Source organism: Streptomyces sp. SX-6 (genome assembly GCF_059089585.1).
On record NZ_JBTHHU010000007.1, the window covers coordinates 112844 to 170514 of the forward strand.

The window sequence follows — 57671 nt, forward strand, 5'->3', positions numbered from 1 at the left end:
CAGGTCGACGCCCGGCCGGGTTCCGCCGCCGGTTCCCAGGGCCGTCCGTCGCACCGGCTCTCCGTCGCGCCGGACGGCCCCGTCGTCCTCGCCGCGCAGATTCACGTGGACGGGTTCCGCGCCGCCCTCGTGGGGCTCGGCGGGCGGATGATCGCCACCGCGCCGGGCTGCATGACGGTACCCGCCGATCCCTCGCACATCATCGACGCCGTCGTCGAGGCCGGTGCGGGCCTGCTGCGGGAGACCGGGCGCCGCTGCCTGGGCGCCGGGCTCGCCGTCCCCTCGGCCGTCGCCGAACCGGACGGCACGGCACTCAACCCGCTCCACCTCTCCTGGCCCGTCGGCGCCCCCGTCCGCGAGCTCTTCACCGAGGCCCTGGCCAAGGCCGGTGTCGTGGGCCCCGGCAACGTCGCCCTCGCCGGATGCGTGGGCAACGACGTCAACCTCGCCGCCCTGGCCGAGCACCGGCACGGTGCCGGGCGCGGCGCGCGGCACCTGCTGTGCGTGGCCACCGGCCACCGGGGGGTCGGCGGTGCGCTCGTCCTCGACGGCCGCCTGCACACCGGCAGTTCGGGGCTGGCCCTGGAGGTCGGCCACCTCACGGTCAACCCCGCGGGCCTGCCCTGCCACTGCGGCAGCCGCGGCTGCCTCGACGTCGAGACCGACCCGCTGGCCTTCCTCACCGCCGCGGGCCGGGAGCCGGGGCCCGCCGTCTCGCTGCTCCAGCAGGCCCGCGACCTGCTGCGCACGGAGCACGCGGACCCCGCCGTCCGGGCCGCCGTCGAACTGGTCGTCGATCGGCTCGGGTTGGGCCTCGCGGGCCTTGTCAACATCCTCAACCCCGACCGCGTCGTGCTCGGCGGGCTCCACCGTGAGCTGCTCGCGGCGGATCCCGAGCGGCTGCGGGCCGTCGTCGCCGACCGCAGCCTGTGGGGCCGCAGCGGCAGTGTGCCGATCCTGCCCAGCACGCTCGACCACAACAGCCTCGTCGGCGCGGCCGAGGCGGCATGGCAGCCGGTCCTCGACGACCCGCTGACGGTGCTCGGCTGACACGTCCGGGTGAATCCCGTCCGTCGTGTCACCCCGGCACGGCGGACAGGGCTGCTTTTCCCGGTTTCCCCAGTTCCCCTGGTTTCCCCAGTTCCCCCGTTTTCCCCGGCCCGGCCAGGGGCACGGCGGGAAGCTCGCGGGCGGGCACGGTGAGCGCGAACCAGACGACCTTGCCGCCGTCGTGATGCTCCCGCACACCCCAGCCCGCACTGACCGCCGCGATCAGGGCGAGGCCGCGCCCGTGGGTGCCCGTCCCGTCCGGCACACCGAGGCAGGGAGGGCGGGGGTCGTGATCCCTTACGGAGACCGTGAGCTGGCCTCGTACGAGGGCGATCTCCACCGTGCAGCGCTTGTCCGGGCCCGCGTGCTGGTGCACGTTGGTCAGCAACTCGGTGACGCCGAGCGCGGCGGGGTCGATGAGGGGATCGAGATGCCAGTAGCGCAGCTGCGCAGATACGATTCTGCGCACCTGGCCGACCCGTTGGGGGAGGGCCTGGAGCTCAACGGTGCAGTGCTTGTTCGCTCGACTGATCACGGCTGCGGCTCCCTGAAGCAGTAGGGCTGGCCTTGATGCGGGTACGCGCTGCGGGGCGCGTCTCGTCGTCTCCCTCGTCACTCGTGTGCCCTCAGGTCCCGGTGTTGTCGCGTGCGGAACGCACGGCCTCCAGGAAGCGGTTGACCGCGTCGGAGTCGGTGTCCTCGCCTGCGGGATCGTGCGGGCCCAGGGTGAGCAGGTAGCGGGTGCCGTTCACGGTCGCCCGGGCCCGGGCGCCGGCGGCGAACCACGGTTTGCGCGCGTGCACCGAGTCCACCGGCGCGCTGTCGATCTCCCGGCCGTAACTGGTCAGCAGTTCCAGCCGGCCGTCGTGGATCTTCACCTGGCCGGCCCGGGTGAGGGAGCGGAGGAAGCGTTCGATCCGTACCCCTGTCGCGGAGAACTCCGGTTCCGCCACGGCGCACCGCCTCTCGGCCGAATGGTCTGTCCCGTGCGCAGTGTGCCCGTGGGGAGGCCCATGCACCAGGGGATATTTAGGATCATTCGGTCCAAATGTTCGGGATGTTTGTCGTGGGCCCGGCCGGACCTCGCAAGGAGCGGCGTGAACGAGACAGAGCACTCCACCCCCACCGTCGACGTGGACCGCAGTGACCCCGCCTACCGGAGCTGGCTCAAGGAGGCCGTCCGCAAGGTGCAGGCCGACGCCAACCGGTCCGCGGACACCCATCTCCTGCGCTTTCCGCTGCCGGAGGAATGGGGCGTCGACCTTTACCTGAAAGACGAGTCCACCCATCCGACCGGGAGCCTCAAGCACCGCCTCGCCCGGTCGCTGTTCCTCTACGGGCTGTGCAATGGCTGGATCCGTCCCGAGACCCCCGTCGTCGAGGCGTCCAGCGGTTCCACCGCCGTCTCCGAGGCCTACTTCGCCAACCTGATCGGCGTGCCGTTCGTCGCCGTCATGCCGCGCACCACGAGCCCGGAGAAATGCCGGCTCATCGAATTCCACGGCGCCCGGTGTCACTTCGTGGACGACCCCCGCGGGATGTACGAGGAAGCGGCCGCCCTGGCCGAGCGGACCGGCGGCCACTACATGGACCAGTTCACCTACGCCGAGCGGGCCACCGACTGGCGCGGCAACAACAACATCGCCGAGTCCGTCTACAGCCAACTCCGCCTGGAACGCCACCCGGAGCCCGCCTGGATCGTCGCCACCGCGGGCACCGGCGGCACCTCGGCCACCATCGCCCGCTACGTGCGGTACATGCAGTACGACACCCGCATCTGCGTCGCCGACCCCGAGAACTCCTGCTTCTTCGCCGGCTGGCGGGACCACGACCCGCACGCGAGCAGCGACCGTGGCTCACGCATCGAGGGCATCGGCCGGCCGCGCATGGAACCGAGCTTCCTGCCGGGCGCGGTCGACCGCATGATGAAGGTCCCGGACGCGGCGAGCGTCGCGGCCGTACGGGCCCTGGAACAGGTCATCGGCCGCAGGGCGGGCGGCTCCACCGGCACCGGGCTGTGGAGCGCACTCAAGATCGTCGCGGAGATGGCCGCCGAGGGGCGGACGGGCAGCGTCGTCACCCTCATCTGCGATCCGGGCGAGCGCTACCTCGACAAGTACTACTCCGACGCCTGGCTCGCGGAACAGGGCCTGCGCATCGGGCCGTACGCCGACACCATCACGGACTTCCTGGCGACCGGCCGCTGGCCGGAGTGACACCCCCTAAGCAACCCGCGCCCCGTCCGCCGGAGTCCGGGCCAGGAGCCGGTCGAGGACGCGCACCGCATCGCGGAACGCGCGCCCGATAGCGGGCCGGGCGAGCCGCATCACCCACAGCACCGGCGGCGGGGCGTCCACCGCGATCGTCCACCGGACCACCGTGCCGGTGCCGGCGGGAGACAGCCGCCAGTCCTCCAGCATCGCCCGGACGCCGGGCGCGTTGGTCTCGTCGATCCGGTACGCGTAACGCCGCGGGGACTCCGCCGCCATGATCGTCTCGAGGAAGCGGACGCCGCCGGCCAGGCCGACCACCCGGCCGCTGCGCCCGGCGGTCTCCGCCGGGCGGGCCAGGGTCACCGCACGGAACCAGCGCGGCAACCCCGTCACCTCCTCCGCCAGGGCGTGGTAGACCTGCCCGGGCGCGGCATTCGTACGGGCCGCGAAGGACAGCCGCAGCCGGGCGGTCTCGATGAAGTCGACGCCCACAGGGCGGAGTTTGCGCGCCATCGGAAAACCCCCAGGAGTCGGTCGACCGGGCGCCGACACCTTAGCCCGTGCGCTGCCGGATGTCTTCAGCGTCCCGTGCCGTGCCCGGAACCGTCCGCCACCACCAGCCTCGGCAGCCGCTCGGCGATCTCCTCGCGCGCCGCCGCGGGCAGTCCCGCGTCCGTCACCAGGGTGTCCACCTCGTCGAGGGACGCGAACGAACTCAGGCCCACCGTGCCCCACTTGGTGTGGTCGGCCAGCACCACCACGCGCCGGGCCGCCCGCACGAAATGCCGGTTGGTCTCCGCCTCCGCGAGGTTGGGGGTCGACAGACCGGCCTCCACCGATATGCCGTGCACCCCGATGAACAGCACGTCGAAGTGCAGCGAGCGGACGGCCGCGTCCGCGACCGGGCCGACCAGCGTGTCCGACGGAGTACGGACCCCGCCCGTCAGCACCACCGTCGCCGCACCCGGCCGGGCCGGGTGTCCGGAGGCCGCCGCCGACCGCTGGGCACTGTGGAACACCTCGGCGACCCGCACCGAGTTGGTCACCACCGTCAGATCCGGGACGTCCACCAGCCGCTTGGCCAGGGCGAACGCTGTCGTCCCGCCCGCGAGGGCGATCGCGCTGCCCGGCGGCGCCATGCCCGCCGCGGCCCGGGCCATGTCCTCCTTGGCGCCGGGCTCCAGGACCGACTTCGCCTCGAAACCGGGCTCGTGCGCCATGGCCTCCGCCACCGGCACCGCCCCGCCGTGCACCTTCTCCACCGCACCCAGACGCGCCAGCGCGTCCAGATCACGGCGCACCGTCATGTCCGACACCCTGAGCCGGCGCGTCAGTTCATTGACCCGCACCCCGCCGCGCCGCCTGACCTCGTCGAGAATCAGAGCGCGCCGCTGTTCCGCCAGGAGATTCTGGTTGTCGCTCACCCGGGCCCGTTCCCTTCCCCTCGGCCGCTGCGGCTCATCCTCGCACGTGCCTGTGACAGTGCCCGCCCGCACGAGCGGACGGGGCCCCGTTGCGGGCCTATTCCGGACGCGGCAGGTCGTCCGCGTACAGCAGCGTCAGGTCGTCGGTCGTCGGGTGGGACAGCTGCGCCACCCGGCCCGCATGCCGCTCGACCATCGCCTCGAACGTCTGCCGGGCGGTACGGCCGTTGCCGAACGCCGGACCCCTGGGGATGTCCCCGAAGTACGCGAGCAGCGCCTCCGGCGCACCGGGCCCTATGCGGTACTCGTGCTCCTCCGCCTGCTGCTCCACGATCCGCAGGAGCTCCTCCGGCGCGTAGTCGCCGAAGGTGATCGTGCGCGAAAAGCGGGACGCCACACCGGGGTTGACGGTCAGGAAGCGCTCCATCTCGGCGGTGTACCCGGCGACGATCACCACGACGGCGTCCCGGTGATCCTCCATCAGCTTCACCAGGGTGTCGATGGCCTCGCGCCCGAAGTCCCGCCCGGAGTCCTCGGGGGCCAGGGCGTATGCCTCGTCGATGAAGAGCACCCCGCCGCGCGCCCGGTCGAACGCCTCCTGGGTGCGCAGGGCGGTGGAGCCGATGTGCTCGCCCACCAGGTCCACCCGGGACACCTCCACCAAGTGGCCGCGCTCCAGCACCCCGAGGGACGCGAGGATCTCGCCGTAGAGCCGGGCCACGGTGGTCTTGCCGGTGCCGGGGGAGCCGGTGAACACCAGATGGCGGCGTACGGAGGCGGCCTTGAGCCCGGCCTCCTGGCGCCGGCGCCCCACCTCGATCATGTCGGTGAGGGCACGCACTTCGCGCTTGACGCTCTCCAGCCCCACCAGCGTGTCGAGTTCACCGAGCACGGACGTCGCGGAGCGCGCCGTCCCCTCGGGCACGGAACCGGCGGGCACGGGGCCGGCGGGCGCCGGACGCTGCTCCGGTACGGACGGCGCCGCCGGTGCGAGGCGGGCCGTCTCCACCGCGGTCGCCCCGCGACCGGACCCCGGCACGGACACCGTGCCCTCGTCGCTCGTGCAGTCCTCGACGTGGGCGCCCCCGTCCGCGAACTCGTAACCCCCGCGCGAACAGCGCTCCGTACGGCACCCGGTCAGGGTGGCGCGGCACCCGTCGATGACGTGGAAGCCGTAGCCGCCGCTGCCGGTCACCCGGCAACCCCGGAACGTGCCGCGGCCCTCCGCCGACACATAGAAACCCGCTTCCAGCGGCGAACTCACCACGCAGCGCTCGAAGACGGGATCCGCGCCCTTGGTGACGATCACCCCCGTGGCCGTCGCGTCGACGGCACAGCCCACCAGGGTGCCGCCGCTGCCGTGGTCACGGAACCACGCCCCCGTCGTCGCCTCCCGGATCCGGCAGTCGTCGAGGCGGGCGGTGGCACCGCCGCTCACGGACACGGCCGTACCGCGCACCCGCGACAGGTCGCTGTCGGCGACGTCCACGGACGAGCCGCGGTCCAGGACGAACAGCGCGTCCGGCACGTCGTGCACCCGGCAGGACGTGAACGCCGCGGTCGCACCGTCGCTCACCCACACCGCCGGGTAGTCGCCCGTGCTGTCGTGGATCTCGCTCTGGACGGCCTCCGCCCGGGTGCCCGGATCCCACACCGACAGGCCGTTGCGCCCGAAACGGTGCACGGTCGAGCGCGTCATCGTCAGCACGGAGCGCGCCCTCAAGTCCACGCCGTTCTCCGGCACATCGTGGATGTCGCAGTCCGCGAGCGCGAGCACGGCCTCGTTGTCCAGGGTCACCCCGTCCGAGGCCACCCGGTGCACGCGGCAGTCGGTGAGCCGTCCGGCGGCGCGTGACGCCACCTGCACACCGGCCCCCTTGATCTCGTACACCTCGCAGCCGACCGCCTCCAGCGTGCTGCCCTCGCCCGTCACCGACAGCCCGGCCCCGCGGGTGTGATGCACCCGGCAGCGCTCCAGACGCGGCTGGGCTCCGCCGTGCACCGAGACACCGGACTGGCCCGCGGCGACCACCTCGCAGTCCTCGAACACACCGCCCGCACCGTCCAGCACGCTGATGCCCACGCCCGCCAGGTTGTCGACGGTGCAGTGACGCACCGTCGGGCGCGCGGCACCGCGCACCTCGATGCCCGCCGCCGACCGTGTCACGACCCGCAGACCCGCCAGCTCCGGCGAACCGTCCTCGACCAGCACCGCGGGCGCGGCCGTGTCATGGCCCTCGACGTGCAGGTCCAGCAGCGCGGCCGACGCCCGCACGGTCACCGCGACACCCTCGGTCGGCGCGATCCGCACCGAACCGCGCGAACCGTCGGCGCCCCGCAGCGTGACGGCACGGGACAGGACCAGGTTCTCCCGGTAGGTCCCCGGGGCCACGGACAGCACGTCCCCGTCGGCGGCGGCCTCCAGAGCCGCCGTGAGGGAGTCGTACTCTCCCGTGCGCCGCCGCCACCGCGACGTGCCGGTGTGCGTCACCTGGACCGAGCCCTGTGCCATGGTGTTGCTGCGCCCCCACCTCGTGCATGCGTCCGGCCGGACCCGGAAACCTCCGGGAACCGGCTCCCGGCCGCACCACCGTAGCGTGCGCGGGGCAGGGGAGTTGACCGAGTCAGCTCCCTGTATCCGCCCGGCCCCACGTGTGCCCGGCGCGCTCCCACGCGCGCTCCCACTGCGCGTACCTGCGGCGCGTGAGGCGCCAGACGACGAGCAGCCGCGCCGCCTCCACGGCACCCGCCGTCGCCCCGGCCGCACCGGCGCCCGCCAGCACCGCGTGCACGGAGGCCGCGGCGCCGTCCAGCGGACGGCCCGTCACCCGGCCCCGGTCGTCGGTCCACAGCGGGAACCGCCGGCCCGGGCCCGCCGCGCTGTGCACCGGCACGAGGCCGGTACGCTCCGCGCCGTCCGGACCCCGCCAGCGGGCGATCACCCGCTGGTAGCCGTCGCGCCCGGCAGTGGTCTCGTGGTCCGTCTCCGCCGCCCGCCCCGGCAGCAGCCGCACCGTGGTGGCGCTCACCAGGTGCCGGTGCAGGTGCTGTTCACGGACCGCATGACACAGCGCGGTGTGCGCGCGAGAGCCCGCCGCCCAGCCGACCGCGGGCCCGGCCAGCAGCATCAGCACCACCGCGGTCAACCCCACCCACGCTTCGAAGACATCGCTCCGGCGCCGCAGCGGATTGCGCCGCCAGCGCCAGCCGGAACGCCGTACGAAAGGAGTCGCGCGCACGGTGCTCACCCCCTACGGGTCCGTCAATACCTCAAGGAGGGGCACCGCATGCCGGGCACCACGGCGGAGAGAGTGAAATCACTCCTCGTGGCTGCCCGTCGAGGCGGTGCGTTGACGCGAGCCGGACCGGTCCGGTCGGTCCGACCGGACCGGTCAGCCCGGTCAGTCCAGGATCTCGAAGGGATCGCCGACCCTCAGCACTCCGGTGTGCTCGGGTATGAGGTTCTGGCCGAAGACGACCCCCGTCTCCTGGCGGCGGTGCCGGGCGAGCGTACGCAGCGGCTCCTTGCCCCGCGCGGCCGTGTGCTGGTCGGTGGTGGTGACGACGCAGCGGCCACAGGGCTTGACGACGCGGAAGGTCACCTCGCCGATGCGCACCCGGCGCCAGTCGTCCTCGGCCCAGGCGGCCGTGCCGCCCACCACGGCATTGGGCCGGAAACGGTTCATCGGCAGGGGGCCCTCGGCGGCGTGATCGCCCTCTGCTATCAGCGAGTTGAGCGCGTCGAGCGAAGCGAGTGTCGTGAGCAGCAGGGGATAACCGTCCGCGAAACTCACGGTCTCGCCCGGGCGCGAGTACTGCGGATCGACCGGACGCCGGAACCCCGGCTCGTCCAGGTGCACCAGATGGGCCTCGGTGCCCAGGAACGCGCTCGCCCAGGCATCGGCCGCGGCGCCCGCGGGCACCGCCTCGACCTTGTCCCGGAACAACTCCACGACGACCGTGCCGCCCTGCTGCCCCGCGACGGGCACCGGCACCTCCAGAGGCCCGGCCCCCGGCCCGGCCAGCACGATCCCCCCATCCCCCGACGGGCGTGCCGAGGCCAGCGCGAGCCGCGGCAACTGCCGCTGGGTGAGGGCCCGGCCGTCCGGACCGACGAGCATCCACCTCCGGTCCCCGGCGAGCCCCCACGGCTCGACCGCCGCCTCGCCGGGGGCACACCCCGCCATCGCCTTGACCGGATAGAAGTGGAGCGCCTTCAGCACAGGGTGATCGGACATGGACTCATCTTGCCAGCAGGGTCCGACAGTTGACGATCCTCGCCAGGTCACCCGTGCGACAGCGCGACAGCGGGTCAGTAACCGCCCTGCTGGGGGTGCTGACGGCCGTACGGATCCTCGTACGGACCGGGCGCCGGACGCGGCGCGACAGGGCGCATCGCGTCGTACCCCGAGGGGGCCGCGGCGGCCGGACGCGGCTGGTACTGCTGCGGGCCCGGATAACCGCGCGGTGCCGCGGCCTGCTGCGGGATGTACGGAGCGGGCGCCTGCTGCAGCCCGCCGGGCTGCGCCGCGGCACCCGGGTGCCCGTACTGCTGGGCCTGCGGGGCGTAACCCGCGGGGGCCTGCGGGGCCTGGTAGCCGCCCGGGGCGGACGGTGCCGAGGGGCCCGAGGGCAGGGCGGGCAGCGCCGGCAGCGGACTGCCGAGGTCATAGGGGGCCGATACCCGGATGGGGGCGATCTGCGGAGTGCCCCGCTCGGCGACGAGGCTGTCGTAAATAGGGGTGTCCGGAAACGACGACGCGGTGTAGTAACCGCTGCCGTAGGGGCGGGGGGAGGTCATAGCCCATAAGGTAAGCCCCCGGTGTGCCGGTTGGGGAGTCAGGTACAGGGGTTCATCCGGGCATCTTGACGGCCTGAGATGAAAAATCCGGGCGAACACGGAGAATTCAGCGACCCCCGTGCGTTGAGAGGGCGTAAGGACAGGCTCTACAGGGGTGGAACATGGCGATGCTCAAGGGCACCAACGTACGGATTCCGGCGCAGTCGGTCCGGGTCGAACTGGGCTGGCGCGGCGGGTCCGGGGTCCCGGACGTCGACGCCTCGGCCCTGCTGCTGACCGGTGGCAGAGTGCGTTCCGACGCGGACTTCGTCTTCTACAACCAGGCGATACACGCCTCCGGTGCGGTGCGCCACGAGGGCAAGTCCCCGGCGGGCGAGGCCATGACGGACGTTCTCGCCGTGGATCTGGCCGCCGTCGAGCCGGAGACCGAGACGGTGGTGCTCGCCGCCTCCGCCGACGGCGGCAGTTTCGGCCAGGTGCCCGGCCTGTACGTCCTCGTCCGCGACGCCGCGAGCGGCGCGGAACTGGCGCGGTTCGACAGCCAGGACGCGACCGTGGAGACCGCGTTCGTGCTCGGTGAGCTCTACCGGCGCCAGGGGGAGTGGAAGTTCCGCGCCGTCGGCCAGGGGTACGACCGGGGGCTGGCGGGGCTGGCGACCGACTTCGGCATCACGGTGGAGGATGCGCAGACGCCCGCGGTCCCGCCGGTACCGCCCGCCCCGCCCGTACTGCCCGTCCCGCCCACGGCACCCACCCCGCCCCCCGTCCCGGCTGCCGCCCCCGCCGCCCCGGAGCCCGTGCGCCTGACCAAGGTCACGCTCACCAAGCAGTCCCCGACCGTCTCCCTCACCAAGCAGGGCGGCACCTCCGGGGCGCTGCGGGTCAACCTCAACTGGCAGGTGCGGCAGGAGGAGAAGGGCGGCTGGGCCCGGCGGCTCGGCAAGGCGATGGCGGTCCAGCCTCAGCTGGACCTCGACCTCGGGGCGCTCTACGAGCTCAGCGACGGCACCAAGGGCGTGGTGCAGGCGCTCGGCAACGCCTTCGGCGCGCTCCACCACCCGCCGTACATCCAGCTCGACGGCGACGACCGCACCGGCGCGGTGGCCGCCGGCGAGAACCTGACCGTCAACCTCGACCGTATCGGGGCGTTCCGGCGCATCCTCGTCTTCGTCACCATCTACGAGGGCGCCGCCAGCTTCGCGGGGCTCCACGCCACCGTCACGCTCCAGCCGCAGCACGGTGCGCCCGTCGACTTCGCGCTGGACGAATGCACCGTGCCGTCCAACGTCTGTGCGCTCGCCCTCATCACGAACAACGGCGGCGATCTCGTCGTCCAGCGCGAGGCCCGTTACCTGGTGCCGGAGCGCGGGGTGAGCCCGCAGCGCACGCTCGACCGCGAGTACGGCTGGGGCATGAACTGGACGCCCGGCCGCAAGTGAGCGCCGCTCAGGGCGCGGCCTCGGGGCGGGCGTAGGTCCGTCCCTTCCAGGCCGCGCCCCGGCCCCGGCGGTGCTGGACCGCCGAGTCCACCGTCATCAGCAGATACAGCGCGGCCGTGAAGGGCAGCAACGGCGCGAGCCACGGCGACCGGCGGTAGTAGCGGAGCATCGGCAGATACGTCCCGGCCATCACCGCCCACGCGGCGCCGCCCGCGGCCATGACGGCCGGCGCACCGGCGAGCGCTCCCGTCACCAGCGCGACCGGCGGCACCAGATACACCACCGCCAGCCCCGCCACCGTGCCGGCCAGCAGCAACGGGCTGTACCGCAGCTGTGCGTAGGCGCTGCGGGAGACCATCCGCCACAGCTCGCCGAGGCCCGGGTACGGCCGCACACTGTCCACCTGCTCCGCGAGCCCCAGCCAGATCCTGCCGCCCGTGCGCTTCACCGCACGTGCGAGCGCCACGTCGTCGATCACCGCGTGCCGGATGCTGTCCGGGAGCCCGGCCCGTTCCGCCGCCTCCCGGCGCAGCAGCATGCACCCGCCCGCGGCGGCGGCCGTGCGCGCGGCAGGCCGGTTGACCCAGCGGAAGGGATACAGCTGGGCGAAGAAGTAGACGAACGCCGGGACGATCAGCTTCTCCCAGCGGGTCGCCACCCTCAGGCGCGCCATCTGGGACACCAGGTCCAGCTCGCCCGAGCGGGCGGCCGACACCGACTCCCGCAGGCTGCCGGGCCCGTGCGCGATGTCGGCGTCCGTCAGCAGCAGGTACGTGGCGTCGGTACGGGTGCGCGCGAGCGCCATGCCGTGCCGTACCGCCCAGAGCTTGCCCGTCCAGCCGGGGGCGGGCTCGCCCGGCGAGTCCACGGTCAGCGGCAGACCGCCGTGCCGGGCCGCCAGCTCGCGGGCCAGCGCACCCGTGCCGTCGGTGCTGCCGTCGTCGACGAGGAAGATCTCGGCCCTGCCCGGATAGTCCTGGGCGAGCAGCGACGGCAGGCTCCGCGGCAGCACCGCGGCCTCGTCCCGGGCCGGTACCACGATCGCCACCGGGGGCCAGGCACCGGGCGGGGTGCGTTCGGGCGGCCTGGTGTCCGTCAGCCCGATGTCCGTCAGCCCGATGTCCGTCAGCCCGATGTCCGTACGCCTGATGCCCGTCAGCCTGATGTCCGTACGCCTGATGCCCGTCAGCCTGATGTCCGTGCGCCAGAAGAAGCCCTGGCCCAGCAGCAGCCACAGCCATACGGCCAGGGAACCGACGGAGATCCACGTCATCACGTCCACCCGCCGCAGTCTGCCGCAGGGACGGCGGCCACGGGCCCTGTCCGGGCCATCGATTAAAGTAACGGGGTGAAGATCGCGCTCATGGACTCCGGCAATGGCCTTCTGGCGGCGGCTGCCGCCGTGCACCGCTTGCGACCCGACGCCGATCTGGTGCTCTCCTCCGCCCCCGACACGATGCCGTGGGGTCCGCACGCTCCCGCGGAGATCATTGAGCGCGCGCTGACCGTCGCCCGCGCCGCCGCGGCGTACCGTCCCGACGCGCTGATCGTTGCCTGCAACACGGCCTCCGTCCATGCCCTCGCCGCGATACGCGCCGAGCTGGAGCCCGCGCTGCCGGTCGTCGGCACCGTGCCCGCGATCAAGCCCGCGGCCGCCGCCGGCGGTCCCGTCGCCATCTGGGCCACCCCGGCCACCACCGGCAGCCCCTACCAGCGCGGCCTGATCCGCGACTTCGCCTCCGGCGTCGAGGTCACCGAGGTGGCCTGTCCCGGGCTCGCCGACGCGGTGGAGCACGCCGACGAGCAGGCCGTCGAGGCCGCGATCGCGGACGCCGCCGCCCGCACGCCGCGTGATGTAAGGGCCGTCGTCCTGGGCTGCACCCATTACGAGCTGGTCGCCGAGCAGATCCGCGCCGCCGTCCAGGACCCCTCGGCCCCGCCCATCGCGCTGTACGGCTCCGCCGAGGCCGTCGCCGCGCAGGCCCTGCGCCGCATCGGTGCCCCGCCCGCCCCCGACGCGGCAGCCGGTCCTGCGACGGGTGGCCTCACCGTGCTGTTCAGCGGCCGGGAGGCCGGGCTGGGCCCGTCCTCGCTGAGCTACCCCGAGGGCCGTTCGCTCCTCCCCGTCGGCGCCGGGCACGTCTGACCGACCCGTCCGTACACCCCTGCCCCGGGCGCCGAAGGTGAGTACGCTGCCCGTATGAGGGACCACCCCGAGGCCCCGCAGGGGCCGCCCGACGCGACCGGCGAGCCCGAGGTCTGGATGGGCCGCGCCACCAACCGCGTGCAGTGGCTGCTGGCCGCCGTGGGTGCCGCCTGCATGGCACTCGGCATCGAGCTGGCCGTCGACAGCGCATGGACCTCCGGCCTCGCCCCCCTGGCGATGTCGGTCGTCGGCTGCATCGCGGCCGGCCTGCTCATGCTCTTCGGCACCCTCGCCTTCGTCCATGTGGCCGTACGGGTCGACAAGGACACCCTCGAGATCCGCTGCGGCCACATCGGCCTGCCGCGCACCCGCATCCCGCTCTCCCACGTGGTGGGCGCCGACTTCGCCCCGCGCGTCACCCCCCGCCAGTGGGGCGGCTGGGGCTACCGCTGGCGCCCCGAGAAGGGCACGGCCGTGATCGTGCGGCGCGGCGAGGGATTCGTCGTACGACTCGGCGACGGCCGCTCGTACACGGTCACCGTCGACGACGCCGAGGCCGCCGTCCGCGTGATCCGCGACCACCTCCGCCTCCTCGGCACCCGCCCGGCCTCCGCCTGAACGCCGCGCAGGGGGCACACGGGATTCCCGTGTGCCCCCTGCGCCGTGCCCGGCCGGTGGAGCACCGCCAAAGACCAGTTCCCAGGACGCGGGTTCCAGCGCTCGAAGAAAAAAGCGGAACAAATTCGGCGGGATGCGTGTGTCGTCACTTGAACCGGTCGGGCATCCGCTCTATCCGGAATCAGGTTGCTTTGCTAAAGTGTCTGCTGCGTATTCTTCCGAGCGCAGTCGGGAGTCGTTGAGGATGCACCGCAAAAGCATATGATCGCCCGCTCACTCAAGTCGGTGAGTGCGGCTGTTCCCCTACCGGGAAGAGTGATCCGACGAGCCGGACGCCGGCCCTTACCCGCTCCGTGATCAGGTCCTGAGCGGGAAGAAGTACGAGGTCAGCACGGCTGACGTCCCCATCGCTTTGCGCACTGTCAAACCCGCTGGGTGTCTTGCACCCACTCGACTCAGGGCGTTCTCCGCGCCCGTTCGGGATGAATGCAGGGATGCGCATGAAAGCTTCTCGGGTGACCCGCGAGTTTCCGCTGGCATTGCGACTGCTATTGGTCAATCAGTTTGGGATCGACATCGGGTTCTACATCCTGGTGCCATTTCTCGCGGCATATCTTGAGCAGGAACTCGGAATGTCCGAGGCGGTCGTCGGTCTCGTGCTCGGCGTACGGAACCTCAGTCAGCAGGGGCTGTTCCTCCTCGGCGGTTCCGCCTCCGACCGGCTCGGCCCCCGTACGGTGATCATCGCCGGGTGCGCGCTGCGCACCCTGGGCTTCGCCCTTTTCGCCTTCGGCAACACGCTGCCGGTCGTGCTCGGGGCGTCCGTGCTCAACGGGCTCGCCGCGGGGCTGTTCTATCCGTCGGCCCGGGCCTATGTCGCCCTGGAGGCGGGGAGCCGCAAGGCCGAGGCGTTCGCACTGCTCAATGTCTACGCGACGATCGGCTCGCTGATCGGGCTGGTGCTGGGAAGCGTCCTGTTCATGACGGACTTCCGGGTCTGCGCCGTCGCGGCGGCCGGGGTCTTCGGGCTGCTGACGGTGGGGCAGGCGCTGGCGCTTCCCGACCGTCCGGCCGTCGTGCAGGCGCGGGGCAGTGTCCTGGGGGACTGGCTCGAGGTATTCGGCAACCGCAGGTTCCTGCTGTTCTCCTTCGCCACGACCGGCATGTTCACGGTGGAGAACCAGCTGTGCCTGCTGCTCCCCGACGGCGCCCAGCAGGCGACCGGCTGGGACGGGGCGGCGGGAGTGCTGCTGGGCACCGGGGCGGTGGCCAACCTGTTCCAACTGCCCATCACCCGGGCGCTGGAGCGGCACGGCGGCGGCGCCCGCTGGGTGGGCGCGGGGCTCGTCGTCATGGGGTTCAGCTTCCTTCCGCCGCTGCTGATCTGCGACGGGGCGCCGCCGAGGGGCATGGGCGAGATCGTGCCCCGGATGATCGTCATGATCCTCGGCTCGCTGCTGCTCTACTTCGGGACGATGGTCGCCCACCCGGCGGTGCTGGAGATGATCCCCAGGTTCGGGCGCGATGCGCTGGCGGGCACCTACTTCGGGCTGTTCTACGTGTTCGCCGGGCTGACGGCGGCGGGCGGCAACGCGGTCGTCGGCTGGTCGATGGACATGGGGAAGCAGGCCGGCCTGTCCTGGCTGCCCTGGGTGTGCTGCGTCGGCTTCGGCCTGTCCTCCGCGATGGCCGTGACGGTGATGTACCGCACCAGGGCTTTGCCGGGTCGTCCGGACGTGCCTGTGGTCGAGGGCACGGTGATCTCGCCGGGCGTGCCGGCGACGTCCGCCGAGGCCTCGGGGTCGATGCCGCCGGGGTCCGACACCCTCGGGGCCTGGGACGCGGCCCGCCTGCCCGGCCCGGCCCGGGCGGGCGACGACGCGGACCGGCCGCCCCGCTGACCTGACGTACGCCCGTGCTGACCTGACGTACGCCCGTCTTGCGCGGCCGGGCGGGCCGCCGCAAGGTCGAGGTACGAGCCCGAGGGAGGATGTCCATGCCCATCGCCACGGTGAACCCCGCGACCGGCGAGACCCTCAGGACCTTCGACGCACTGGGCCCCGAGGACATCGAGCGACGCCTGGCCGCCGCCGAGGCCGCCTTCCGGCACCACCGGACCACGTCCTTCGCGGAACGGGCCCAACTGCTGAACCGCGCCGCGGATCTCCTGGACCAGGACCGCGACGACATCGCCCGGACCGTGACCACCGAGATGGGCAAGCCGCTCGCCGCCGCCAGGGCCGAGGCGGCCAAGTGCGCCAAGGCGATGCGCTGGTACGCCGGGAACGCCGCGGACCTGCTGGCGGACGAGCACCCGCCCGCCGCGGAGACCGAGGACTCCGGGGCCTCGTCCGCCCTCGTCCACTACCGGCCGCTGGGCGTCGTCCTCGCCGTCATGCCGTGGAACTTCCCGCTCTGGCAGGTCGTCCGGTTCGCCGCCCCCGCCCTCATGGCGGGCAACACGGGGCTGCTCAAGCACGCCTCCAACGTCCCGCAGACCGCGCTCTATCTGGAGGACCTCTTCCGCCGGGCCGGCTACCCCGAGGGCTGTTTCCAGACACTGCTCATCGGATCCGGCGCGGTGGAGTCCGTCCTGCGCGATCCCAGGGTGGCCGCCGCCACGCTCACCGGCAGCGAACCGGCCGGGCGGTCCGTCGCCGCCATCGCGGGCGACGAGGTCAAGAAGACGGTCCTCGAACTCGGCGGCAGCGACCCCTTCGTGGTGATGCCGTCGGCCGACGTCGACCGCGCGGTGCGGACCGCCGTCACGGCGCGGATCCAGAACAACGGGCAGTCCTGCATCGCCGCCAAGCGGTTCATCGTGCACACCGACGTCCACGACGTGTTCACCGAGCGCTTCACCGCCCTCATGGCCAACCTGACCGTCGGCGACCCGATGGCCGACACCACCGACGTCGGCCCGCTCGCCACCGAACAGGGCCGCGCCGACCTGGAGGCACTCGTGGACGACGCCGTGCGCCGCGGCGCGAAGGCCCTCTGCGGCGGCCGGCGGCCCGAAGTGCCGGGCAGGGGCTGGTTCTACGAGCCCACCGTGCTCGTGGACATCACCCCCGCCATGCACATCCACCACGAGGAGGCGTTCGGCCCCGTGGCCACGGTCTACCGGGCCCGCGACCTCGACGACGCGCTGGCGATCGCCAACGACTCGCCTTTCGGCCTGAGTTCCAGCGTATGGACACGGGACGAGGACGAACAGCGGCGCTTCGTACGGGACATGGAGGCCGGCGGCGTCTTCTTCAACGGCATGACGGCCTCGCACCCCGCCTTCCCCTTCGGCGGTGTCAAGCGCTCCGGGTACGGGCGCGAGCTGTCGGGCCACGGCATCCGCGAGTTCTGCAACATCACGACGGTCTGGCACGGAGCCGAACCCGGCCGCGCGTAAGGCCCGCATAAGACGCGCGGTCAGCAGCCCCAGCGCAGTCCCGGCGTACGCACCGGCGCGTCCCACAGCCGCAGCAGCTCGTCGTCGATCTGGCACAGCGTGACCGAGGCGCCCGCCATGTCGAGGGACGTGATGTAGTCGCCGACGAGCGTCCTGGCGACCGCCACCCCGCGCTCGCGCAGCACGCGGTGCACCTCGGCGGTGAAGCCGTACAGCTCGAGCAGCGGCGTGGCGCCCGCGCCGTTGACGAGGACCAGCACCGGACCCGTCGGCCGCAGGTCCTCGAGCACGGCGTCCACCGCGAAGTCCGCGATCTCCCCGGACGTCATCATCGCGCGGCGCTCGCGGCCGGGCTCACCGTGGATGCCGACCCCCAATTCCAGCTCACCGGGCGGCAGATCGAAGGTCGGCCCGCCCTTGGCCGGCGTCGTACAGGCCGACAGCGCGACCCCGAAGCTGCGCGAGGCCTCGTTCACCCGCCGGGCGACCGCCTCCACGCGCTCCAGCGGGGCGCGCTCCTCCGCCGCCGCGCCCGCCATCTTCTGCACGAGGAGCGTGGCACCGGTGCCGCGCCGCCCGGCCGTGTAGAGGCTGTCGGTCACGGCGACGTCGTCGTTGACGAGCACGCTCGCAATCTGGATGCCCTCGTCCTCGGCGAGCTCCGCCGCCATGTTGAAGTTGAGCACGTCGCCCGTGTAGTTCTTCACGACGAACAGCACCCCCTGCCCGCTGTCCACCGCCGCCGCTGCCCGCACCATCTGGTCGGGCACCGGCGAGGTGAACACCTCCCCGGGGCAGGCCGCATCGAGCATCCCCGGCCCCACGAACCCCCCGTGCAACGGCTCGTGCCCGGACCCGCCGCCCGAGACGAGCGCCACCTTGCCCGCGACGGGAGCGTCCCGGCGGGTGATGACGCGCCCCTCCACGTCGACCACGAGCTCGGGGTGGGCGGCGGCCATTCCGCGCAGCGCGTCCGGGACGACCGTTTCTGGCACGTTGATCAGCATTTTCACGAGGGCTCCTCGAGGTACCGCGTTGCCGGGCCAGGGAACAGTACCGAGACCGGAGGGGAATGCGGGAGCGTCAGGTGCCCGCCAGCAGTTCCGCCGCCGCGCGGCCCGACACCCATGTCGCCCCGTGGGTGACGAGATAGGCGCCGGCGTCGGGGCGGGGGCCGCCCGGTACGCCCATCTCGACGACGACGGCGTCCGGGCGCTGCCGCAGGAGCCGGTCCAGGGCGTCGGAGATCCAGGCGTGCCGGGCGGCATCGCGGACCACCACGACCAGGGGCCGTCCGGCGGCCGGGGCCAGCACGTCGGTGCGGAGCACCTCGTCCGGGAGGCGGGCGGGCTCCGGTTCGGTGAGGCGGAGGCGGACGGAGGTGGTGCCGGGGCGCAGTTCGCCGAGCGGGGCCGCCACGCCCCAGGGGGTCTGCCGGTCGATGGCGAGGGTCGAGGCGGGGGCGAATTCCGCGACGTGCGGGTCGGCCGTCGGAGGAAGGGGGAGGGGGAGGGACGTGCCGGGGCGGTAGTCGACACGGGTGGCCCGGCGGGCCGCGACGAGTCCGATGCCGGGGACGGCTGCCGCTTCGGCGGTGGACCGGGAGAGTTCGCCGGACCAGCGTGCGAACGCCCGGACCCGTTCGGCCGCCGCGGCCAGCCGCTCCTCGGGCAGGGAGCCGTCGCGCACGGCATCGGCCAGAGCGGCGGACAGCAGTTCGGTGGTCGATTCCTTCGCGCTCTCGCCGCCCACGCACACGGCGTCGGCTCCGCCCGCGACGGCCCGTACGGTGGCCCCGTCGATGCCGTGGCGCGCGGTGACCGCGCTCATCTCGATGCCGTCGGTGACGACCAGGCCGTCGAAGCCGAGGTCGCGGCGGAGCAGGCCGTCCAGGACGCGCGGGCTCAGCGTGGCCGGGAGGCCGGGGTCGACGGCGGAGACGAGGAGGTGCCCTGTCATCACCGCTCGTACGCCGGCCCGCATGGCGGCCGCGAACGGGGGGAGCGCGGTGGCCGCGATCTCCTCCAGGGACGAGGTGACGTACGGGAGGCCGTGGTGGGAGTCCACGGCGGTGTCGCCGTGGCCGGGGAAGTGCTTGGCGCAGGCCGCGACCCCGGCGGACTGCAGGCCGCGCACCCAGGCGGCCGTGTGCCGGGCGACGAGCCCGGGCGTCGGGCCGAAGGAGCGGACGCCGATGACGGGGTTGAGGGGGTTCGAGTTGACGTCCGCGCTCGGCGCGTAGTTCAACGTGATGCCGGCGGCGTGCAGTTCGCGTCCGATGTCGTGGGCGACGGCCTCGGTGAGTTCGACGTCGTCGACGGCGCCCAGCGCGAGGTTGCCGGGCCGCGAAGCACCCGTCGCGGCCTCCATCCGCGTCACGTCGCCCGCTTCCTCGTCGATGGCGATGATCAGGTCGGGGTTCTCCGCGCGCAGGGAGGCGGTGAGGCGGGCGACCTGCTCCGGGCTCACGATGTTGCGGCCGAAGAGCACGACTGCCGCCAGACCGTCGCCGATCCTGCGGCGCAGCCAGTCGGGCGCCTCGGTGCCCTCGAACCCGGGTTGCAGAACGGCGTTGGTGAGCCTGGTGAGTTGCCTGTCGCTATTGCTGGCCGGCATGACGTGAAGACCTCCGATGGGACGGGCTGCCGAGAAGCCGAGATTGGCCTGTACCAACGGCAAGGTCAAGATCGGACGACTGTATTCCGGCCGACTCTTCACCCTCCCGTTGACGTTGCCGGATGCGTGTGCGAGCGTCGCGAACGGATTGATCAAATCCACGAGGTACGCGAGCTGTTGGGGGTTTCCTCATGCAACCGGAGGCGCCGGGCGGTCTCTTCTCCCCGCGTCACCGGGCCTGCACCACGGCCATGGCCTGCGCCTTCGCCCTCGTCGCCTTTGCCGAGTACGCACTCGGCACCACCATGCCCGTTGCCGTACGGCAGTTGGACGGACTGTCGCTCTACGCCATCGCCTTCGGCGGCTTCCTGACGGCGAGCATCATCGGCACCGTGCTCGGCGGCGACCTCGCTGACCGGCGCGGACCCGGAACCGTCGTACACGTCGGACTGCTGTGCTTCACCCTGGGCGCCGCGCTCTCCGGCACCGCCGTCTCGATGTGGCCGTTCCTGCTGGGGCGTTGCCTCCAGGGAGCCGGCGGCGGTGCGGCAACTGTCGCGCTGTACACCCTGGTCGGCCGGGCGTACCCGCAGGAACTGCGCCCCCGGATGTTCTCCCTCATCACCTCCTGCTGGATTCTGCCCTCCATGCTCGGCCCGCCCGTCGCGGGCACGCTGACCGACCGCCTCTCGTGGCGCTGGGTCTTCCACGGGATCGCCGTACTGGCACTGGTCGCCATGGTCCTTCTCACCCGGCCCATGCGCCGCCTGACGCCGCCTCCCACGGACCAGGCGGCAGAGCGCGCGTCCCGCACCCGGCCGGCTGTGATCGTCGCCTGCGGCGCGGGTGCCCTCCAGTACGCCGGATCCGAACAGACCTGGATATCCCTTCCCGTTGCCGTCTGCGGCATCGCGCTCGTCATGGCGGGTGTACGGTCGCTGCTCCCCAGCGGGACCCTTCGCGCCCGCCGCAGCATCCCCGCGCTCGTCCTGCTGCGCGGGGTGGCCGCGAGCGCCTACTTCACGGTCGAGTCGTTCGTGCCCCTGATGCTCGTCACCGAGCGGAGGCTGTCGCCCACCGAGGCCGGGCTGTCGCTGACCGGAGCGGCCCTCAGCTGGGCGGCCGCCTCCTGGTTCCAGGGCCGCCCCGCACTGAAGCTGCCACGCCGGCGCGTCGTGCTCATCGGTGCCCTCGTCCACTTCACGGCGGCCGTACTGACCATCGGCGGCGTCGTCCACGCCCTGCCCGCGTTCACCGCGGCCGCCGGTCTCACCGTCGCCGGATTCGGTATGGGACTGCTGCTGCCGGGGATCGGGGTGCTCACCCTGGAACTGTCCGAGGACCACCGGCAGGGCGCCAACTCGGCCGCCCTGCAAGTCGCCGACAGCCTGTGCAGCGTGCTGCTCGTCGCCCTGTGCGGTGCGCTCTTCAACGCCGCCCACGTCCGCGAGGGCAGGGACGCGGGCGCCTTCGCCCTCGTCTTCGCCGTCACCGCCGCCGTGGCAGGAGCGGCCTGCCTGCTCGCCGGAAGAATCAGCAAGCCACGATCGGAGGAGACGGCCCATGCGCCGCTATGAACTCACCGGCCGCCGCGAGATACGCCTGAACGACGACGCCCCCGTGCCCGTACCGGGCCCGCTGGAAGTCCTGGTACGGGTCCGCTCGTGCACCGTCTGCAACCGCAGCGATCTCGCCTACTACCACTACTACGGACTGCGCGACCACTGCGCCCAGGGCTGCTTCGGGCACGAGATCGCCGGCGTCGTGGAATCCACCGGCCCCGGCGTCACCCGGGTACGACCCGGACAGCGCGTCTTCGTCCGCACACCGCTCACCACCGGATACGCCGAATACGCGCTCGCCCGAGAAGTCTGTGTCGGCGCCCTGCCCGACAACGTCCCCTTCGAGCAGGGCTCGATCCTCCAACTGCTGCCCCTGGCCGTGCACGCCACCCGGGGGGTGTCCCTCGGCGACCGGGTCGCGATCGTAGGCCAAGGGCCCGTCGGCCTCATGGCGTTACGGATGGCCGTCCTGCGCGGCGCCTCGCACATCACCACGGTCGACCTGGACGACTGGCGCCTGGAGAAGTCCCGGCAACTCGGCGCCGACATCTGCCTGCGGGCGGACGGCGGTTCCGAGGCCATCGAGACCGCCGGACGGGACTTCGACGTCGCCGTCGACGCCGTGGGCACGCCCACCACGCTCAACTCCTGTGTCCGGCTCGTGCGGCAGAACGGCCTGGTGGTGATGCTCGGCACCCACCACGTGGACACCCGGGTGTCCGTCGACCTCATCACCTGGGAGCGCAAGGGCCTGCGCCTGCACAGCTCCGCCGAACCGCACGACGTCGCCCGGGCGCGGGCCCTGGCCGTGGCCGAACGGCTCGCCGCCGAGCGCACGGACGTGCTTCACCTGCCGGACATCCTCACCCACGTCCTGCCCCTCGGTGAACTGCCGAAGGCCGTCGAGTTGCTCTCCGCCAGCCGGGTCCTCTTCCCCGACGAGGGCGACGCGCCGTACGCGGGCCCGCCGGCCAAGGTGCTCAAGGTCGCGATCCAGCCGTGAGCGCACGGTGAAGTGGGGCGTCGCCGGCTGCGGCGACATCGTCCGGCGCAGGGTGCTGCCCGCGCTCGAGGCGCTGGGCCAGGAGACCGTGTATCTGTGGGGCAGGGACGCCGGGCGCGCGGCGAGCACCGCCCGGCAGTACGGAATCCCGCACGGCGGTGACGACTTCGGCCGCCTCCTGGCGGACGTGGACGCCGTGTACGTGGCCACGCCGGTCGCCCTCCATGTGCCGCAGGCCGCCGAGGCGTTGAGCCGCGGTCGGCATGTGCTGATCGAGAAGCCGCTCGCCGGGGTCCTGCACCCCGGCGAGCGGGCACGGCTGGCGGTCGCGGCCGAGGAGGCCGGCCGCAGCGCCGGCCTCCGCGCGGGTGTCGCCTACTACCGCCGGCTCGGACCGGCCGCCGCGACGCTCCGCGAACATCTCGGAGACGGACGGCCCTGGCGTGCCCGGGTGGAGTTCCGGTGCGCTTTCGACCCGGGAGCCGAACACCCCATGCGGTGGCGCACGAACCCCGTGGTCTCCGGCGGCGGCGTTCTGGCCGACGCCGGGAGCCACCGCCTGGACCTCCTCCTGGCGGCCCTGGGGAGACCCCTGGACGTCGCGGCCCACTTGAGCCGCCCGTTCCCTGCGGGGGCCGAGCGCCGTGCCGAGCTCCTGCTGCACTGGGCCTCCGGCGCGGAAGCGGAGTTCCTCGCGGATTGGAGCCCCGAACCGGCATGCGACCGTGTGCAGTTGTGGTGGCGCGACCGGGCCGTCGCGCTCGATCCACTGGACACAGGGCTGGCGACCAACCCGCACCTGCCCCTCGTCGCCGACTTCCTGGCAGCCGTCGAGGAGGGCAGACCACCGGTGTGCCCGGTGGCGGAGGCGGTCCTCGTGGACGAGGTCATCGCCGCCGCCCGGATCTCGAACGCCAGGAACGGCCGGCCGGTCAGCCTTGGCGGCCCGCGAACTTGAGGGGATCCCCGTAGCTGTCGGGCGCCCAGCTCATCGGCTCGATGTGGGCGTTGAACGGGACTCCCTCGCGCACCATCTGCGGCCGCGGATGGTTGAGATGGAGCAGCGGGTCGTCGAAGCGGACGACGCCGGCGGCGGCGGACAGCCGGGCCACCACGTCGTCGTCCTCGCCGCCCCACCCCTCGTACCGCTCGTCGAAGCCGCCCACCCGGTGGAAGACCTCGGTCCTGGTCCACACGCAGCCGCCCGGCGGCTCGCGCAGCAGGAGACCGCGCAGGACGCCCGTCGGCACATCGGCGTGTCCGGCGCGCAGGTTGATGGCTCGGAGCGTGGAGGGCTCGTCCAGCGAGAGGGACCAGCGGAACGGGAGATGCGTCCCGTGCGTGCCGTCGGCCAGGCGCTCGGTGTTGCGCCGGACGAAGGAGCGGTCGACGAGGATGTCGGCGTCCAGGACGCAGGTGTACGGGTGGCGGCCGGAAGCGCTCGCCACCCCCACGTTGACGGCCCAGGACTTGTTGAACAGGCCGCTCTTCTCGGCGAAGACGTACGAGCCGACGAGCGGCTCGAGCCATTCCCGCGACCGGGGCCTGTCGTCGGTCTCCACCACCGTCACCCAGGGGGCGGGCCCGTCCTCCTGATCCGCCAGGGAACGCAGGCACGCGAGCAGATTGCGGGTGCGCAGGCCGCCTTCGGTGTCACGGAAGGGGATGACGACGTGGACGTCCGCACCTCCGACGGCGGATGGGACGTCGGCGTCCTCATGCTCCGTGGTCTCGGACACCGTCCCGTCGTGATCCGCGCCCAAGTGGTAGTCGATCCAGATGTGCCGGTCCGCTTCCTCGACTGCCGCGGTCAGGTTCCCGAGGTCCTCGGGGCGATCCGCCAGCAGCGGCGCGAGGCGGGCGCGCAGCTCTTGCTGGAGCGACAGGTCGGAGGTGTCGCCGGTGAGTCGCGCGTACAGGGACTCCGCTTCCGGTAAACCCTTCAGGAACGCGGCCAGTTCGATATTCACCTTACGGAAGTGCGGTTCGCTCAACTCCCAGTAGTCCGCCGCGATCTGCGGTACGTCGGGATCGTGTGCCAGCACGGCGTAGGCGGTCAGCCGATCGGCGAGCGCCGTGCCGCCGACGGCGGGGGAGATGTGCATCGGGAGAAACTCCAATCGGTCGCTGGGCGGTTGCCAGCGGACCCGTCAGGCACCGTCATCCGCCGACCAGGGGCGGAGCCATCGTGGATCGGGATCGTCGCCGCTCCGGATGAACCGGACGTCCATCGAGACCCGCATGCTGTCGCTGACTGTATCGAGCGACGCGTGGACGATATGCGGCAGGTGCACCATGACATCACCGGCGGAGTAATCCGCCCACATCCAGCGGCGGTTCAGGGAACGCGCGGCCAGGGCGAGATCGTGGGTGATGGGGCGCCGGTCGTGCGGCCGGTCCGTCGTGTCGCGCAGCGGCGCGTAGTCGGAGTCGTCGAGCGTGTGCGAATTCTCCAGGTAGACAAGACCGCCGGTCTCCGGCGGGCAGTCCCCGACGGGTATCCACATCGTCAGCACGCGTGATGACCCCAAGTCCATGTAGTCGTAGTCGACATGGACGCGCGAGGCGAGCGCGGAGCCCCGGTGGAAGTGCCGCAGAATGCGGCGCGGCAGCATGTCGCAGTCGCCGTCCAGCAGGTCTGCGGCAAGCTTGGCGAGGGTGGGGTTGTCCAGGAACCGGCCGAAGGCCTCGGACCGGACGAAGGCATGCGCGGGATGTCCGGGCACACCGTGCTCGGGAAGGCCCGGTGGGACGCGTCCGGAGAATATGCCGTCCCGCACGATGGTGCCGTCCGCGAAGTACCCTGATTCGAAGAGTCCGAAATACGCGGCGCGCAGCTGTAACACGTCGTCCCGGTCTAGCAGTCCGGGGAAATGGAGACATCCGTCCGTGTGCAGACGCCGGCGGAGGGCATCCGGGGTGTCCAGCAGCCCGGAGCTGTCCTCGAGCGGGGTGAAGAGTTCCTCGGTGAAGGGAATGGGGATACCGTTCGAAGAAAGGAACATGTTGTCCTCGGCAATCCGACAGAGCGGTCAGTAAACGCCTTCGACAGCTTCTTCGTGCTGGTCGCCGCCCTCCTTCCACGGCTGGACGGCCGCGACGCCGTCCCATGGGAACCATGGGTGGGGGCCGGTCCTGACCGCGCTGTCACGTTCCAGCAGATTCGGGATGAACAGGTCTTCCAGCAGCGTGGTCACCCGGACTCGGCCGCGCTCACCGGCGTTCACCTCACGCCAAGGATCGTCAGGGGCAACGACCTTCATGACGGCGAAAGGCGGCGGCAGATGATAGGAGTGACCTCCTCCGTCGGCAGTGTCGGCCTGCAGCGCGTGACCGACCAGCGTATTGCCGTACGTGTCGATCCACTGCACCCCCTCCAGGTATTCCTCCCGGAGGAATTGCGCCTCGGCCGGTGTGCAGGACGTGCCGCCGGTGCACACAGCACGGATACCGAATGCGGCGAGCGGGGTCTGCAGCCGTATGGCCAGAGCGAGCAGGAGTTGCGATGTCGTGAACAGCAGGGCCGGCCGCTCGGCGGCGAGCAGGATTTCCGTCTGTGTCACCAGATGGTCCGTATACGCCTTTGCGCCGCCGGTCGCACGGATCTCCGCCTTCACCCAGCGGGGGTCGAAGTCGATGGCGAACACCGCGCCGTTCCAGCTGTCGGCGAGCCCCTCCACGAAATGTCCGTACGCGTGCGGCCCGCTCGGCGTCATCGCCAGGATGTCGCCGCCCGCGACGCCGCGCGCCTCCAGCACGGTCCGGTACATCTCGACGTCGTACGCGAGCCGGGTCACATTGACGATCCGGCACGGCCGGCCCGTCGTGCCGCCGGTCTCGAAGACCCGGAACGGGCGGTCGCCGTAGCCGCGCGGCAGCAGGTCGCGAGCGCGTGCGGAGCGGAGCTCCTCCTTGTCGAACAGCCCGAAGAGCGACAGGGCTTCGAGACCGTCGACATCCGCGATCGGGTCGAAGCCGAGCGAGGAGCGCCGGGAGACCCAGAACGGCGAACCCGTCGCGGGGGAGAAGTGCCAGAGCATCATCCGCCGCGTCCACTCGTCCAGGCCGATGCCCAGCTCGGGAACTCTGGTGCGCATGACGTCGAATACGTTCACAGGCGTCCTCCCGACGGGGCGAGGGTCTTTGGGAAATAGGAAAAGAGAGAACGGGCGGCGATCGCTTCCGCCTTGCTGCGGGACGCGCTCAGGACGGCCGCGAACGGCAACGGCGCCTCGTACCCGACGAGCGGGTGCTGAACGTCGTCCTCGGCGAGCAGGACCAGCGTCGGCGCCGGATACGTCCGGCCTCCGACGGTGACGGTCGGGGCGCGGCGGGTGAGGATCCGATCCTCCGGACGAAGGCGTGAGCGGATTCCCCGGGCGAGCCGCCCGGCGTGGTCCGGCTCCGGGCAGGCGGTGAGCGGCAGTCGGGGATCGGGCGGGTGGACCTGTATGCGGTCGAGCGCTGCCGCCAGCTCCGCGGCGATCTCCTCCGTGCGCCGCGCGCCGTCCTGGCAGACGATGGTGCGTACGTTGCTGCAGAACCGCCCCGAGTCGGCCGCGACGAGCGGCAGCAGCCAGTCCACGGCCTCGGCGGTCCCCGTCCCCGGTGGCAGCAGTGCACAGCCGCGCCCCGGGCCGTGGACCGTCAAGCCTTTCGCGCCGTGCGGAGCCGAGGCCACGCGCTCGCCGCCGTAGACGATCTGGCGGTCCGTCATCCGGATCAGGGGCAGCAGCGTCCGCTGCTGCGACGGATAGAAGCCCAGCCGCTCCGCCGGCCACCCGGCCTGTACCAGTGCGGCCAACAGCCGGGCGGCGGAGAGAGGTTCGCGGCGGCTGGGCCGTACCCACACGGCGGCGCTGCGGGCCGCCTCGGACACGACCGACTCCAGGCAGCAGAAGGTGTTCCCCGGCAACGACACCAGACTCAGGGCATCGTCCGGCGCTTCCTCCGCGCCCGGCCGGGCACTGTCGCACAGCAGGCGGCACCAGCGGTCCGTGAGCGGGGCGGGGATTCCCGCCGTCTCCCACAGCTCCTCCCGGAACCGCGCGGCGCTCTGCGGACCCAGCGGCCCTACCGTCACGGTGCCACGGTCGAAGAGCTCCAGGGCCTCCTCCAGAAGCGCACGCCGCGGCAGAGGCACGTGCCCCTGCCCGTCCCACCAATGCCGGTCTGCCGCCGCCACGATCTCCGGAACCAGCGCCAACTCCAGGCCCGTACGGCCCGGCAGCCGCACGGTGTCCAGGGACGGCTGCCAAGTGCCCCTGCGGAACGCGGGGATCAGACGCGCACCGCCCGTCACGTCAACTCGCTTCGCAAGGCCGCCACCACGCGCAGCTGCTCCGCCCCGGTCATGGCGGGATAGACGGGCAGCGCGACATGGCGCTCGGCGAACCAGCGGGCCCGCGGCCACTCCTCGCCCGGCACATCGGCGAAGAACGGCTGGTCGCACAGCAGGATGTCGTACACCTCGCCCGCGAGCGCGACGCCGTGCCGCTCCCGCAGCCGGGCCTTGAGCCGTGCGCGGTCCACCGAATCGCCCAGATACACCAGGTACTTGTAGAAGTTGCAGTCGACGCCCTTCGGCACGGCGTACGGGCGCACGCCCGGCACGTCCGCGAGCAGGGCGTCGTAACGGGCCGCCAGCGAGCGGCGGGCATCCAGGGTCGCGCCGAAGCGCTCCAGGTCCACGACGCCGAGCGCCGCGTGCAGTTCGCTCAGGCGCCAGTTGCCGCCCGGGCGGTCGTGCAGGACGGATCCGGGGGCGCTGCGGCCGTGGTCCCGCCAGCGCCGCGCCTGCGCCAGAGCTTCGGCGTCGGCGCCGGTCAGCAGGCCGCCCTCACCGCTGGTGGCGACCTTGGTGGGGAAGAAGGAGAACGCGCCGAACGTGCCGATGCTTCCGGCGGGTCGGCCGTCGAGCCCGCTGCCGAGCGCGTGAGCCGCGTCCTCCAGCACGGGGATCCCCCGCGAGCCGCAGAGCTCCAGCAACGGTCCGAGCGCCGGTGAGACGACCCCGCCGATGTGCACGGGGACCACCGCCGCGACATCCCGGTGCCGGTCCAGCGCGGTGCGCAGCGCGTCTGGGTCCATGCCCAGGCCGTCGAGCTCCATGTCGACGAACCGCACCCGCGCCCCGGCGCGCACGGCGGCCGCGGCGGTCGCGAAGAAGGTGTTCACCGGCACCAGGACGGTGCGGCCGGCCACGCCGATGACGCGCAGGGCGATCTCGAGGGCGGCGGCCCCGGAACCGACCGCGACGCCCTCGCGGCCCGTCCACTCCCGGCTCAGGCTCTCGAACCGCGCCACGGACGGCCCTTGGGTGAGCATCCCGGACGCGAGGGCCTCGTCCACTCCGTCCAGCACGGCACGCCGTGCGTCGGCGGAGAAGTGGATGCGCTGCGCCGGAACGGGCGCCGGTGCGGTCAGGGGCGCGGCCAGGGCACGGGTGAAGAAAGCGACGGCCTCGGCCGGGTCCGTGCCGTGGCCCGTGGGCAGTTCGAGGATCTCCAGGCGCTCCTCGGCACCCGCGGTCTCGTACGCCCGCCGGACGGTCCCGGCGGCTTCGCGGGCGTCGTCCGGGTCGAGGAAGGGATCGGACAGCCCGTACTGCAGATGCAGCGGTGCGGGAGCCAGAGCCGCGAAGAGATCGGGCAGGTCGGCGTATTCCAGGATGCCGGGCAGGACAGCGCCCTCGTGTCCGGTCAGCAGGCGGGCGAACAGGCCGGGGTAGGTGGCCAGATGGCTTGTCGCGCACATCGGGAGCGGACCGGGGGAGAGCAGCGCGGTGTGGAGGGCGACGGCGCCTCCCAGGCTGTGCCCGAAGACACCGGTGCGGTCGCGGTCCGCGCGGGGGTGGTCGCGCAGCCAGGCGAGGGCGGCCAGCGCGTCGTCCGTCAGCGCTCCGAGCAGTGAGTGGCCGCGCAGGGCGAACGCGTGGGCCAGCAGCGTGCCTTCGTCGCGTCCGCCGCCGCGGTCGGCCTCCAGGCCGCCGTCGATGCCGTAGTCGAAGGCCAGGGTGGTGAAACCGGCCCGGGCGAGGTGCTCGGCCATGTTGCGGTCGGGGAAGTCGGGCGCTTCCTCGCCGGTGAGCATGCCGAGCCGTGCGTTCCTGCCGCCGAGGACGAGTACGGCCGGCAGCGGGCCGTCCCCGGGCGGGGCCAGCACGGTCGCCCGGAACCGGCCCCGGCCCGGGGCTTCGAAGAGAACGTGCTGCCGGGTGAGTTCGCTCTCTGTGGTGGTCTCGGTCCGGATCACGGTCAGCGGCTGCCGCCCGGGGCGCGCCAGTCTCTCGGTCACGGATCTGACCCGGGCGGACCACGCCCGGTGCCCTTCGGCCGTGCCGGCGGCGAAGGCGAGGGTCCGTTCCGCCCGGAGGAGGTGGTGGAGTCGGTGGATCTGCATGGATCCCTTTGCTGAGTCCGGTGGGGGGGATGGTCAGACGAAGTCTGCGTGCAGGGTGCTCGGTACCTCGACGCGGTAGGCCTCGAGCGTCTCGTCCAGCCGGATGCTGCCGCGGCGCAGCAGTTCCAGCAGTTCGTTCTGCGGCCGGTAGAAGCACGACTTGCACAGGTCGGTCCGCATCGGGTTGGACGCCTCCCACTCCGCCCGGGGACCGCCCTCCAGCACCGCGCCGTACCCCTCCTCCAGGACGTTGCCGATGCGGTACCGGCTGTTCAGGTGGACCTGGGGGCAGGGGTAGAGATTGCCGTCGGCGCCGACGGCCGTGACGAACCGGCTGTAGTGGCACTTGTCGAAGTCGCCCTCGACGGCGGTGGTCTGGTCCATGGGCCCGCGGTCGAGCTTGGGGATGGAGACCTCGAAGTCGTCGTCGCTCAGCCGGGCCGCTTCCGACAGTGCCTCGGTGATCTCGGCCATCACGGATCCGATCGTGTCGTGGCCGAGGGCGCTGTAGAACTCCGGCTCGAACCGCACGTAATGCGCCCCGGATTCCTTTGCCACGCGGGCGGCTTCCAGGACTTCCCGGTGGTTCTGCAGCGTGATGACGTAGTTGAAGCCGATGCGGAAGTCGGGGTCGACGGCGGCCTCGCGCAGCTTTCCCGGGGTGCTGAGGAAGGACGCGAAGGTCTGCTCGCGGTCGCGGGTGATCTCGTTGAACGTCGCTGTGGTACCGGCGTTGAGGCCGATCCTGACCCAGGTGTGGGTCTGCGCCACGCAATCCGCGAGGGCGGGCCTGCCGAGGCGGGAGCCATTGGTGATCAGCCCGATCCGCAGGCCTGCTTCGTGACCGGCCCGGCAGATGTCCACGTATCCGGGGTGAATGGTGCACTCGCCGCTGCCGCAGAAGGTGACCGCGCGGCCCTCGTTCTCGGCGAACTGCCGCAGCAGCGTGATCGCCTTGTCCTTGGGGATGGAGTCCTTGAACGAGAAGAGGTCGTAGAACTGTTCCTCGTTCGGCGAGTGGAAATTGCAGAAGTTGCAGCGCATGTTGCAGGCGCCCATGATGCCGATACGCATGTGCACGGGGCGGATCTCCTCGCCCGCCACGAAGCGGCGCAGCAGATCCTCCTGGGCGAGAACCTTCTGGGGCGAGTGGGCCTGGTCCAGGCTGACGATCGGAAGCCCCTCCCGGTTGCTGGGGGCGGCGATCTGGTAGGTCTGCGACGGTCCGGCGTCGGTCATGGCGAATCCTTCTCGTAGGGGGTTTCGCTCGGATGTCGGGTTGCGGAGGGTCGTGGAGGGTTGCGGAGAGAAACTCAGGCCGCGAACGAGGCGCCGTCGACGACGAAGCGATAGGGCGCGTCGCCGGCGGCGACTCGGTCGAAGGCGTCGTTGATCCGGTCGGCCGTGATGACGTCGACGTCCGCGAGAATTCCGTGCGAGGCGCAGAACCCGAGCATCTCCTGGATTTCCGCGATGCCGCCGAGCATGGAGCCGGCCAGTCTCTTCCGGCCGGGCACGAGCCGGGACAGGTCCACGGGAACGGGACGGCCCGGCAGGCCGACGGCGATCAGCGTGGCGTCCTTCTTGAGCAGGCCGAGCAAGGAGTTGAGATCGGTGACGGCGGACGCGGTGCTGACGATGAGGTCGAAAGAACCGGAGAGCTTCTCGAAGGCCGTACGGTCGCCGGCGGCGTGGAAGTGATGTGCCCCGAAGCGCAGGGCATCGGCGCGTTTGCGCTCCGACCGGCTGAACACGGTGACTTCGGTGCCCATGGCACGCGCCATCCGCACGCCGAGGTGTCCGAGGCCGCCCATGCCGTGGATGGCGACGCTCAGGCCGGGGGCCGCTCCCCAGTGCCGGAGCGGTGAATAGAGGGTGATTCCCGCACAGAGCAGAGGGGCGGCCTGTTCCAGGGGCAACTCATCGGGAATGCGCAGGACATAGTTCTCGTCCACGACGATGTGTGTGCTGTATCCCCCGTAGGTGGGCTCGCCGTCACGTCCCACCGCGTTGTACGTGTTGGTCATACCCTCGGCGCAGTACTGCTCGCGCCCCGCGCGGCACGACGAACAGGTGCGGCAACTGTCGACGAAACAGCCGACGCCCACGCGTTCCCCGACCCGGTACCGGCTCACCGCGGAACCGGTACGCACCACGGTGCCCGTGATCTCGTGTCCGGGCACCATGGGGAAGATGCCCTCTTCCCATTCCCCGCGCACTTCGTGGACGTCCGAATGGCAGATGCCGACATAGGCAACGGCGATCAGCACATCGTGTTCGCGCAGTGGACGGCGGATGATGGTCGTGGGTACGAGCCGGGACTTCGGGGACGGAGCGGCGTACGCGTTGACGGTTGTTGCCACAGAGCCTCGCCTTGCCTTTTCGGTCGCTGCGCCGTGTGACGAGCCGGTCGACGATCGATGGCATGTGTATATGCCATCGAGCTTTGCGGTCACCCAAGGGAATTGACAAGCATCTTTCAGCCAACTGGCCTGAGTTGCCAAATGAGTTCAGATTGCATGGGTCCAGGGCTGCGCAGGAACGCGCCGTACCAATCGGTCAGCGAGGCGAGTTGGGAGTCGTAACACAGAACCGCTTCGCGCTTGACGCTCCACTGCTCGGGGGTGAGCCGGACGTCGTGGGCCTGCTGCATGCGGTACCGCGATGCCAGGTCCCGGTAGGCGTCCCCGTGGTCCTCGGCGTGCGCGAGGGCGAACTCCGCCTTGTCCGTGCCCCATTCGGGAACCGCCCCGGCGTAGGGCAGGTCCGCGTATACGTACGGCGGCCGGCGGCCGCAGCGGGCCAGCACCGCCAGGGCCTGATCCCGCACGGCCATGTGGTCCGGCTGGCTTGTTCCGAGGGGTACGAGGACATCGGTCGCGGGCGGCAGACCCTCCAGGAGCGACGCCAGCTCGGTCAGCTCCTCGCCGTTTCTGTACGGCCCGTCCGGATGGGGAAGGGCCAGCCGCCCGGCTCCCAACAAGGCGCAGGCGCGGGCGTCTTCGGCGATCCGGCACTCATGGGCCTCGGCTCCCGAGGCGAAGCCGCACGCCTCGTCCCACTGGGACACCACCGCGCCGGACGGCGGAGGGCCGCCGTGCACCGTGACGACGGTCCTCGGGCGGTCGAGCCCACTCAGCCAGCCGCCGAGCGAGAGGGCGGCGTCGTCGAAGTGCGGCGAGATCACCACGATGGGTAAGTCGGAGGCCACGTTTCCTCACAGCTGTCGCTACGGAAAGTGATTCTCTGGCCCAATGTCCGGGCTGGAAGCCGACCTTACGCTTTCCCGGAAGCGTTCTCCAGGGTTCTGCACCGGTACGCGCGGGTGAGGTGCGCTTGGAGACGGGCATGGCGGAACTGGTAGACCGCGCCCGCCTGCCGGAGCACGCCCCGCCGGTAGGCGTCCTCGAGGAAGGCGACGACGGACCACGGCAGGCGGCCGGTCAGCGGCAGCCAGATCCGGGAGAGCACCACCCACTGACCCCAGGCGGTCAGGCTGAGCAGATAGCCCAGGGGCCCGCCGAGTCCGCTGACGATGCCGAGTTTGAGCGAGGCCTTGGGAGTCCAGGAGATCGGCCCCAGAAGTACCGACAGCAGTGGCATCAGCAGTGCGGAGCCGACACCGACCAGCAGCCCGAAGCAGGGTGTCCAGACGAGGAGTTGGGCGAACACTGTTCGGGAGTTGGTGCGCAGCAGGCCGACCGGATTGACGGCGGACCGGATGTCGAGACGGGTTTCGAGGAGGGCCAGCAGACCGAAGACGGGGCTGGCACCCAGCGCGAACACGACTCCGTAGATGGCGCTGTCACCGAGGCCCATGCGCAGGGCGGTCAGGGGACCGGCGTGCGCGAAGACGCCCCTGATCACTCCGGCCACGAAGCCGTAGCCGGAGCCGAAGCCGAGCCCGCACAGCAATCCGATCAAGAGCCGGGGGACGATGCTTCGCCTGGTCTTCCCCGCTCTGCCGAATATCTTCATGCTCACGCTGGACGGCATCACCGCCGTGCTCTTGGCCGCGACCATGAACCAGTACGCGATCGCGAACGTGAGCCCGGAGAAGAGTCCCACCACCAGCCCGTCCGCGATCTGGAATCCGACGTTGTCGAGGAGTCCGCCGACGATGGCGTCGGTGAGCCCGATGGGCAGGCAGGCCGCCAGCGCGGTCACCGCCGTGCGCGTGGAGCGGCGCAGCCCTGAACCGAGCCGCCACCACTCCAGGTTGGGGGTGTCGAGCCGGGTCAGGTGGTGGGCGAGGAAACCCAGCCAGTACTGGGCGCGTTCCGGGTCGAAGGCGGGGCCTGACCCGCCGCCCGGGCCGTATTCCGGCCGGGGGCGGTAGGCAGTGGCGATGAAGTTGTCGAGGAGGTGCTCCTCCAGCGCCTCGGGGCCGCCGAACCGCCGGGTGTCCAGGAGGGCGGCCGGATCCTGGCCGGGGGTGTCGCTGTAAACGGCGCGGGCGAGCGTGACCATCAGCGGAGTGGTCAGCACCATGGCGAGGTTGGCGGCCGCCGGGCTGCCCGGCCGCTCGCGCAGCTCGCTCAGCACGGGGTGCCACGCGGTCGTCGCCGGATCCCCGCCGCGGGCCTTGCGTGTGGTGCGCGGCAGGTAGTCGGCCAGGTCGTCCAGGGTGAGATCGGCCAGCTCCACCGCGGCGGCGGAGGTGAGCACATCGGTCTCCGCCACCGCGGCGGCGTACTCGGCCGGCCGGCTCGTCAGCAGCAGGGGGAGGGTCGTGGCGTTGAGCGCCTCCAGCGCGGGACGGCGCAGACCGTCGGCGATCTCGTCGAAGCCGTCCAGCACGGGGAGCACCCGGCCGGTCTCGACCAGCGCGGTGGCCAGGCTCGGCCCGCCGGGCCCCGGAGCGGCCAGTCCGGGGTGATCGCGCATCAGTTGGGCGGTCAGCCAGTCCCGGAACGTGAGGGCCGTAGGATCCCACGAACCGATGCTGAAGATCACCGGTACCGCCTCGGTGCGGGGCCTCGATTTCAGGCAGTCCAGGACGAACCGCACGGCGAGGATCGTCTTCCCGGAGCCGGACCGGCCCAGCACCACCAGCCGGCCGGACGGTATTCGCCGGTACACGCCCACGATCTCGTCCAGTTGACCGCTCAGGTCCAGCGGTCCGGGCGTGCCTCCGGCGGGCTGGCGGCGGATGTTGGCCCAGTGGTCGGTCAGTTCCTCCGCAACCGGCTGCCAGCGCAGCGGCAGCGGGTACGGATCGTGGACCTGCCGCTGTTCTTCCTCGCGTTGCCAGCGGGCGGTCACCGCCTGCGCGAGCTGCTCGGCGATGTCGGCCAGGGTTTCGTGCAACACCGAACCCGGCTGCCCCGAACCCGGCTGCCCTGCGACCGGTTCGACGGGCGGCTCGGCGGCCGGTTCGCCGGGCGGCTCGTCCGGCTCGCCCGGCTCGTCCGGCAGGTTCCCGCGCCCGGTCCGGTGGACGGCAGCCGCCACCAGTCTGTCGCGTTCCTCCGGACTCAGGCCGAGCGCGTCGGCCAGCAGCCGCACCGTGGTCACCCTGGGGTCGGCGCGCTCGCCTGTCTCCAGTCCGCGAATGGTGCGCACGCCCACTCCGGCGCGTTCCGCCAAGGTTTCCTGAGTCATCCCCGCCTTGTGCCGCAGTTCCCGTAACAACGTGCTGAACTCACCGGCCATAGGCCACGGCCTCCCCGGACATGTCATTTCCCCAGGTGAGGACTCTAGCGCGGCCACCGGCCGGATACGGCCGGTCCCTTGGCCTGTCCGATGTCCGGCCACCGGGACAGCGTCGACGGCATCCGTCACACCGAGCCGGCACTGAGCCCCGGGGAGCCACGATGCCGATAGCAGCAACCACCGGCCAGCAGACCGTCACCTTGCTCACGCGTCAGGAGCGGGAGGTACTCCACGCGGTCGGCTGCGGTCTCAGAGACGATGAGATCGCCGCCCTCCTCGCCATGCCCGAGGCCACCGTGGCCGGGCACCTCGCGCGGATCCTCGCCCGGCTCGGGCTGCGCGACCGGGTCGCCGCCATTGTCCGCGCCTTCGACTGCGGCCTGGTCGTCCCCGGCCGGGGCCCCCGCCGGCAGGCGGCGGGCCCGGTACCGCGGGCCGCGGTCCGTCAGGAGCGCGAACCACGGTTACGGATCTCCGTGCTCGGACCGCTGCGGGCATGGCGCGACGGGCAGCCACTGGATCTGGGCCACCTCCGCCAGCAGGCCGTACTGGCGGCGCTGGCGCTGTGCCTGGGCCGGACGGTCAGTTCACCGGAACTGCTCGACGGGGTATGGGGGATGGAGCCGCCGAGCACCAAGGTGGTGCCGGTGTACATCTACCGACTGCGCAAGGTCTTGCACCTCGGGGATCCGGACCCGGTGATCGAGCGCGACCGGTGCGGCTACCGGCTGCTCTCCGGCCCGGTCACGGTGGATGCGGCGCGCATGGAGGAACTTGCCACCGCCGCCGGGGCGGCCGAGCGAGCGGGGGACCTGGCCGAGGCGGTCCGCGTCTGCTCCCGGGCGCTGGACCTGTTCCACGGGGAGATCCTGTCCGGCCTCCCCGGGCCGTTCGTCGAACTGGAGCGGATGCGGCTCACCGAGCGCAGGACCGCCCTTGTACAGCGGAAGCTGGACTGCCAGTTGCGACTGGGCCGGCACTCCGAGGCGATCGCCGAGCTGTCGGCTCTGGCCGCGGCGCAGCCCCTGAACGAACCGGTCGCCGCGATGCTGATGCACGCGCTGTACCGCGACGGCCGACAGGCCGACGCACTGGCCGTGTTCGACCACACCCGCCGCCGACTGGACGACGATCTGGGGGTGCTCCCGGGCCGGATGCTGCGGCAGGCGCACCAGATGATCGTGCGCGGGGACGACGCCGACCTCGACCTCGACCTCGCCGGCATGAAGCCGTGACCGGACCGACGCCGCGCACACCCGGCGAGGAGCTGCTGCTGGCGAGAATCTCGGCGGCAGCCGGCCGCGAACACCTCGGAAGGCGCCGTGCCACCTACGCGGGAGTCGCGCCCCCGGCCCGCACGAGAACCGTGCCGGGCCGGGGCATCCGGGACTTGCTGGCCTTCGTCCGGACTTCCATGAGAAGAGCGGACGAAGGTGCACGACTGGACCTGTACGAGCACGGGATGACGGTCGCCGTCGCGAGGCGGATCCATGTCGTCCGTTACGACACGACCTCCGTGTTCCAGACGGGCGGCGGCACGATCTGCACGCTCATCGACCTGGCCGGGGAGCGGGTAGCGCTGCACGGCGAGCCGGAGGCGGAGTGGTGGCCCGAGATCCGGCGGGCCGTCACCAGCGCCCAACTTCCCGGGGCATTGGCCGCGATCGACGCGGGGGAGCGGCTCACCTTCGGGGACATCTGGCTGACCAGGGAGACGATCGGGTCCCGAGAGATGTCCGTGAGGTGGTCGCAGATGCAACGGATCGAGATCCGGAACGGGACGGTCGAGCTCAGCACAGCCGGAGAACGGCATGCGTTGGGCCCCGCGTCCGAGATCCCGAACCTCTTCGTCCTCCGCGCGCTCGTCGAGCGCATTCACCGGAATTTCAACGGTGGTGTCTAACGTGGCCCCTTGGCTACCGTCTGCTCCTCCGGCACCGTTTCCTCCGTCACCGTTCCTTCCCGACCAGGAGGTCAGAATGAGCACGCACCACCTCACCCGCAGAAACATCCTCAAGGTCACCGGTGGCCTCTCCACGGCCATCGCCCTCGGCGGCACGGGCGTCCTCGCGACGGCGCCATCGGCCGCGGCATCACCGGCCGCGGAGGTCGGCGACGGCTTCGGGCTGCGCATCGTGGAACGCAACGAGCAGAACCCCCGCATGAAGTACTACCGGTTCACGACCCGCGCCATCGGCTGGAACCCCGCCGTCAATGTGCTGCTTCCCGACGGCTACGACACCAGTGGACGTACCTACCCCGTCCTCTATCTCCTCCACTGGGGCAACACGACCGTTGACTACACCGGATTCGACCGCGCGGGCGTCCGCGAATGGACGGCCGGCAAACCGGTCATCGTCGTGATGCCCGACGGCGGCCACGCGGGCTGGTACTCCGACCCGGTCAGCTCCAACGCGGGCCCCCGCAACTGGGAAACGTTCCATATATCCCAGCTCGTCCCCTGGGTCGACGCCAACTTCCGTACGTACGCCGAGAGCGACGGCCGGGCCGTCGCCGGGTTCTCGATGGGCGGCTTCGGCGCTCTGAAGTACGTCGCCAAACACCCCGACCTCTTCGCCTCGGTCAGCGCCCACTCCGGACCGGCCAGCCTGCGCCGCGACTTCGGCATAGTCACCCACTGGGCCAACCTGTCCTCCGCGGTGTCGGACCTGGTCGGCGGCACGATCTACGGAGCGCCGCTGTGGAACGAGGCCAAGGTGAGCGCCGACAACCCGGTCGAGAACATCGAGAGTTACCGCGGCAAGCGTGTCTTCCTGGTGGCCGGTACGGGCGGCGGCAAGGTCGACTGGTTCAACCAGGTGTCCGAGAACCAAGTGCTCGCCGGCCAGCGGGAATTCCGCGGACTGCTGCGTGATGCGGGCATCGAGCACGAAGCGCACGAGGAGCCCGGCGGCCACGAGTTCCGCGTACCCGTCTTCCGTCGAGACCTCGACGGCATCATCGAGCGGCTCCGCAAGGCGTAGCCACGCGCTTCCGCCCACACTCCGATGGGAAGGTCGTTCATTTGCTTCCGCGCGCCGAATCAGCCCCGATGACCGTCGCCTGGATCACCGCAAGCTTTCCGCCCGAGGTCAGCGGCATCGCGCTGGGAAACGTGGAGCGGGCCCGGTGGTTCGCCGACCAGCAGGACGTGCGCCTCAGCCTGCTGGTCCCCGAACCCTCCGACGGCAGACCCCTGGCCGGGGCGGACATGCCCGGCGTGGAGCTGTTCCCCTACGCCGCCAAGCCGTGGCTGCCCTACCCGATGCTGCGCGTCCCGCGCCGAGCCGCACTCGCACAGATCGACGCCGCACTGGAAAAGATCGCGCCGGACCTGGTGGTTGTCATCGACCCCGAACGATCCTTCGTCTTCGGCTCGTGGGGGATGCCGGGGCACGCCTACTCACGTCGGCACGGCGTGCCCTATGTGGCCCAGTACCAGGGCGACCACTTCAACTCCGCCCGCAGCTACCCGGTCTTCCGTCACCTGGCGGCCGCGATGTTTCCGCCCATCATGCGCTACGTGTACCGCCACTTCGACGCCGCCATCTGCGCGACTCCCCACTCCGCAGCGACCTTGAGCGGTCTCACCGACGTGCGCATCGAGCAAGTCCCCTTCGACAGCGTCGACATCGATTCCTTCGGTGCCGACCATGCCGATCCGGCCGTCCTCGCCAAGCTGGCACCACGCTACGACGGGCGCGGCAAACGCCTGCTCTACCTGGGCCGCCTCGCCCGTGAGAAGCGCCTGGACCTCATCATCGAGGCCTTTCGCAAGCTGAGCACCACACCCGGCAACGAAGACCTCTCCCTCTTCATCGCGGGCGACGGGCCCCGCGACATCACCACCCAGATCGCCCAACTGGCCGCGTCCTCGCCCCGGATCCACCTCCTCGGCTTCGTCCACGGCGCCGACCGCAACGCCCTCTACGCCTCCTGCCACGCCTTCTGCACAGCCGGCCCCTACGAAACCTTCGGCCGCACCGTCGTCGAAGCGATGGCCTCCGGAATCCCTGTGGTCACTCCCTCCAGCGGAGGCATCTCCGGCAGCCTCTCCAACGGCCACAACGCCTACCTCTTCCAGCCCGACAACCCCCACGCACTCCTCGGTGCCCTCAGCACAGCCCTCGACGACAACGGTCGCGTCACTGGCCAAGCGCGCATCGACGCAGCCCAGTTCACCACAGAGGAATGCTGTAAACATCTCCTCGCCAGCTACCAACGCCTCGCTGCCATGGAGTTTCAGGGTGAGGTCGCGTAGCGGGTGCCGACGTTGCCCGCGTGCCATTCGTGGTTGCCGGTGATCCAGTTGTGCAGTCCGGTGACGAAGCGGGCGGTGAGGGGGTTGGTGGCGGCGAGGGCGGTGGCGTGTTCCTCGAAGAGGTGGACGATGTCGTTGTGGACCTCGATCGCCTTCTGGAAGGCGTCTTCGATGGAGCACTCCTCCTCGGCGGCGATCACGGTGGGCAGGCTGTAGTGGAAGCGCCCGCTGGCCTGTTCCTTGCGCAGTGAGTACAGGTCGTTGCAGATGGTGCAGGCGTTGGAGGACAGGGCGACGGCGCGCTGTAGGGCGGGCTCGGCGAAGAGGGGGGCGGGCAGTTCGTAGCCGCCGATGGAGTCGGTGAGGGTCAGGCAGGGGCGGAAGCTGTTGAACTGCCGCTGCGCCAGGTACTCCCACACCGCGGGTGTACGGCGCTGGCTGATGCAGTCGCCCTCGGCGCCGTAGCCGAGGTAGAGGTTGGCGATGTCGTGCCGGAACCGGTGCGCCTGCGCCGGCGTGGCCAGGGCACAGAAGTAGTCCATGGCGGAGCGCATGGAGCGCAGGGCCGGGTGGGAGTCGATCCCGGCCCGCCATTCGGCTTCGTAGCGGGGGGTGTTGTGGGCGGGGTCGATCGCGGACTGGGCGACGAGCAGTGCCGCGCCGCGTCGGTCCGCGGTGCCGCCGTACTCCGCTTCGCAGAAGTAGTCGTCGACGGCGTTCTCGGCGATCAGGGGGCGGGCGGCGGCCATGAGGTGGTCGATGCCCGGTGCGTCGGGGTGGCACAGGACCACCGACCGTCCCGCGTCGAAGGCGACGAGCGCGTCCCTCAGCTCGGCCTCCGGGTAGAGCTCGATCTCGTTCTCCGCCCACTCCACGAGCCGGGCGTTGACCTCATCGGCCAGCGCACGGTCGTCCCGCACGGCGGGAGGGCAGTACAGGCCCTCGATCCGCGGCGACGACGACGGTTGAGCAACCGGCACCTCGGCCGGCTCCGTGTCGTCCGGCACCACGGCCGTGGACGCGAGGCGCAGAGAGTCCGTGCCGAGCCCGGTCGGTCCGGACAGCAGCCGTGTCAGGAAAGGGGGTGCGTCGGTCGTGCCGGGGATCGGTGTCTTCATCTGCAACTCCGTTCACAGGGGCTTGACTTGGCGCTGCCGTCGTCGAAGGGATAGCACGGCCCATGGACCGGCTACAAGGTCATCCCTGCCCCTGAGGCCGCCGCAACAAATGTGCGGATGTTCACCGAGCCAGCTTGAATCAGACCGCCTTGCCCGGCCCCGGGCCGTGCTGGCACACGCCCCAGTCCGTGGCGCAGGCACTGATGAGCATCATGCCCCGCCCATGATCGGGCTGCTCGTCTGCTTCCCACCGCCGGGGCGCGTCCAGCGTGGGGACACCGGGGGCGTCGTCCCGTACGAGCAACCGCAACGCGCCACCGGCCGCCCACTCGGCAAGGACACGCACGGGCGCCGAACACCCGCTGTGCAGGCAAGCGTTGACGGCATTGCCGACTGCCTCGGAGGTGAGCAGCACGGCGGTGTCCGTGAGCTCCTCGCGGTGCGCGGCCGCAACGGCGGTACGGACCGCCTCGCGGGCGGTACGCACCCAGCCGAGGGTGGGCGGAAAGCTGAGCGAGAACGCAGGGCGTGGCTTGAGGCTGACGGGCTCGGTGAGGGACGGGCACACGGGCGCAACTCCTTGGCGCCGGGAAAGGCGGGGCGAGTTCGACGGTAGCCACAAGGGTTTCTAACCCTCAACCTGATTGGAGAAGTTGCCTCCATCGAGTGGCATTGGCCCCGTGAGACACGGCAGACTGCTCACGATCACAAGGAGGTCGCCATGGGACTCCGGGCCAACCCGACGCTCAGGCAACGCCGTTTGGGCATCGAACTTCGCAGATTGCGTGACGCGTCCGGCATGAACGCCGTCACCGCAGGCCGTCACGCCGAACTCGGGCCGCAGCATCTTGGACACATCGAGTCGGGTCGAACAGCCATTCCCGAGACCAAGTTGCGCTCCCTGGCCACCGCCTATGGTTGCGAGAACCAAACTTTGGTTGACGCCCTGGTGACCATGAGCGCATCGGATGGCAAGGGCTGGTGGTCGGCCTACCGTAAGTCCTCAATCGGTCCCAACGGGCGCGACTTGGCAGAGCTGGAAACCTTGTCTGCGGTCCACTGCTCGTTCCAGTGGGTGCACATTCCCGGCTTGCTTCAGACCACCGAGTACATGCGAGCGCTGTTCGAGGGCGGAGCGCCTGATGCGTTGCCCCGCGAGATCGACACCTCTGTTGCCTTCCGCGCTGACCGCCAGCGAGTCCTCACCGAGCAGTCGCCGGTGGCCCTCCATGCGATCATCCATGAAGCGGCGCTGCGCATGCAGTTCCTGGCACCGGACGTCATGCGGCGTCAGGTGGAGCATCTCATCGAGATGGCCAGGCTCCCCAATGTCAGCATTCAGGTGCTTCCGTTCAAGTCTTCCGGATTCCCTGCCAGGTTCGGAACGCCATTCGTCATCTACGAACACGCTGTGCCGGAGCTCAGCACGGTCTACGTGGAGCAGCCGCTCTCTTCGCCCTTCGTCAGTGACCAGGTGCACCTGGGGCGGTTCACAAAGACATTCCGAAGTCTCGCGACGGTGGCCCTGGATCCCATTGACCTCGACATCGGACCAGAGTTCTATAAGAGGAAGACCTCATTCTCATTGATCCAGCACGTGCTGCATTCCCTGTGAGACGGACACCATGCCTGACCTCAAGTGGCTGAAATCAAGCTTCAGTTCCAGTGGTAGTGACGATGAGTGCATAGAGGTGTGCGCATTCCGTCCGCGAGGCGTGCGACTCAGGGAGAGTGATCGACCAGGTTCCGTACTCGCCCCCGGTCCGACGGCATGGCTTGCCTTTCTCGGCCGCATAAGAGCCGGCGGGCTCGACGCGCCCATGTGATACAGGGCAGGAGAGGGCGGCTCGGAGAAGCGGCTGGCCCGGCCTGTGGCCGTTGTTCATACCCAGGTGTAGTTGTGGTCGGTGACGGCGGGTAGAGCCGCGTCGGTGACTGTGGCGTGGGGGTTGGGGAGAGTGGCCAGGACCGGACCGATTGGCGGGAAGATAGGCAGCTCGGCGGTCTTGCGGTAGTCCAGCCACTCGATGATCCCTACCTCGTGGTTGCCGTCCTCCAACTCGTCGTGTTCTTCGGCGGCCAGGGTGGCGCGGGTGTCCTTGCTGATGTGGAGCCGGTAGAGCAGGTGCAGCTTGCGCGGTGGCGGGGTGGAACCGGGGCGGGAGACGCGTTGGTCCACGACCCACAGCAGTTCGGGCTCGCTCGCGTGGGCGGTGTCGAGCGCGAGTTCCTCGGCGAGTTCGCGCCTGAGCGCGGCGACCAAGTCCTCGCCTGCTTCGACGTTGCCGCCGGGCGGGGTGTAGTGGACGGAGTCGGGCCGGTCGCGGCGGATGAGGGCGACGTCGTTGCCGCAGAACACGAGGGCGCCGGTGCGGATTTTGATGCGGCTGAACGGTACTGGGGTGGTCATGGCGGCAGTATCGCGGCGGGGCGGCCGGCGCCGGGCGGGAACCCGGAAGGTTCCTGTCCGCATGCGCTGGCCGCCCTGGCGGATGTGCTCAGGCGGTGGCCACGCGGGAACGCATTCGAGCTGCCGTCAGCTGAGATCGTGCTGCGGTGGGTGATGGGTGTCATGTCGCGCGGCGATGGATTTGTCGACGTGTGCGTACTCGCGCTCAACACGCTTCGGCGCGCACTATGTTGGTGATTACGGGTGACTGATGTCCATCGATGGCGTCCTGCTGGGGGCGTCGGGAGGCGGTAGCGGGCGATTTGGGTGTAAGCGGGGGCATGGCGGCCGCGTCATCACACCCAAAATTCCCGCAGTTCACAGGTAAACGACCACATGGTCACCAAACAACTCAGCCCCTGTCACCGGGCCTCCCATACTCCCGAAGGCTGCCGATACAGACCTTTTGCACACCACCACAAGGGACGCGGTCGTCCCATCCGCCGTGTTGTCTCGTTACCGGATGCCGCGAACGGCCTGAGGGTCGGTGGGCGCGAGGCCGGACCGCGCGGTCTTCGCGGAGGCGGCGGTCGGGGTTACGTACACCGGGGTGGGGTCGGGTTCCGGGGCGCAGGTCTTGGCGATGAAGCCCTTGCCCGCGGGAAGGCGGCCGTCTCGCAGATAGGCGGTGAACGTGTCGTCCAGGCAGGTGTTGCCGTGGAAGAGGATCTCGTGGAAGCTGCCGCCCTTCTGGACGACCAGCTTCGATCCGCGCAGTGCCTTGTGCATGGCGACGCCGCCCTCGTACGGGGTGGCGGCGTCCTCCGTGGCCTGGAAGAGCAGGACGGGCGGCAGGCCCTTGCCGGTGATCTTCAGTCGGCCGGCGCGGTCGCCCTGGTAGGGCCAGAACATGCAAGCGGCGTTGTACCACATGTTGTTGTACGTGTAGAAGGGCGCGACGGCGTTCACAGCCACCTGGTCCTTCTTCCAGAACTCCCAGTCGCGCGGCCAGTTGTTCTCCGTGCACTGGACCGCGTTGTACGCCGGGAACGTGCCGTCGTCGGCGCCCGGTGCCGCGTAGGTGTTGTAGGCGATGCTCAGCGGGCGGGTGTCGTGCTTGGTGAGGTACGCCGACAGCACGGTCGCCATCCGTGGCCAGCGAAGGAAGTTGTAGCCGCCGCCGTAGAAGGTGTCCTCGAACTCGGCGGGGCCGATCCTGCCGGGACCCGGGGCGGCGTCAGCCGGGTTGGCCCGCAGCTCGTCCTCGACCTGGTCGTACTTCCGCTTCACCGTGGCGGCGTCGGTGCCCAGGTGGTAGACCGAGTCGGCCTTGGCGGTCCATGCCGCGAACGCGTCGAAGCGGCGCTGGTGTTCCTTGTCCTGGAGGATGTTGTGGTCGTACCAGCTGATGGTGGGGCCGACGATGCTGTCCAGCACCATCCGGCGCACGTGCGAGGGGAAGAGCTGGCCGTACGTCGAGCCCAGTGAGGTGCCCCACGAGCCGCCGTAGAAGTTGATCTTCTGGACGCCGAGTGCCCGCCGGATGCTGTCCATGTCGCGCGCGTTGTCGACGGTGGTCATGTGCGGCAGGAGCCGGCTCCAGTTCGCGGCGCAGTCGGCGGCGTACTTGGCCGATTTCTCCAGCCACGCCTGCGAAGTGCCTTTGCTGATCTGGTAGTCGGGGCGTGGGCCGACGAAGTACTTCGGGTCGCATGTGACGTGTGGTTCGCTGGCATTGGTGCCGCGCGGGTCGAAGCCGATCCAGTCGTAGGTGGAGGCGACGTCCTGGGGGATCTTGCCGGAGATGTAGGCGGGCATCCACAAGCCGGAGTCGCCCGGGCCGCCGGGGTTGAGCAGGATCGGGCCCTGTCGCCTGTTCGCGGGAGCGGTGGCCGGGAGCCGGTTCACCTTGAGCTTGATCTTGGTGCCGTTCGGGTGCGCGTAGTCCAGCGGGACTTCGAGCATCGCGCATTGCAGAGCGGGAGTGGTGGCGTCGTGGCAGGAGCTCCAAGTGAGCTCCTTTGGATGGCCGTTGGCCGATGCCGAGGTGGGAGTGATGACCGCGAGGGCGCTGCCGATGGCAACGGCGGCCGCAAGCAAGGCTCTTGCTCTTCTCATGGAGAGCATCATGTGACATGTGCAATGTCACATGCCTGCACGGTCGAGCGTGTGTTATTCAACCGTGACCGCAGCCGGGTGTCTGTGGGAGGCTGACCCGATGTCTGTAACTCTCCGCCACTTGGACGCCAGGCTCTTCCCTGCCTGGCTTGAGCGCAGTCGGGCCGAGTACGCCAAAGATCTTGTCGCTGCCGGGCAAACGCCCGAGGATGCCCACCGGCACGCGGGCGAAAGCATGGCCCGCTTCTTCCCCTCCGGTACACCAAGCCCGGGGCACGTGGTCTTCGACGTGGTCGATGACGCGGGGATAGCCGTCGGCTACCTCTGGATCGGACCGGACGCGAGTGACGACGCCGGCGCCTGGTGGGTCTGGGACATCGAGATCGACGCCGACAAGCGGGGGCAGGGCTTCGGGCGAAGGACCATGGTCCTCGGCGAGGAATACGCCCGGACGCAGGGCGCTCATACCCTTGGTCTCAGCGTATTTGGGTTCAACACAGGTGCGCGCGGCCTTTACGAGTCGCTTGGCTATGAGACGACCACGGTGAAGATGCTCAAGAGACTCGGCTGAGGTTAAGGCGCCCTGGGTCATTTCGTTGAAGGGGACAGCCAGTTGGCTGCCCCCTTCAATGCGCTAGTCGGCGGTGTGTGCCTTCTGGGTCACACGGTCAGTTGATCGAGGATGTCGGCCACCTCCGTCGGTTTGAGCAGAAAACCGACGTGGCTGGTGGCGAGGGTGTGCACGTCGTACGGATTGTCGGGCGTCAAGGCGTCGGCTTCGGAAATCAGGCGGTCCTGCATGGCAACAGGAAGCGTCCGGTCGTCGGCGAGGCGGATGTAGGTGCGGGGGATTGTGCCCCAGGTGTCGGCATGGCCGCGTGCGTCGGACATCATCACCGCCAGGGACTCGTCCGGCTGCAGGATGTTGAGGAAGGCCCGGAACTGCTCGTCAGTGCCGTCCGCCATGATCGCCGCCTTGGCGGCGGCGAACAGGCTCGGGTCGGCGGTGCGGTAGTTGGCCCGGCCGACGCCGAGTTCGGCGGGGTTGCCGACGTTCAGCGCGGCCAGTGGGGCGAGCAGGTTGTCGCCGAACTCGGGCTCCTGCATGTACTCGATGGGGTTCGATCGTTGCACGCACGACCATGCGGAGATGTAGACGAGCCGGCTCACCAGGTCAGGGATCGTGTTGCCCACCCCCGTGATAGTGGTTCCGCCGAGGCTGGCACCTACCAGGACCACCGGCCCGTGCTCGGCCACCCGCCGGACGACGTCGACGACCATGTCGATGTTGTCCTGAAGGGTGACCCCGGCCAGTGCCGACGGCTCGGCCGCCCACGCGTCGAGGTCCTGCGGGGCCTGGTAGGCCGCCGGGTACTGCGCGTCGAAGCCGTGCCCCGGCAGATCGACGGCGAAGCTGCGATGGCCGAGCAGCGCCAGCTCGCGCTGGACAGGAGCCCACATCAACGAACTGGAGCACGAGCCGTGCACGAGCACGAACGTCGTATTCGCATCGCGGGCCTGCCGCGGACGGGAGGCGTTGCTGGAGACAGATGTCATACGGGTCAGTCCAATGTCCGGTGGGCGGCGCAGCAGGCAGGCATGGCTGATGGGCCGATGCCGGCGCGGTGAGCCGCCGAAGCTGAAGGAGAAATGGACGCACCTGTCACCAGGCGCATCGCAGTTCAGTGGCCGGGCGCACGCAAGCCGGTGGCAGCGATGCGCGTCGACGGTCAGGGCCGAGCGATACCCGCAGGGCAGCGCCGTGAGATCACGGTGGTTTCCTGCGGGTTCCTCGGCTGGCGCCGGTCGCAGAGCGACTGCGACGGCAGACGTCTTAGGCGGTCCGAAGGCGGACGAACATGTAGGACATGACAAGGACCCTACCTGATCATGGATCATTGTCGAGGCCGATTTCTGTCCCAGCGAGATGGACCGAACTGGCCTGTCCGTTCGCGACGCCGAGAGAGAGCGGGAATCAGCCGTGATCCAACTGCGTGCAGCAGCTGTCGCGTTACTCACCTGGGCGTGCGCACTGATCGTTGGCCCGGCTGAGGCAGCAGAGCCAGTTCCCCTCTGGCCGGCCGGAGTTCATCCCGTCCGGCCAGGGGAACGTATTGCAGTGACAGCTGAAACCGGTCAAGTGACGAATGGCGACGTAGTGACATCGAAGGCGTTCACGGCCGGCGGAACGCTGCGGATGCACACGCCTCTCCTCACAGCGACGGTCTCCATCAAGTGCGACGCCCCGCCAGGGGACTATGCAGTCGAGACCAACTCGTCAACAAACCAGAATCCGTCGGTACACAACGCGTCATGGACAAAGGTCCAGGTCCAGGACGTCGACGCCGCAACCCGTCGGCAGTGCCGCGACGATGAGAGGAACCACCCGGCCCCAGCCGATTCCTCTGAGGAGCAGTGGCCCGCGAGCGCCCAATGGCCCCAGTCTCCCTGGGACGTACGTTCCTTCCGGCCCGGTAGCCGCATCGTGATCACTGACGACGAGGACGAAGGGCGCGACGGAGAGGTCACGTTCGTTTCCCCGGCCTTCGCCGACAAGCCCGTGGGCCGCGGCAGGAGGGCCTTCCTGAGGGCGGCCGCAACCATCAAATGCGACGCAAAGGTGGGGCTCCACCCCGTGTACCGTCACCTGGCCGGCGACACCAACGGCTCGGTCAAGAACGAGATCTGGGCCCGCTACCGCGTCACCCTCGCGGACAAGGGGGAGGCCGGAACATGCCGGGATGATGAAGCCGATTCCGAGGACAGCACCGTCACCATCGCCGCAGCAGTCGGCGTAGCCGCTGTCCTCGCCGCCGCAGGCATTGTGGTGTTGAGCCGGCGTGCCCGCCGCACACATTGATCCCTTGATTCCGGTGCTGCCTGCCTTCGGATGCGCATCCGAAGGCAGGCAGCAACTGCCCGGTCAGTACTGCGTCGTGACCGTGACTCCGCTGAACGACGAGTTGGCGTACAGGCTGATGTACCGGTAGCCCGCTGTCGTGTTGGTGACGGTAAGGCTCTGGGTGGTGCCGGGGTGGGTGGACGACGCCGTGTAGGCGGTGTTCGTCGCCCAGGTGTCGGGGTTGTAGTACAGCGAGGCGTCGCCGCTGCCGCCGCTCGAGGAGACGGTCAGGGTCGTCGTCCCGGCCGGGAGGTAGAGGTACAGGTAGTCGAGGTTCCCCGCCGTGGCCGAGCGGTCGGCCCGGGAGCAATTCCTGCCCATCACCCGGGTGTCGGGGTCGGTGCACGCGGTCACCCCGCCGCCCACGGCGACCTGCTGGCGGGCGTCGGCGGTCCGTCCGAGGTCGTCGGTGACGGTGAGGGTGACGGTGTACGTACCCGCGGAGGCGTACGTTTTGGACGGGTCGGTGTCCGTGGACGAGGTCCCGTCGCCGAAGGTCCACGACCGTGAGGCGATGCGGCTTCCGGCGGCCGGGGCGGACTTGTCCGTCAGCTTGACGGTCAGGCCGGAGACGTTCGCGTCGAAGGCCGCCGTCGGTCCGGCCTTTGCCGCACAGGCGCCGGCCGCGCACGCGGTCAGCCAGGCGTCGAAGTCGGCGTCGTATCGGGTGCCGATGCCGGTGTTGTAGACGGCGTAGCCGCCCGGGTAGTCGCCGGTCCGGAAGCGGGCGAGCATGGCGGCGATGTCCGCCGGGTGCTTCTCGGCCATGTAGCGGACCGCGAGGTAGCCCCACGGGTAGGTGCGGGTCACATCGCTGTTCGCGTAGGTGTTCTGGAACAGCGTGCTCAGCCGGTAGGTGTGCTTTGCGGCCTGGGCGACGGCGTCGTCGTCGGTGATGCCGCGGTAGCCGTACGAGACGTACTCGGCGAGGCCCTCGATCCACCAGACGTCCGGGACCGCCGTCTGCTGGGAGAAGTCGCCCTTCATGTCGTATCGGGCGTCGAGATAGTGCGTGTACTCGTGGTTGAGGTTCCATATCCGGGCCGGGAAGCCGTTGTCCTGCGACTTCTGGTACATGATGGACATGGGCTGGTTGTCGGGCTTGGTCGGGTCCCCGGTGAGGGTGATGCCGCCGTTGTTGGTGTCGACGCCGAAGATCGCCCCGGCATAGGTCTGGTAGTCGGCGCGGCTGCCGAACACGACGAGCTGGATGGTGGATTCGTGCTGGCCGGGTATCGGCCCGTCGTCCTTCACGAGGCCGTGGAAGTACGCGTCCTGGCGCAGGACGCTGGCGCATGCGGCGGCGAGCTCGTCGGAGGTGAGCGCCTGCGCCTTGATGGTGTGGCTCGCGTCGCAGGCGTGGGTGATCGGCAGTGCCGCTTTGGACAGCCGGTCGGGGAGGTTGCAGACGTCGTAGTACGCGCAGTTGTCCCGGTCGTAGTAGTCGGCCTGGGAGGCGACGGTGACCCACAGGGACGCGGTCGGGCCGGTGATCTTCGCGGCGTTCAGCAGGCCCTTCATCAGCGGCCGGACCGTGGCCCTGAGCTCCGGGTGCTCGACGTAACGGGCCACGTTCATCCCGGCGTTGGAGTCCAGGTAGGAACGGTCGGTGCCCAGAAGGTCCAGGTGGTTCAGCGCGAACGTGTTGAGCGTGTCGACGATGCCCGGGTCGGCGGCGACCGCCTTGACGTAGGCGGGGTTGCCGTTGCCGCGCCAGAGGGGGGTGTAGACGTCGTTGACGGCCGCCACCATGCTGGGGATGGCGTCGTAGGAGCTGTTGTAGCCGTTGAGCAGCTGCTTGTAGGTGTTCAGATAGCGGGCCTGCTCGTCGGCGCTGTCCGTGAGGATGACGACCTCGCCGAGGACGTCGCCGTTTCGTGAACTGACGTCTCTGGAGTGGCTGTTGGCGAAGAACGCGTCCAGCCCGCCCTCGGCGGTCTGTGCCAGCTCCTGGCCGTAGGTGCCGACATCGGACGGGTGGTTGTACTGCACGTAATAGCCCGCGCGCAGGAACATCACCAATTGCAGCGTGTTGGTCGAGTTGTCGCCCGGATACGCCGGCGCGGCGCTCTTGAAGGCGTCGGCTATGGACACCATTTGGGCTTCGCGGAAGACGTTGTGCGCGTCCGTGCCGGTGATGCCGAAGAGCCGGTTGACGCAGTCCACGGGTGAGGCCTGGACGAACGAGACCAGTTCGGATCCGGTCCGGCGGCCGAAGTCGGCCGGGTCGCAGGAGGCCGCGACGGGTCTCCCGGCCTCCTTGGCCGGCTTCTTCTCCGCTCTGAGCGGCGGGAGTTGGGATGTGGAGAGCCGGTGGTGCCGCACGGCAGGCCGGTCGTTCGAGCCGGTCGGCGGCAGGGGGTTGTGCCGTGCCGTGGCGGCGGTGCCGGTGGCGGCCCTCGCGGGGGCCGCGAGGGCCGGGGTTGCCAGGAGGGCGGCGGCCGTGGCGCAGGCGGCCACGCATCTGGGCAGGGTGAAGTGCTGGAGCATACGCACTCCTTCGTGTGGGGGGGGGCGGCCTCGGGAAGGGGGGCGAGGCGTATGCGGCACGGTCTCACCGTGCGGTGGGGCGGGCAATGGGGTGTGACATAGCACATTGCATGGTCATGCCATAGTGCGGCCGGGGTTCCAGGCCGGATGGTCTGCGGGTAAACCTCGATCTGTCGTGATCTTGTTCACGTCGATCACTCAACGTCGTCAATACCCGAGCCATTTCATCCGAATTGATCGGATCGTCGGCTGCGCTCGGTAATTGCGGGGCGTGGTGCTCCGGTTTGACGTCTTGTCATGCTCGCCGCGTGCCGCGGCCTTCCGCTACCGTTCGGCACGCCGCGGTGGTCTGACTAGCCACCCGAATCTCAACGGGGGAGTCACCACACATGTACGCCCGCCTGCCCTGGCGTCGAAGGGGCCATTGCCTGACCGCTGCCGCAGGTGTCCTGCCGCTGAGCGCGGGAGCAGGCGACGCCGCCTCCGCGGGCGGTCCCGGCTGACCGGCGGTCCGGTCGCCGCCGCCTCTTCCTCCTCCTGACTCCCGGGCGGCGGCCCGTCGTCGCTGCCCGGCTGCCCCCGTTCCGCCTCCGGCGGGAGCGTTTTCCCACCCATCAGCAAGAAGGTTCTCCTTGCGCATCTCACGCAGACGAATACACCAGGCCGCCGTATCGGCGCTTGGTACGGCCGTCTTCCTCACCAGCGGAGCCGGTCTCGCCCACGCCGACGGGGGCAAGCACCGACCGGGTGCCACCCACACCACGGCACCGGCCACCAAGACGCCCGTGCCCGCCCCGGTCAAGGGCCTGCCCACCGCCAAGCCGACCGACAAGAGCGGCTGGACGGACGCGGACGCCCTCCGCTTCTGGACCCCCCAGGCCATGGCCTCGGCGGTGGACCCCGCCAAGCCCGCCGCAACCCCGAATTCCAAGGCGCGGCAGGCCCTGCCCAAGGGCACGGGCAAGGTCAAGGGCAAGGGCAAGGGGCTGGCGGCCGGGGACATGCCGACCGCGGAGCACATCCTCGGTCTGAAGTCCGTGGGCACCATCTTCAGCTATGACCGGGACCCGGACACCGGCCAGATGAAGCACCACAAGTGCACGGCCAGTGTGGTGGAGAGCCCGGGGCACAACCTGGTCCTCACCGCCGGGCACTGCGCCGGCGGCAAGGCGGTCTTCGTGCCCTGGTACCGCACCGAGTACTCGCTGGACAAGCAGACCTACGGGTTCTACCGCGTCGGCGACTGGTTCACGGACAACCGGTATGCCCAGGGCCACGAGATCAAGACCAAGGAGTCGGACCTGGACTTCTCCTTCGGCAGGCTGGAGCGCTCGCCCAGCGGCAAGAACGCCCAGGACGTGGTGGGCGCCAACACCCTGGTACGCACCCCGGCCTACAACAACAGCGCCTGGATGGTCGGCTACCCCTCGTCGCACAACCCGGAGGACCACGCGGTCCGCTGCCCGGTCCAGACCTCGGCCCTGCCCGGCTTCTACCAGATCCAGGCCCTGTGCAGCGGCATGTGGGGCGGCGTCTCGGGCGGCCCCTGGTTCTCCAAGGTCGACTGGACCAACGGGACCGGCGAGATCATCGGTAGCGTCGGCGGCTACAACGGCGGCGGCAACGACGCCAACGTCGACTGGCTGACCTACAGCCCCATGCACGGCGACTGGTTCTTCCGCCTCTACGAGGAAGCCAAGGCCAACCAGCACGTCAGCCACGGCAGTTCGTACGAGCAGCCCGCGCTTCCCTACTCCATGGGCGGCGGTGACACCTGGAAGCACGCCAAGCTGATGGCTTCCGGCGACTTCAACGGCAACGGCCACAGCGACATGATCGTGGTGTGGACCGACGGCGAGGTCACCATGTACTACAGCGACGGCAAGGGCCACTTCACCGGTGAGCGCCAGATGCTGGCGGCCAACTCCACCTGGACCCACGCCGAGACCATCACCGCGGGCGACTTCACCGGCTCCTCCCAGTTCGACCTGATGGTGCGCTGGTCCGACGGCGAGGTCACCCTCTACGGCGACGTCGGCTCCAACGGCCTCAATGTGTCCGGCACCCAGATGATCGCCGCCAACGAGACCTGGAAGCATGCCACCCAGATCGCCGCGGGCCGCTTCAACGCCAACCAGTACGTCACCGACCTGATGGTGCGCTGGTCCGACGGCGAGCTGACCCTCTACACCAACGTCGGCGCGGGCACCTTCGGGCAGGAGCACAAGCTCAAGGACTCCAACGACACCTGGAAGCACGCCACGCTGCTCACCAGCGGCGAGTACTCCGGCAACTCCAAGTGGGACCTGATGGTCCAGTGGTCCGACGGCGAGCTCGACAACTACGTCGGCACCACCCCGTCCGGCCTCGGCGGCGAGAACCGCATCAAGGACGCCAACTCGCTGTTCACCCACAACACGGTGATGACCACCGGCAACTTCACGGAGAACGGCCGCACGGACGACGTCGTCGTGCGCTGGTCCGACGGTGAGACCACCATGTACCAGGACACCCGCATCAACCAGCTGGGCACCGAGGTCAACCTCGTTCCCGCCGCGTAACCACCGCGCTGCGAGGCGGACGGTCCGTCACCCGAAGGGTGCGGATCGTCCGCCCGGCGAACAGGCTCAGTAAGCCGTCCATCGCTGGTAGTCGTCACCGGCAAGGCATTCGTGGAGGTCGGCGCCGTAGCCGTCTCCGATGTCGAGACACTGCTTGGGCCAGCCCTCGAGTACCGCACGCCTGTTCTTGAGAACCATGTATCCGTCGCCCGTCATTTCGGCGAACCAGAGCGACGAGTCGTCATCACAGGTCCAGCTGCCGACAGTTCGTCTGTCACCGGGGTTGGCGCCCAAGCAGGCGCCGGCGACACCGGTCTCGTTGTACCGGTAGCCGATCTGGTCGTAGTAGTTGACTTCGTAGGGCTGTTGGTCACAGATCAAGCCCAGCCATGTCGAGGTCCCGTTGTAGTTGAAGCACTTCCCTATCTGCTTGTTCTGGATCCGCACGAAAGCGCCGGTCGACGTGGCCGGAGAGTGGGTTGCCGCCGAGGAGGTGCCGGTGAATCCCGCGAACGCGAGGGTGCAGGCCATGAGGGCGAGGGTGGCAGCCCGAAGCGGTGTCTTGTTCACGTGTAGTACTCCGTTTCCGGGCATGGACACTGTGGCAATGTCATGCCCGCATCAGACAGGGGAGCGGTGGCGAATGTATCCAGGCGCGAAGGCGCCGACAAGCGCCGGATCAGGCCACTCGGCGCCCGCCTCGTCTAGTGTCTGGCCACGCTCCAGGTCCGCGACGCCCAGGCACGGAAGTGCGGTGACTGCGCGATGAGATCGCGGTACGCCGCCGTGGCGGAGGCGAAGAGCGTGTCCACCACCTCGCCGACGAGGCTCTCGCACCGCCAGGCCAGCACATAGCGGCACCACAGAGGCGTACCGGTCAGGGGCTTGACGAGCACGTCGGGCGCCGGACGGAGGGTCGCCTGCACGATGGAGACCCCGAGACCGTCGGCGATCATGTGCTGCAACTGGAGCCGGTCGCCCAGGAATTCGTGCACCGTCACCGGCGAGAAGCCGGCGGCCCCGCAGGCCGCGTAGAACACACCCGGCCAGCCGGCCCCGTCGTCGGGGGTCAGGAACCACGCGTCGTCGGCCAGATCGGCGAGCGCGACCTCCACGCAGTGCCTGAGCCGGTGGCGCGCGGGCAGGGCGACGAAGGACGGCTCGGTGACGATCCCGCGGTGCGCCACGGCGGCCGAGTGCCGCAACTCCTGTCCGGGGTAGTCCGCCGCGATCGCGGCGTCCGCCTTGCCGTTCTCGAGGAGTTCGACGATCTCCGACGAGGCGTACACGCTGCTCACCGTGAGGTCGAGATCGGGCAGCAGGGTCCGCAGCCGCATGGCCATGCCGGACAGGACCGGGGAGTTGGTCGCGGCCAGGCGCAGCGGCCGGCGCGCCTTCGCCGTGCCCTCGACGGGCCGGCGCCCGACCGCCGCCGCGCGGGCCAGGACGTCACGGGCCTGGGCGACCACCTCCACGCCGTACCGCGTCGGCTCGACGCCCGAGATCGTGCGCTCGAAGAGCGGCTCACCGAAGAACCGCTCGATCCGCCGGAGTTGCGTGCTCATGGCCGGCTGCGAGTACCCCAGCGCCGACGCGGCCCGGCCCACGCTCCCGGCATCGGCGATCGCGCACAGCACTCGCAAGTGCCGAAGCTCCAGCTCCATGTCGGCGTGGTTCCACATTCACCGTCGTGCTAATCCCGGCCCTGGACGACTGGAATGTGACCCGTAACATAGCAATGTGAAATTGCACTGCCCGTCCGTGCCCGAGGGGGTTCAGTGATCCGTACCGTCAGTCATGACCTGCCCGTCTCGCCCGAGTTCGCGTCCTTCATGGCGGACGGCTGGGCGGCCTCGCCCCTGGCCGGCGACATCCGGTTGCCCGCCGCCGCCCTCACCGCGGCCCGCCGGGCCCGGCTCTCCGCGCGGTTCCCCGGCGAGCGACTGCTCGTCCCGGCGGGGGAGTTGAGGGCGCGCTCTAACGACTGCGACCACCGATTCCGCCCGCACAGCGCCTACACCTGGCTGACCGGCCTGGCCGGGGAGGAACAGGCGGGCCATGTGCTCGTCCTCGAACCGGACGGGCCGCACGGCCACGAGGCGGTGCTGCACATACGGCCCCGCTCGCCGCGCGCGGACGAGGGCTTCTACCGGGACCGCCGCTACGGCGAGTTCTGGGTGGGCCGCCGCCCCGACCTCGCGGAGTCCGAGCGGATGACCGGCATCCGCTGTGTCGCTCTCGGCGAGCTCCCGCCGGGGCGCGATGCGGCCGCCGACACGGAACTCGCCTCGGCGCTGAGCGAATTGCGGCTGGTCAAGGACGCCTGGGAAGTGGAGCAGCTGCAACTGGCGGTCGACCACACCGTGACGGGATTCGAGGACGTCGTACGCGCCCTGCCGCGCGCCCTCGCCCACCCGCGCGGCGAGCGCTGGATCGAGGGCGTCTTCGGCCTGCGCGCCCGTGCCGAAGGGAACGGCACCGGCTACGAGACCATCGCCGCATCCGGCGCCCACGCCTGCGTCCTGCACTGGATCCGCAACGACGGGCCGCTCGACGCGCGGGAGTTGCTGCTGCTGGACGCGGGCGTGGAGACCGACAGCCTCTACACCGCCGACATCACCCGCACCCTCCCGCTCTCGGGCCGTTTCTCGTCGGTCCAGCGGCAGGTCTACGAACTCGTGCTGGCCGCCCAGGAGGCGGGCATCGCCGCACTGAAGCCGGGGGCGAGCTTCCGCGACTTCCACCGGGCCGGGATGCGGGTGATCGCCGAAGGGCTTGCGGAATGGGGCGTGCTGGAGAGCGCGGAGGGTGATCTCCACCGGCGCTACACGCTGTGCAGCAGCGGCCACATGCTCGGCCTCGACGTCCACGACTGCGCCCAGGCGCGCGCCGAGGCCTACTTGGACGGGGTGCTGGAGGAGGGCCAGGTGCTCACGGTCGAGCCCGGCCTCTACCTCCAGCCCGATGACGAGACCCTGCCGCCCGAGCTGCGCGGCATCGGGGTGCGCATCGAGGACGACCTGGTGATCACGGCGGAGGGCGCCCGGCTGATGTCCGGCGGGCTGCCGCGGACGCCGGACGCCGTCGAGGAGTGGATGGGCCAACTCCTCGGCGGGTAGGCCGAGGAGGGGATCGCGGGGCTCTTGGCAGCGTGCAGTGCAATGTGAAATATTACTGACGTGCCCACGGGAGAATCCTCGGACGTCATCGTCGTCGGCGCCGGCGTGGTCGGCGCCGCATGCGCCTACTACGCCGCCGAAGCCGGCCTCCGCGTCACCGTGATCGACCGCGGCTCCGTCGCGGGCGGCACCACCGGAGCCGGTGAAGGCAACCTCCTCGTCTCCGACAAGGAGCCGGGACCGGAGCTGGAACTCGCCCTGTGCTCCGCGCGGTTGTGGACCGAGCTGGCCGGGGTGCTGCCGCCGCGGATCGAGTACGAACCCAAGGGTGGTCTCGTCGTCGCCTCGGACGACGCCGGGATGGCCGCGTTGCGGGACTTCGCGGCCCGGCAGCGCACCTCGGGCGTCACCGCCGAGGAGGTTCCGGCGGACCGGCTCCGGGAGCTGGAGCCCCACCTCGCCCCGGGCCTGGCGGGCGGCGTCCGCTACCCCCAGGACGCGCAGGTCATGCCCGCCCTCGCCGCCGCGCACCTGCTGCGCGCGGCCGGTGACCGGATGCGGGCGCGGGTGCGGCTACGGTTGCGGCTGCGGCTCGGCGAGGAGGTCACCGGCCTGCTGACGACAACTGACGGCTCCCTGCGCGGAGTCCGGACGCGGTGCGGGGAGATCCACGCCCCGTACGTGGTCAACGCCGCCGGGACCTGGGGCGGCGAAGTCGCCCGGCTCGCGGGCGTGGAGCTGCCCGTGCTGCCCCGCCGGGGGTTCGTCCTCGTCACCGAGCCGCTGCCGCGCGTGGTGCGGCACAAGGTGTACGCGGCCGACTATGTGGCGGACGTGGCCAGCGGGTCCGCCGCGCTGCAGACCTCGGCGGTGGTCGAGGGCACCCCGGCGGGCCCGGTCCTGATCGGCGCCAGCCGTGAACGCGTCGGCTTCGACCGGACGTTGTCGCGCCAGGCCCTGCGGCGCCTGGCGGCCGGGGCCACCGCGCTGTTCCCGGTGCTGGCCACGGTGCGGGCGATGCGCACGTACACCGGCTTCCGCCCGTACCTGCCGGACCACCTGCCCGCGATCGGCCCCGACCCGCGCGTCCCCGGCCTGCTGCACGCGTGCGGCCACGAGGGCGCGGGCATCGGGCTCGCCCCGGCCACCGGGCTGGCCGTCGCGCGGTGCCTGACCGGCGGCGAACCACCGCTGGACATCGGCCCGTTCGGCCCCGGCCGCTTCGCGGCCACCACGCGTCCCGGTCCCGTCCGATAGCCCGAGAGTCCGATGCCCGAGAGTCCGAGAGGAGGCCTCTGTGGCCCGTACCCCCGCCGACCTGGTCGGGGCGCAGCCCGGTCCGCCGTTCCAGATCACCTTCGACGGCCGTACCATCACCGCCC

At 70.6% G+C, this 57671-nt stretch carries 50 protein-coding genes (2 of these 50 running past the window's edge); 22 read left to right on the plus strand and 28 right to left on the minus strand.

The window, feature by feature from the left end; translation table 11 throughout:
* Nucleotides 1–1050 carry the 3' portion of an ROK family protein gene (locus ACV530_RS10865; RefSeq protein ID WP_494332137.1) on the plus strand. It extends 174 nt beyond the left edge of the window, so the window shows 1050 of its 1224 coding nt (coding positions 175–1224); the start codon falls outside the window, past its left edge; its stop codon occupies nt 1048–1050.
* Between the two features lie 28 nt (nt 1051–1078).
* Here the strand turns inward: ACV530_RS10865 and ACV530_RS10870 are convergent, their stop codons facing one another.
* Both ACV530_RS10870 and ACV530_RS10875 read right to left on the minus strand, forming a co-directional pair.
* Nucleotides 1079–1585, minus strand: a complete 507-nt coding sequence (locus ACV530_RS10870) for an ATP-binding protein (protein ID WP_494332138.1) — start codon at nt 1583–1585, stop codon at nt 1079–1081.
* 91 nt (nt 1586–1676) lie between these two features.
* A complete protein-coding gene (locus ACV530_RS10875) occupies nt 1677–2003 on the minus strand; it encodes a hypothetical protein (protein ID WP_494332139.1) in 327 nt (108 codons plus the stop codon).
* A 144-nt stretch (nt 2004–2147) separates the two neighbouring features.
* On the opposite strand from ACV530_RS10875, the gene cds1 reads away from it, so the two are divergent.
* Entirely contained in the window at nt 2148–3266 is a 1119-nt protein-coding gene (gene cds1, locus ACV530_RS10880; protein ID WP_494332140.1) for an L-cysteine desulfhydrase Cds1, read from the plus strand.
* Between the two features lie 6 nt (nt 3267–3272).
* Here the strand turns inward: cds1 and ACV530_RS10885 are convergent, their stop codons facing one another.
* The 6 genes from ACV530_RS10885 to ACV530_RS10910 form a co-directional block, all read right to left on the minus strand.
* Nucleotides 3273–3776, minus strand: coding sequence for an SRPBCC family protein (locus ACV530_RS10885; RefSeq protein WP_494332141.1), 504 nt, complete (start codon nt 3774–3776; stop codon nt 3273–3275).
* A gap of 65 nt (nt 3777–3841) precedes the next feature.
* Nucleotides 3842–4687, minus strand: coding sequence for a DeoR/GlpR family DNA-binding transcription regulator (locus ACV530_RS10890; RefSeq protein WP_494332142.1), 846 nt, complete (start codon nt 4685–4687; stop codon nt 3842–3844).
* A 97-nt stretch (nt 4688–4784) separates the two neighbouring features.
* Complete coding sequence (locus tag ACV530_RS10895) at nt 4785–7199, minus strand: right-handed parallel beta-helix repeat-containing protein (protein ID WP_494332143.1); 2415 nt, start codon at nt 7197–7199, stop codon at nt 4785–4787.
* 112 nt (nt 7200–7311) lie between these two features.
* The gene (locus ACV530_RS10900) at nt 7312–7926 is read right to left on the minus strand and encodes an Rv1733c family protein (protein WP_494332144.1); all 615 of its coding nucleotides are present in this window, start codon (nt 7924–7926) and stop codon (nt 7312–7314) included.
* A 162-nt stretch (nt 7927–8088) separates the two neighbouring features.
* Nucleotides 8089–8925, minus strand: a complete 837-nt coding sequence (locus ACV530_RS10905; RefSeq protein WP_494332145.1) for an MOSC domain-containing protein — start codon at nt 8923–8925, stop codon at nt 8089–8091.
* Nucleotides 8926–8999: 74 nt separating this feature from the next.
* On the minus strand, nt 9000–9488 hold the full coding sequence (locus ACV530_RS10910) for a DUF6643 family protein (RefSeq protein WP_494332146.1): 489 nt from the start codon (nt 9486–9488) through the stop codon (nt 9000–9002).
* 161 nt (nt 9489–9649) lie between these two features.
* On the opposite strand from ACV530_RS10910, the gene ACV530_RS10915 reads away from it, so the two are divergent.
* Complete coding sequence (locus tag ACV530_RS10915; protein ID WP_494332147.1) at nt 9650–10927, plus strand: TerD family protein; 1278 nt, start codon at nt 9650–9652, stop codon at nt 10925–10927.
* 7 nt (nt 10928–10934) lie between these two features.
* On the opposite strand, the gene ACV530_RS10920 is transcribed toward ACV530_RS10915, so the two are convergent.
* Nucleotides 10935–12200, minus strand: a complete 1266-nt coding sequence (locus ACV530_RS10920; protein ID WP_494332300.1) for a glycosyltransferase — start codon at nt 12198–12200, stop codon at nt 10935–10937.
* Nucleotides 12201–12275: 75 nt separating this feature from the next.
* Between ACV530_RS10920 and ACV530_RS10925 the strand changes: the two genes are divergently transcribed.
* From ACV530_RS10925 to ACV530_RS10940, 4 genes are all read left to right on the plus strand, one after another.
* Nucleotides 12276–13073, plus strand: coding sequence for a glutamate racemase (locus ACV530_RS10925; protein WP_494332148.1), 798 nt, complete (start codon nt 12276–12278; stop codon nt 13071–13073).
* Between the two features lie 54 nt (nt 13074–13127).
* Nucleotides 13128–13691 carry a hypothetical protein gene (locus tag ACV530_RS10930; protein WP_494332149.1) on the plus strand — a complete coding sequence of 188 codons (564 nt, stop codon included), beginning with the start codon at nt 13128–13130 and terminating at the stop codon, nt 13689–13691.
* Between the two features lie 500 nt (nt 13692–14191).
* Nucleotides 14192–15592, plus strand: coding sequence for an MFS transporter (locus tag ACV530_RS10935; RefSeq protein WP_494332150.1), 1401 nt, complete (start codon nt 14192–14194; stop codon nt 15590–15592).
* Between the two features lie 95 nt (nt 15593–15687).
* Entirely contained in the window at nt 15688–17094 is a 1407-nt protein-coding gene (locus ACV530_RS10940; protein WP_494332151.1) for an NADP-dependent succinic semialdehyde dehydrogenase, read from the plus strand.
* A 20-nt stretch (nt 17095–17114) separates the two neighbouring features.
* Here ACV530_RS10940 and dhaK read toward each other — a convergent pair whose 3' ends face one another.
* Both dhaK and ACV530_RS10950 read right to left on the minus strand, forming a co-directional pair.
* Entirely contained in the window at nt 17115–18107 is a 993-nt protein-coding gene (gene dhaK / locus ACV530_RS10945; RefSeq protein ID WP_494332152.1) for a dihydroxyacetone kinase subunit DhaK, read from the minus strand.
* 70 nt (nt 18108–18177) lie between these two features.
* The gene (locus ACV530_RS10950) at nt 18178–19710 is read right to left on the minus strand and encodes a glycoside hydrolase family 3 protein (RefSeq protein WP_494332153.1); all 1533 of its coding nucleotides are present in this window, start codon (nt 19708–19710) and stop codon (nt 18178–18180) included.
* Between the two features lie 191 nt (nt 19711–19901).
* Between ACV530_RS10950 and ACV530_RS10955 the strand changes: the two genes are divergently transcribed.
* From ACV530_RS10955 to ACV530_RS10965, 3 genes are read left to right on the plus strand one after another with little or no spacing between them, the layout of a single operon-like run.
* Nucleotides 19902–21287: an MFS transporter gene (locus tag ACV530_RS10955; protein ID WP_494332154.1), complete on the plus strand. Its 1386-nt coding sequence runs from the start codon at nt 19902–19904 to the stop codon at nt 21285–21287.
* A complete protein-coding gene (locus tag ACV530_RS10960; protein WP_494332155.1) occupies nt 21274–22275 on the plus strand; it encodes a zinc-dependent alcohol dehydrogenase in 1002 nt (333 codons plus the stop codon). Before ACV530_RS10955 ends, ACV530_RS10960 begins: the two co-directional genes overlap by 14 nt.
* 7 nt (nt 22276–22282) lie before the next feature.
* Nucleotides 22283–23233 (plus strand): Gfo/Idh/MocA family protein, encoded by a 951-nt coding sequence (locus ACV530_RS10965; protein WP_494332156.1) that lies wholly within the window; start codon nt 22283–22285, stop codon nt 23231–23233.
* On the opposite strand, the gene ACV530_RS10970 is transcribed toward ACV530_RS10965, so the two are convergent.
* From ACV530_RS10970 to ACV530_RS11010, 9 genes are all read right to left on the minus strand, one after another.
* Nucleotides 23208–24380 carry a galactosyltransferase-related protein gene (locus tag ACV530_RS10970; RefSeq protein ID WP_494332157.1) on the minus strand — a complete coding sequence of 391 codons (1173 nt, stop codon included), beginning with the start codon at nt 24378–24380 and terminating at the stop codon, nt 23208–23210. The two genes, ACV530_RS10965 and ACV530_RS10970, sit on opposite strands and share 26 nt — an antisense overlap.
* Before the next feature lie 45 nt (nt 24381–24425).
* Nucleotides 24426–25280 carry a phytanoyl-CoA dioxygenase family protein gene (locus tag ACV530_RS10975; RefSeq protein ID WP_494332158.1) on the minus strand — a complete coding sequence of 285 codons (855 nt, stop codon included), beginning with the start codon at nt 25278–25280 and terminating at the stop codon, nt 24426–24428.
* Between the two features lie 27 nt (nt 25281–25307).
* Entirely contained in the window at nt 25308–26390 is a 1083-nt protein-coding gene (locus ACV530_RS10980) for a phenylacetate--CoA ligase family protein (RefSeq protein WP_494332159.1), read from the minus strand.
* Nucleotides 26387–27577 (minus strand): acyl-CoA reductase, encoded by a 1191-nt coding sequence (locus tag ACV530_RS10985; protein ID WP_494332160.1) that lies wholly within the window; start codon nt 27575–27577, stop codon nt 26387–26389. Before ACV530_RS10985 ends, ACV530_RS10980 begins: the two co-directional genes overlap by 4 nt.
* Nucleotides 27574–29676, minus strand: a complete 2103-nt coding sequence (locus ACV530_RS10990) for a DegT/DnrJ/EryC1/StrS family aminotransferase (RefSeq protein ID WP_494332161.1) — start codon at nt 29674–29676, stop codon at nt 27574–27576. Before ACV530_RS10990 ends, ACV530_RS10985 begins: the two co-directional genes overlap by 4 nt.
* 33 nt (nt 29677–29709) lie before the next feature.
* Nucleotides 29710–30915 (minus strand): radical SAM protein, encoded by a 1206-nt coding sequence (locus ACV530_RS10995; RefSeq protein WP_494332162.1) that lies wholly within the window; start codon nt 30913–30915, stop codon nt 29710–29712.
* A 74-nt stretch (nt 30916–30989) separates the two neighbouring features.
* A complete protein-coding gene (locus ACV530_RS11000) occupies nt 30990–32039 on the minus strand; it encodes an NAD(P)-dependent alcohol dehydrogenase (protein ID WP_494332163.1) in 1050 nt (349 codons plus the stop codon).
* A 116-nt stretch (nt 32040–32155) separates the two neighbouring features.
* Nucleotides 32156–32887: a PIG-L deacetylase family protein gene (locus ACV530_RS11005; RefSeq protein ID WP_494332164.1), complete on the minus strand. Its 732-nt coding sequence runs from the start codon at nt 32885–32887 to the stop codon at nt 32156–32158.
* 65 nt (nt 32888–32952) lie between these two features.
* Nucleotides 32953–35358 (minus strand): helix-turn-helix domain-containing protein, encoded by a 2406-nt coding sequence (locus ACV530_RS11010; protein WP_494332165.1) that lies wholly within the window; start codon nt 35356–35358, stop codon nt 32953–32955.
* Between the two features lie 134 nt (nt 35359–35492).
* Between ACV530_RS11010 and ACV530_RS11015 the strand changes: the two genes are divergently transcribed.
* The 4 genes from ACV530_RS11015 to ACV530_RS11030 all read left to right on the plus strand — a co-directional run bounded on the left by ACV530_RS11015 (nt 35493) and on the right by ACV530_RS11030 (nt 39592).
* Nucleotides 35493–36566, plus strand: a complete 1074-nt coding sequence (locus tag ACV530_RS11015) for an AfsR/SARP family transcriptional regulator (protein ID WP_494332166.1) — start codon at nt 35493–35495, stop codon at nt 36564–36566.
* Nucleotides 36563–37234: a DUF6585 family protein gene (locus tag ACV530_RS11020; RefSeq protein WP_494332167.1), complete on the plus strand. Its 672-nt coding sequence runs from the start codon at nt 36563–36565 to the stop codon at nt 37232–37234. Before ACV530_RS11015 ends, ACV530_RS11020 begins: the two co-directional genes overlap by 4 nt.
* A 76-nt stretch (nt 37235–37310) precedes the next feature.
* A complete protein-coding gene (locus ACV530_RS11025) occupies nt 37311–38315 on the plus strand; it encodes an alpha/beta hydrolase (protein WP_494332168.1) in 1005 nt (334 codons plus the stop codon).
* 68 nt (nt 38316–38383) lie between these two features.
* Nucleotides 38384–39592 carry a glycosyltransferase gene (locus ACV530_RS11030; protein ID WP_494332169.1) on the plus strand — a complete coding sequence of 403 codons (1209 nt, stop codon included), beginning with the start codon at nt 38384–38386 and terminating at the stop codon, nt 39590–39592.
* Here the strand turns inward: ACV530_RS11030 and ACV530_RS11035 are convergent.
* Together ACV530_RS11035 and ACV530_RS11040 are read right to left on the minus strand one after the other, a co-directional pair.
* Nucleotides 39574–40710 carry a family 2 encapsulin nanocompartment cargo protein terpene cyclase gene (locus ACV530_RS11035; protein WP_494332170.1) on the minus strand — a complete coding sequence of 379 codons (1137 nt, stop codon included), beginning with the start codon at nt 40708–40710 and terminating at the stop codon, nt 39574–39576. The genes ACV530_RS11030 and ACV530_RS11035 overlap by 19 nt on opposite strands.
* Nucleotides 40711–40849: 139 nt before the next feature.
* Nucleotides 40850–41278, minus strand: a complete 429-nt coding sequence (locus ACV530_RS11040; protein ID WP_494332171.1) for an ATP-binding protein — start codon at nt 41276–41278, stop codon at nt 40850–40852.
* Between the two features lie 153 nt (nt 41279–41431).
* Here ACV530_RS11040 and ACV530_RS11045 point away from each other — a divergent pair, with 153 nt between their 5' ends.
* Both ACV530_RS11045 and ACV530_RS11050 read left to right on the plus strand, forming a co-directional pair.
* Nucleotides 41432–42325 (plus strand): helix-turn-helix domain-containing protein, encoded by an 894-nt coding sequence (locus ACV530_RS11045; protein WP_494332172.1) that lies wholly within the window; start codon nt 41432–41434, stop codon nt 42323–42325.
* A 10-nt stretch (nt 42326–42335) separates the two neighbouring features.
* Nucleotides 42336–42536, plus strand: coding sequence for a DUF397 domain-containing protein (locus ACV530_RS11050; RefSeq protein WP_494332173.1), 201 nt, complete (start codon nt 42336–42338; stop codon nt 42534–42536).
* A gap of 56 nt (nt 42537–42592) precedes the next feature.
* Here the strand turns inward: ACV530_RS11050 and ACV530_RS11055 are convergent, their stop codons facing one another.
* Nucleotides 42593–43120, minus strand: coding sequence for an NUDIX hydrolase (locus tag ACV530_RS11055; protein WP_494332174.1), 528 nt, complete (start codon nt 43118–43120; stop codon nt 42593–42595).
* Nucleotides 43121–43615: 495 nt separating this feature from the next.
* A complete protein-coding gene (locus ACV530_RS11060) occupies nt 43616–45217 on the minus strand; it encodes an alpha/beta hydrolase (protein WP_494332175.1) in 1602 nt (533 codons plus the stop codon).
* Nucleotides 45218–45338: 121 nt separating this feature from the next.
* On the opposite strand from ACV530_RS11060, the gene ACV530_RS11065 reads away from it, so the two are divergent.
* Nucleotides 45339–45788: a GNAT family N-acetyltransferase gene (locus ACV530_RS11065; protein ID WP_494332176.1), complete on the plus strand. Its 450-nt coding sequence runs from the start codon at nt 45339–45341 to the stop codon at nt 45786–45788.
* A gap of 89 nt (nt 45789–45877) precedes the next feature.
* Here ACV530_RS11065 and ACV530_RS11070 read toward each other — a convergent pair whose 3' ends face one another.
* The gene (locus ACV530_RS11070; RefSeq protein WP_494332177.1) at nt 45878–46774 is read right to left on the minus strand and encodes an alpha/beta hydrolase; all 897 of its coding nucleotides are present in this window, start codon (nt 46772–46774) and stop codon (nt 45878–45880) included.
* Between the two features lie 562 nt (nt 46775–47336).
* Between ACV530_RS11070 and ACV530_RS11075 the strand changes: the two genes are divergently transcribed.
* The gene (locus ACV530_RS11075) at nt 47337–48077 is read left to right on the plus strand and encodes a hypothetical protein (RefSeq protein ID WP_494332178.1); all 741 of its coding nucleotides are present in this window, start codon (nt 47337–47339) and stop codon (nt 48075–48077) included.
* 63 nt (nt 48078–48140) lie between these two features.
* Here the strand turns inward: ACV530_RS11075 and ACV530_RS11080 are convergent, their stop codons facing one another.
* A complete protein-coding gene (locus ACV530_RS11080) occupies nt 48141–50609 on the minus strand; it encodes a collagenase (RefSeq protein ID WP_494332179.1) in 2469 nt (822 codons plus the stop codon).
* 632 nt (nt 50610–51241) lie between these two features.
* Here ACV530_RS11080 and ACV530_RS11085 point away from each other — a divergent pair.
* The gene (locus tag ACV530_RS11085) at nt 51242–53170 is read left to right on the plus strand and encodes a trypsin-like serine peptidase (protein ID WP_494332180.1); all 1929 of its coding nucleotides are present in this window, start codon (nt 51242–51244) and stop codon (nt 53168–53170) included.
* A 66-nt stretch (nt 53171–53236) separates the two neighbouring features.
* On the opposite strand, the gene ACV530_RS11090 is transcribed toward ACV530_RS11085, so the two are convergent.
* Together ACV530_RS11090 and ACV530_RS11095 are read right to left on the minus strand one after the other, a co-directional pair.
* Nucleotides 53237–53740 (minus strand): ricin-type beta-trefoil lectin domain protein, encoded by a 504-nt coding sequence (locus ACV530_RS11090; RefSeq protein ID WP_494332181.1) that lies wholly within the window; start codon nt 53738–53740, stop codon nt 53237–53239.
* A 134-nt stretch (nt 53741–53874) separates the two neighbouring features.
* The gene (locus tag ACV530_RS11095) at nt 53875–54834 is read right to left on the minus strand and encodes a LysR family transcriptional regulator (protein ID WP_494332182.1); all 960 of its coding nucleotides are present in this window, start codon (nt 54832–54834) and stop codon (nt 53875–53877) included.
* A gap of 168 nt (nt 54835–55002) precedes the next feature.
* On the opposite strand from ACV530_RS11095, the gene ACV530_RS11100 reads away from it, so the two are divergent.
* The 3 genes in view from ACV530_RS11100 to ACV530_RS11110 are tightly spaced (at most 60 nt apart) and all read left to right on the plus strand, a layout consistent with a single transcriptional unit that may run on beyond the window.
* Nucleotides 55003–56289: an aminopeptidase P family protein gene (locus ACV530_RS11100; protein WP_494332301.1), complete on the plus strand. Its 1287-nt coding sequence runs from the start codon at nt 55003–55005 to the stop codon at nt 56287–56289.
* A gap of 60 nt (nt 56290–56349) precedes the next feature.
* Entirely contained in the window at nt 56350–57546 is a 1197-nt protein-coding gene (locus ACV530_RS11105) for an NAD(P)/FAD-dependent oxidoreductase (RefSeq protein WP_494332183.1), read from the plus strand.
* A gap of 40 nt (nt 57547–57586) precedes the next feature.
* Nucleotides 57587–57671, plus strand: the 5' end (the start) of a protein-coding gene (locus tag ACV530_RS11110) for a (2Fe-2S)-binding protein (RefSeq protein WP_494332184.1). 230 nt of this gene lie beyond the right edge of the window; only the first 85 of its 315 coding nucleotides appear in the window; its start codon is at nt 57587–57589; its stop codon lies beyond the right edge, outside the window.

Bases quoted from the DNA above. Each gene is read 5' to 3' on its own strand.
- ACV530_RS10885 (WP_494332141.1), bottom strand. From the start codon at position 3,776: ATGGCGCGCAAACTCCGCCCTGTGGGCGTCGACTTCATCGAGACCGCC.
- ACV530_RS10895 (WP_494332143.1), bottom strand. From the start codon at position 7,199: ATGGCACAGGGCTCGGTCCAGGTGACGCACACCGGCACGTCGCGGTGG.
- ACV530_RS10905 (WP_494332145.1), bottom strand. From the start codon at position 8,925: ATGTCCGATCACCCTGTGCTGAAGGCGCTCCACTTCTATCCGGTCAAG.
- ACV530_RS10910 (WP_494332146.1), bottom strand. From the start codon at position 9,488: ATGACCTCCCCCCGCCCCTACGGCAGCGGTTACTACACCGCGTCGTCG.
- ACV530_RS10915 (WP_494332147.1), top strand. From the start codon at position 9,650: ATGGCGATGCTCAAGGGCACCAACGTACGGATTCCGGCGCAGTCGGTC.
- ACV530_RS10920 (WP_494332300.1), bottom strand. From the start codon at position 12,200: ATGACGTGGATCTCCGTCGGTTCCCTGGCCGTATGGCTGTGGCTGCTG.
- ACV530_RS10930 (WP_494332149.1), top strand. From the start codon at position 13,128: ATGAGGGACCACCCCGAGGCCCCGCAGGGGCCGCCCGACGCGACCGGC.
- ACV530_RS10935 (WP_494332150.1), top strand. From the start codon at position 14,192: ATGAAAGCTTCTCGGGTGACCCGCGAGTTTCCGCTGGCATTGCGACTG.
- ACV530_RS10940 (WP_494332151.1), top strand. From the start codon at position 15,688: ATGCCCATCGCCACGGTGAACCCCGCGACCGGCGAGACCCTCAGGACC.
- ACV530_RS10950 (WP_494332153.1), bottom strand. From the start codon at position 19,710: ATGCCGGCCAGCAATAGCGACAGGCAACTCACCAGGCTCACCAACGCC.
- ACV530_RS10955 (WP_494332154.1), top strand. From the start codon at position 19,902: ATGCAACCGGAGGCGCCGGGCGGTCTCTTCTCCCCGCGTCACCGGGCC.
- ACV530_RS10960 (WP_494332155.1), top strand. From the start codon at position 21,274: ATGCGCCGCTATGAACTCACCGGCCGCCGCGAGATACGCCTGAACGAC.
- ACV530_RS10970 (WP_494332157.1), bottom strand. From the start codon at position 24,380: ATGCACATCTCCCCCGCCGTCGGCGGCACGGCGCTCGCCGATCGGCTG.
- ACV530_RS10975 (WP_494332158.1), bottom strand. From the start codon at position 25,280: ATGTTCCTTTCTTCGAACGGTATCCCCATTCCCTTCACCGAGGAACTC.
- ACV530_RS10990 (WP_494332161.1), bottom strand. From the start codon at position 29,676: ATGCAGATCCACCGACTCCACCACCTCCTCCGGGCGGAACGGACCCTC.
- ACV530_RS10995 (WP_494332162.1), bottom strand. From the start codon at position 30,915: ATGACCGACGCCGGACCGTCGCAGACCTACCAGATCGCCGCCCCCAGC.
- ACV530_RS11010 (WP_494332165.1), bottom strand. From the start codon at position 35,358: ATGACATGTCCGGGGAGGCCGTGGCCTATGGCCGGTGAGTTCAGCACG.
- ACV530_RS11015 (WP_494332166.1), top strand. From the start codon at position 35,493: ATGCCGATAGCAGCAACCACCGGCCAGCAGACCGTCACCTTGCTCACG.
- ACV530_RS11025 (WP_494332168.1), top strand. From the start codon at position 37,311: ATGAGCACGCACCACCTCACCCGCAGAAACATCCTCAAGGTCACCGGT.
- ACV530_RS11030 (WP_494332169.1), top strand. From the start codon at position 38,384: ATGACCGTCGCCTGGATCACCGCAAGCTTTCCGCCCGAGGTCAGCGGC.
- ACV530_RS11035 (WP_494332170.1), bottom strand. From the start codon at position 40,710: ATGAAGACACCGATCCCCGGCACGACCGACGCACCCCCTTTCCTGACA.
- ACV530_RS11045 (WP_494332172.1), top strand. From the start codon at position 41,432: ATGGGACTCCGGGCCAACCCGACGCTCAGGCAACGCCGTTTGGGCATC.
- ACV530_RS11050 (WP_494332173.1), top strand. From the start codon at position 42,336: ATGCCTGACCTCAAGTGGCTGAAATCAAGCTTCAGTTCCAGTGGTAGT.
- ACV530_RS11055 (WP_494332174.1), bottom strand. From the start codon at position 43,120: ATGACCACCCCAGTACCGTTCAGCCGCATCAAAATCCGCACCGGCGCC.
- ACV530_RS11060 (WP_494332175.1), bottom strand. From the start codon at position 45,217: ATGAGAAGAGCAAGAGCCTTGCTTGCGGCCGCCGTTGCCATCGGCAGC.
- ACV530_RS11070 (WP_494332177.1), bottom strand. From the start codon at position 46,774: ATGACATCTGTCTCCAGCAACGCCTCCCGTCCGCGGCAGGCCCGCGAT.
- ACV530_RS11080 (WP_494332179.1), bottom strand. From the start codon at position 50,609: ATGCTCCAGCACTTCACCCTGCCCAGATGCGTGGCCGCCTGCGCCACG.
- ACV530_RS11095 (WP_494332182.1), bottom strand. From the start codon at position 54,834: ATGGAGCTGGAGCTTCGGCACTTGCGAGTGCTGTGCGCGATCGCCGAT.
- ACV530_RS11100 (WP_494332301.1), top strand. From the start codon at position 55,003: ATGGCGGACGGCTGGGCGGCCTCGCCCCTGGCCGGCGACATCCGGTTG.